Raw genomic sequence first — 56916 nt, 5'->3', positions numbered from 1 at the left:
CATTCCGGGCACCCCGGACTGCTCCCCGGCGCCCGACGGACCCGCCGGGTGGCCGGCGGGCGGGCCCGCCGGCAGGCCGGCCTCGGCGGATCGCTCCGGGCTCGGGGGGTTTCCCGGGCGGCTCCACCACTTCAGCTTCGGCCCGGCGGCCTTACCGTCGTCCATGCTCTCCCCTACTTCGCCCGCGACCCCGCGGGCCACCACCACCTCGCGGCACGCGCCCGGTCAGGGGTGCGCCGCCCCAGGGGGATTCAACCAGTTCCCCCCGGGGCCGTGCAGCGGGCGGTCAGCGGCGGTCGGCGGCGGGGCCGTTCGCGGCGGAGCCGTGCAGCGGCCGCATCGGCTCCAGCGGGGGAAGCGGCGGCGGGTTCTTACGCACCGGGCCGCTGCCGGCCGCGGCGGTCAGCGGCGAGAGGCGGTACGCCGGGGCCGGGCCGGTCGCGGCGATCAGCGGCGACAGGCCGAAGTGGCCGGCGGGCTGGTCCGGCGTCCAGGACACCGACGGGGAGGTGGGCGCGCCCCCGGCACCGTCCAGGCTCATCGCGCTGGGCGCCGGGGCCAGGGTCGGCGCACCGGACGGCGGCCAGGTGGCCGGCCGGGACCGGGCGGTGGGCACGAACTCCGCGCCGCGCAGCAGGGGGGCGCCGTCCGCCGCGGGGCTGCCGGTGAGCGGGGTGACGGCCGTACCGCCGCCGTCGGTCCGTCCACCGGTCGGGTCGACGGCCGCCTCCAGCGGGAGGGCACCGCCGAGCGCGAACGCCGCGAGCGACACCGCACCGGCCGCCGCGAAGGCGAACCGGCGGCGCTGCGCGGGCCGCCCGTCGTCCTGGACGCGGAAGCCGCGCGTCCGGGGCTGCGGGGGGACCGCGGCCATGGCACGGCGGGAGTGGTCGTCACCGGGGAGGTAACGGAACGCGCCGCCGTCGCGGGCGAATTCGGCGCGTCCGAGAGCGCCGTTGCCCAGCCGGCTGCCGGGACCGCCGGGGTCGCCGCCGGGCAGCTGCACGAGCCGGGCCAGCAGTCCCTCGGAGGGACCGGGCGGCGCCGCCTCGGCGAACACGCTTTTCAGCCGACGCTGGGCGTCGGCTTCCGCCTTGCACTTCGCGCAGGTCGCGAGATGCGCGAGCACCCGCTCGCGCGCGTCATGCCCCAACTCGCCGTCGACCAGGGCCGCGAGGCGGTCGCCGAGATGCTGCTCGGCGGGGGACGGACCGCCACGGAGGCTCACGCGATCCCGACCTCCCCCGTGGGAACCACGGCCAGCGCCCGCCGCTGCTCGCGCTCCGCGCCGCGCGACACGGGCGCGCGGTGCTTGAGGGCCTTGCGCAGGTGCGAGCGACCGCGGTGGATCCGGCTGCGGACCGTGCCGAGCTTGACCCCGAGGGTCGCGGCGATCTCCTCGTAGGACAGCCCCTCGATGTCGCACAGCACGACGGCGGCGCGGAACTCGGGCGCGAGGGTGTCCAGCGCCTGCTGGACGTCGGCGTCGAAGTGGGTGTCGTCGAAGTGCTCCTGCGGCGCGGGCTCCTTGCTGGGGAGCTTCTCGGCCGCGTCGTCACCGAGCGCGTCGAAGCGGATACGCTGCCGGCGCCGGACCATGTCCAGGAAGAGGTTGGTCGTGATGCGGTGCAGCCAGCCCTCGAAGGTGCCCGGGGTGTACGTCGACAGCGAGCGGAAGACGCGGACGAACACCTCCTGGGTGAGGTCCTCGGCGTCGTGCTGGTTGCCGGAGAGGCGGTAGGCGAGGCGGTAGACCCGTGCGCTGTGGGTGCTGACGATCTCCTCCCAGGTGGGCGGAGTCCACGCCTCCACATCCGCGTCGGCGGCGAAGGTCGCGGTACGTGCGGAGTCAGTGCGGAAACGGTCAGCAGTGTTTGTCACGGATTTCGGCTCGGCGGACGACCTCTTGAAGCGCCTCAGCACCCCTCGGTCACCCGTCGTGGCCGCACCTCCCCTGGTGGCTCTGGTGGTGTCCAGTAGGGCCCCTACCATATCCACCTCGCCCGTTAGCTCCGGATAAGCAGATTTGACCTGCATTTGGTCCTGCTTCTGGCCTTGATTCGTGTCTCGCGCGGTCTTCACCACTGCGTCCCCCCGTCTTCCTCCTCCCCCTCTTTAACGCCCGGTCCCATCTGCGGGTTCCCGCACACAGCGGATACAGTCACGGTTGCGTCAACTACGGGGACAGGAGAGGGCCATTACCGGCAACCGGCAGACGAGCTTGGCATTCGCCGAGGCGTACGGCGCCGGGACCATCGACGGCACCACCGAGGCCGCCCTGCGCTGGTCCCGTGACCGCGCACGCGAGGCCGGCATCCGCACGGTGACCACCGGCACCGGCGCGGCCCTGCGGCTGCTCGCCGCCACCGTCGACGCCAAGGCCGTCGCCGAGATCGGCACCGGCACGGGCGTGTCGGGCATCTACCTCCTGCACGGCATGCGGCCGGACGGCGTGCTGACCACCGTCGACTGCGAGCCCGAGCGGCAGGCCTTCGCCAAGCAGGCGTTCCGCGCCGCGGGTTTCGCCGGCAACCGCGCCCGCTTCATCCCGGGCCGCGCACTGGACGTCCTGCCGCGGCTGGCGGACGGCGGGTACGACCTCGTCTTCTGCGACGGCGACCTGATGGAGTGCCTGGAATACCTCGCCGAATCGTTGCGGCTGCTGCGCCCCGGCGGTCTGGTCTGCTTCGAGGGCGTCTTCGCCGACGGCCGGACGGTGGACTCGGCGATGCAGCCCGCGGAGGTGCTGCGGCTGCGCGAGCTGCTGCGGGCGGTGCGGGAGAGCACCACGCTGGTGCCGTCCCTGCTGCCGGTCGGCGACGGCCTGCTCTGCGCGGTCAAGCGCGGCTGAGCGCCCCCGTCCGCACCACGTGACCCCGGGCCACGACCCTTGGGCACGCAATCTTCGGGCATGCGGTGTGAGGCACGGGATCTTCGGGCATGCGGTCCAGGGCACGCGGTGTTCGGACATGCGAACGGCCCCGGCACGCGGCGCGCCGTCACTGCGCGCCGCCTGCCGGGGCCGGGGTCTCGGCTGGGGTTCCGGGCTCACGCGGGCCCGGGCATCCGCCGGTGTCTCACCCTTGTCAGACGGTGACCTTCTCCAGCGCCTCTCCGAGGGCCTTGGCTTCGTCGGGGGTCAGCTCGACGACGAGCCGCCCGCCGCCTTCGAGCGGAACGCGCATGACGATGCCCCGCCCCTCCTTGGTCACCTCGAGCGGGCCGTCACCCGTCCGCGGCTTCATGGCCGCCATGCTCGTTCCCCTTCCTGAAACCAGCTCATCTCAGCCGACGGCCCGGATAGGCACGTGTCACCGGCATCGAACACATTGCTTCCAGGCCATTATCCCGCATCGAACGACCCGATGACCAACATCAGGCAGCATCCCTTCGGCAACTCGCACCCGCAAACCCACCCAATTCGGGGAGCGGGCTGCGATACTTCTCCGCCTGCCGACTCCCGACGCGCCCGCAATCTTTGATGTACGTCACATGCGAACCGCCGATGATCTCCGGCATCCTGAGCGCTGACTGCCCGCCACCGGGCAGTGCCGAGCCGCGACGGAGGGGATTCCCAACTATGGCCGACACCGTGCCCTACGACGTGACCGACGGACTCGCGACGATCACGCTCAACCGCCCCGACGCGATGAACGCGCTGAACGTCGAGACGAAGGTGCTCCTGCGGGACACGCTCCAGGAGGCCGCGGCCGATCCCGCCGTCCGCGCGGTGCTGCTGACCGCCACCGGGCGGGCGTTCTGCGTCGGCCAGGACCTCAAGGAACACATCGGCCTGCTGGCCGAGGACCGGGCCACCGGCTCCGGCGGCACGATGAACACCGTGCGGGAGCACTACAACCCGATCGTGACCGCGCTGGCCGGGATGGCCAAGCCGGTGGTCGCCGGGGTCAACGGGGTCGCGGCGGGCGCCGGTGCGGGGTTCGCGCTGGCCGCGGACTACCGCGTCGTCGCCGACACCGCCTCCTTCAACACCTCGTTCGCCGGCGTCGCGCTGACCGCCGACTCCGGGGTGTCCTGGACCCTGCCCCGGCTGATCGGCCACAGCCGCGCCGCCGACCTGCTGCTCTTCCCGCGGTCGATCAGTGCCCAGGAGGCGTACGAGCTGGGCATCGCCAACAAGGTCGTACCCGCCGCCGAGCTGGCCGAGGAGGCCGCGGCGGTCGCCCGCCGACTGGCTCAGGGACCGACCGCCGCGTACGCCGCGATCAAGGAGTCGCTGGCCTACGGGGCGGGGCACTCGCTCACCGAGACCCTCGGCAAGGAGGACGAGCTGCAGGGCCGGGCCGGGGCCTCGGAGGACCACCACATCGCGGTCGAGGCGTTCGTGAAGAAGGAGAAGCCGGTCTTCCTCGGCCGCTGATCCTCAGCCGGCCGGCCGGGCCGGACGGGCCGGACGGGCCGCCCCGCGGGCCGGGGCCGCCCACCGGCCGGACCGGGTCAGCCGGCCGCCGCCTCCACCGCCGCCCGGACATGGCAGTCCGCCAGATGGTCGTTGACCAGGCCGCAGGCCTGCATCATCGCGTACGCCGTGGTCGGGCCGACGAAGCGGAAGCCGCGCTTCTTGAGGTCCTTGGCGAGCGCCGTGGACTCCGGGGTCACCGGCTGCACCTCGCCCACCGTGCGGGGCACCGGGCGGCCGGCCCGGGCGGGGGCAAAGGACCAGATCAGCTCGTCGAGCTCGCCGGGGGCCAGCGCGGCGGCGACCTTGGCGTTGTTGATCGTCGCGGCGATCTTGGCTCGGTTGCGGATGATGCCGGGGTCGGCGAGCAGCCGCTCGGCGTCCGCCTCGGTGAACCGCGCCACCGCCGCGATCCGGAACCCGGCGAACGCGGCGCGGAACCCGGGGCGGCGCCGCAGGATCGTGATCCACGACAGGCCGGACTGGAACGCCTCCAGGCTCATCCGCTCGAAGAGCGCGTCGTCGCCGTGGACCGGCAGGCCCCATTCCGTGTCGTGGTAGGCGCGGTAGTCCGCCATCTGCGCGGACTCCATGCCCCACGGGCAGCGCGGGATCCCGTCCGGCTCCGTCACCACACCGCTCATCGGCCCTCCCCCTCTTCCGGGCCGCGCTGGGCCCCGGCCCCGTCCGCGTCCCCCGAGCGGCCGCCGCCGGCCCCCGTTCGCGTATCCGGCACCGGTCCGGGCGCGGCCGGGCCGTCCTGTATGAGCCCCGGGCCGCCCATCGCCGCGGCGTGCGCCCCGGCCAGCGCGGCCTCCAGCTCGGCGATCCTGGAGTCCCGCTCGGCCAGCTCGGCACCCAGCCGGTCCAGGACCCCGTCGACGTCGTCCATGCGGTAGCCCCGCACGGTCACCGGCAGCCGGACGGCGTCCACGTCGGCACGGCCCAGCGGGCGGTCCACGGGCAGCGGGTCGGACAGCCGGTCCGGCTCCGCGTCCCGCAGGCCACCGCCGTCACCGCCGACGACCACCAGCGTGACCGCGGCGACCACCACGACCATCGCGATCAGCAAGAACCAGAACACGACCAACTCCCCGGACTTGTGCCTGCTCCGATCGTGCCATGCGGGTGTGACAGTTAGGGTCGCTCCCGGACCACGGAGAGGAAGTCAGGGAATGCTGCGGCTGGGTAATCGCGAGTTCGGACCGGACGAGCGGGTGATCATGGCGATCGTCAACCGGACTCCGGACTCGTTCTACGACCGGGGCGCCACCTTCCGTGACGAGCCCGCGCTGGCCCGGGTGGAGCAGGCGGTGGCCGAGGGCGCGGCGATCATCGACATCGGCGGCGTCAAGGCGGGGCCCGGCGAGGAGGTCAGCGCCGAGGAGGAGGCCCGCCGCACGGTCGGTTTCGTGGCCGAGGTGCGCAAGCGGTTCCCCGATGTGGTGATCAGCGTCGACACCTGGCGGCACGAGGTCGGCGAGGCGGTCTGCGAGGTCGGCGCGGACCTGCTCAACGACGCCTGGGGCGGGGTCGATCCGCTGCTGGCCGAGGTGGCCGCGCGGTACGGCGTCGGCCTGGTGTGCACCCACGCCGGCGGGGTCGAGCCGCGCACCCGCCCGCACCGGGTCGGCTACGACGACGTGATGGCCGACATCCTGCGGGTCACCCTCGGACTGGCGGAGCGGGCCGTGGAGTTGGGCGTGCGGCGGGACGCGATCCTGATCGACCCGGGGCACGACTTCGGCAAGAACACCCGGCACAGCCTGGAGGCGACCCGCCGGCTGGACGAGATGACCGCGACCCGGTGGCCGGTGCTGGTCTCGCTGTCCAACAAGGACTTCGTCGGCGAGACGCTCGACCGGCCGGTCAAGGAGCGGCTGCTGGGCACCCTCGCGACCACGGCGGTGTCGGCCTGGCTGGGCGCCCAGGTCTACCGCGTCCACGAGGTCGCCGAGACCCGCCAGATCCTCGACATGGTCTCCTCGATCGCCGGCCACCGGCCCCCGGCGGTCGCCCGCCGGGGCCTGGCGTAGCGGGCTCCCCGGCCCGCTCAGGGCTGGAGGCCGACCTCCTTGGTCACCAGCGCGATCGCCTCGTCCACGTCGTCGCTGAGGTGGAACAGCTCCAGGTCGTGCATCGACGCCTTGCCCTGGGCGATGAGGGTGTCGCGCAGCCAGTCGACCAGCCCGGACCAGTAGGCGGTGCCGAACAGCACGATCGGGAAGCGGGTGACCTTGCGGGTCTGGACGAGGGTGAGCGCCTCGAAGAGTTCGTCGAGGGTGCCCAGCCCGCCGGGCAACACCACGAATCCCCGGGCGTACTTCACGAAACACGTCTTGCGGACGAAGAAGTACCGGAAGTCGACACCGAGGTTCACATACGGGTTCATGCCCTGCTCGAAGGGCAGCTCGATGCCCAGTCCGACGGAGGTGCCACCGGCCTCGTGGGCGCCCTTGTTGGCGGCCTCCATGGCGCCCGGGCCGCCGCCGGTGATCACCGCGAAGCCCGCCTCCACCAGGGCCCGTCCGATCCGCACGCCGATCTCGTACTCCTTGGAGTCGCGCGGCGTACGGGCCGAGCCGAAGACGCTGACGGCCGGGCCCAGCTCGGCCAGCGCGCCGAAGCCCTCGACGAACTCCGACTGGATGCGCATCACACGCCAGGGGTCGGTGTGCACCCACTCGGAGGGGCCTGCGGAGTCCAGCAGCCGCTGGTCGGTGGTGCCGGCCTGCACCTGGTCGTGGCGGCGCAGAACGCGACCCAGCCGCTGCTCACCGGGGGCCGGTGCTCCCTCGGGACTGGCCATGACATGCTCCCTCCGCTGACGATCGTTTGCCGTTTCAGCGTAGATCCGACGGCCTGAAGCGCAGGGGAATTCCGCTGGTCCGCCCGGGATCGGCGACCGGTCCCGGGGGCGTTTGCCGGCTTCTCAGGCGGTGAGCCAGGCGCGCAGCCGCTCCTCGCAGTGCGCGATGCGCCCGGTCTCGACCCGTTCGTCCTTCTTGTGCGCGAGCAGCGCATCCCCCGGGCCGTAGTTGACGGCCGGGACGCCCAGGGCGCTGAAACGGGAGACGTCGGTCCAGCCGAACTTGGGCATCGCGGTGCCGCCGACGGCCGCCATGAACGCCTTGGCCGCGGGGTGCGACAGCCCGGGCAGCGCGCCCGGGGAGTGGTCGTCGACGACGAACTCGTCGACCGGGCAGTCCGCGAAGACCTCGCGGACGTGGGCGATCGCCTCTTCCGGGGTCCGGTCGGGGGCGTAGCGGAAGTTGACGGTGACCGTGCAGGCGTCGGGGATGACGTTGCCGGCGACGCCGCCCTCGATGCGGACGGCGTTGAGGCCCTCTCGGTATTCGAGGCCGTCGATCACCGGCCGGCGCGGCTCGTAGGCGGCGAGCTTCGCCAGGATCGGGGCGGCGGCGTGGACGGCGTTGGCGCCCATCCAGCTGCGGGCGGAGTGCGCGCGCTCCCCGGTGGTGCGCAGCAGGACCCGGAGGGTGCCCTGGCAGCCGCCCTCCACCTGGCCGTAGGAGGGCTCCAGGAGGACGGCGAAGTCACCGGCGAGCCACTCGGGGTGGGCGTCGGCGACATGGCCGAGGCCGTTGAGGTGCGCGGCGACCTCTTCGTTGTCGTAGAAGACGAAGGTGAGGTCCCGGTTGGGCGCGGGGACCGTGGCGGCCATCCGCAGCTGGAGGGCGACGCCGGACTTCATGTCGCTGGTGCCGCAGCCCCACAGGACGCCGTCCTCGTCGAGCCGGGACGGGACATTGGGGGGGTTGTCCGCGATCGGCACGGTATCGAGGTGTCCGGCGAGCACCACCCGCTCGTCGCGGCCCAGCTGCGTACGGGCCACGACGTTGTTGCCGTACCGGTCGACGGTCAGGTGCGGCAGGGCGCGCAGGGCGTTCTCGACCGCGTCGGCGAGGTCCTTCTCGTTGCCGCTCTCGGAGGGGATGTCGACCAGCTGCGCGGTGAGCGCGGCGGCGTCGAGCGACAGGTCGAGGGCCGGGGTGTGTGTGGTGCGCTCCATGGTTCCGACCCTATCGGCAGCACTCCAGTACGGTGGGCTCGTGTCCGCCCGCCCCGCCTTTGCCGTCCGCCGCACGCGTCTGTGGCGTTTCGCCGCAGCCTTCGCCGTACTGCTCGGGCTGGCCGGCTACCTCCTGGTGCAGTACATCACCGGTGGCCCCGGGGCGCCGCACTGCACGGTGCGCGCCGAGGGGGACGAGGAGGCGTACGAGCTGTCGCCGGAGCAGGCCGCCAACGCCGCGACGATCTCGGCGGTGGCGTCCTCGCGGGGCCTGCCGGAGCGTGCGGTGACCATCGCGCTGGCGACCGCGATGCAGGAGTCCGGGCTGCGCAACATCGAATTCGGCGACCGGGACTCGGTCGGGCTCTTCCAGCAACGGCCGTCCCAGGACTGGGGCACGGTGCGGCAGATCATGGACCCGGTCTATTCGGCCGAGGAGTTCTACCGGCATCTGGCGAAGGTGCCCGGCTACTCCCGGCTGCCGCTGACCGTCGCCGCGCAGAAGGTGCAGCGCAGCGGCTATCCGCAGGCGTACGCGAAGCACGAGGCGAACGCCGCGCGGCTGACCGGCGCGCTGACCGGGCGCGACCCGGGCGCGATGACCTGCACGGAGAGCCGGCCGGAGGACAGCCGGGCGGGCGGCGCCGCGACGGTGCGGGAGAAGCTGGTGCGGGAGTTCGGGGCCGGGGTGCTGCCGCGGACGGACGCCGCCGGGGGCCGCGGCGCGGGCAGCAACCGCGGGGTGACGGTGCCGGTGGGGCAGGGCGGCGGCCCGGGGTCCGAGGGCGCGCGGCGCGGCTGGGAGCTGGCGACCTGGGCGATGGCCCACTCCGCGGAGCTGCGCATCGAACAGATCTCCTACGCCGGCCGGACGTGGACGGCGGCCGATTCGGGGAAGGGCTGGCAGAACCGGCCGGGTGGTTCCGCGGCGGACGGGCGCGACGTTCGTATCATCACCGCGCAATAGTTTGCGGCATCGCCCGTAAGGGTTCCCCGGGAGCGCCGGTGATGGCAATTCCCTCGGAAATGGCGGGAGTTGGCGTCCGGGGAAATACCTTTCCCGTCAATTCCCTTGCAGGACAAGGGCTGTGACGTTTCCGCACCCGCGGAGGCGTGTCCATATCGCCCTTCTTTCGGCACGCCCGATTATGCGATGCGTTACCAACTCTTTACCGGAGTTCACCGCAACCTTCGGGGACCTGACGCGGTAGTCAATGCGTCCGCCCGGCGGACATGGCACAGCACATCTGTCAGAAGTCCGAGTCCTTCTCCGTAAAAGGAGCACCATGTCCCTCCCCGTTACGCGTCGGATCGCCCGAGCCGCCCTGCTCGTCGCAGCAGGCGCGGCTCCCGTGGTCGCTGCGGCCGGTACCGCGAGCGCAGCGAACCTGCCTGTCAAGGCACCCGACCTGGTCGGCGGACTCACGGCGCCCCTGGACTCCCACAAGACGGGCGACACCCTCGACCGCGCCGCGCACCAGGGCGTCGGCGTGCTGAACGAGGCCGGCAACAAGGCGGCGACCAAGCTCGCCCCGGCGCTGGTCGAGACCGCCGGCCCGGTCGTCAAGAAGGCCATGCCGGTCACCCGGGGCGCGACGGACAAGGCCGAGAAGGTGGTGCGCCCGGTCGCCAAGGACGGGCTCTCGACCGACTCGCTGCCGCTCAAGGCGGCCAGCGGTCTGCTCGGCGCGCCGGACGCGCTGGCCGGGAAGGCCACCGGGCTGCTGGGCGCGCCCGAGGCGCTGGCCGGGAAGGCCACCGGGCTGCTCGGCCAGCAGGGGGTCCGCGGGCAGGCGCCGGGCGGGCTGCTCGGCGGGCTGCCGGTGGGCGGCAAGGCGTAACGACGCGCGAACGACGCGCAGGGGCCCGGGGAGTGTTTCCCCGGGCCCCTGTATGTGTGGCGTCAGCCGGCGGTCACCCCGCCAGGCGGCCCACCGCGGCGGCCACCCGCTCGTCGGTGGCCGTGAACGCGATCCGGACGAACCGCTCGCCCGCGGCGCCGTAGAACTCGCCGGGGGCGACCAGGATGCCGCGCTCGGCGAGGGCGGCGACGGTGTCCCAGCAGGGCTCGTCGCGGGTCGCCCACAGGTACAGCGACGCCTCGCTGTGCTCGATGCGGAAGCCGGCGGCAAGGAGCGCCTCGCGCAGCGCCGTACGGCGGGCCGCGTAGCGCTCGCGCTGTTCCTGGACGTGCGTGTCGTCGCCGAGCGCCGCCACCACCGCGGCCTGGGTGGGCGCCGAGGTCATCATGCCGCCGTGCTTGCGGATCTCCAGCAGCGGGCCGAGGACGGCCGGGTCGCCGGCCAGGAAGGCCGCGCGGTAGCCCGCCAGGTTGGAGCGCTTGGAGAGCGAGTGGACCGCGACCAGGCCCTCGTACGAGCCGCCGTTGACGTCCGGGTGCAGGACCGAGACCGGGTCGGCCTCCCAGCCCAGTTCGAGGTAGCACTCGTCGGAGACGAGGAGCACGCCGTGCTCGCGGGCCCAGGCGACGATGCCGGTCAGCTCGTCCTTGGACAGGACCTTGCCGGTCGGGTTGGACGGCGAGTTCAGCCAGAGCAGCTTCAGGTGCGCCGGGTCCAGGTCGCGCGGGTCGTCGTAGACCTCGTGGTCGGCGCGGGCCAGACGGGCGCCCACCTCGTAGGTGGGGTAGGCCAGGCGCGGGTGGGCGACCTTGTCGCCGGGGCCGAGGCCCAGCTGGGTCGGCAGCCAGGCGACGAGCTCCTTGGAGCCGACGATGGGCAGGACGTGGTGGTGGGTGACCCCGCGGGCGCCCAGACGGCGCTCCAGCCAGCCGGTGATCGCGTCCCGCAGTGCCGGGGTGCCCCAGACCGTCGGATAGCCCGGGGAGTCCGCAGCGTCGATCAGCGCCTTCTGGACCAGCTCGGGGACCGGGTCGACCGGGGTGCCGACGGAGAGGTCGACGATCCCGTCCGGGTGCGCGGCGGCCGTCTTCTTGTACGGCTCCAGCTTGTCCCAGGGGAAGACCGGAAGGCGTGCGGAGACTGCGGACACGGGGTGGCTCACTTTCCTCGGTGCGGCAAACGCCTCGGTCCCGTACGGCGGCGATCAAGGCGATCGGGCCGTACGGGACCGTGGCGGCGCCGTGCGGCCGCTGATGACGCCGGGGAGGGGGAGCCGGCCGGCTCCCTCCGCCCGGGCGGTTACTGGTTCTGCGGCGGCAGCGCTGCGATGAAGGGGTGGTCGCGCTCGATCAGGCCGAGCTTGCTGGCGCCACCGGGCGAGCCCAGCTCGTCGAAGAACTCGACGTTCGCCTTGTAGTAGTCCTTCCACTCCTCCGGGGTGTCGTCCTCGTAGAAGATGGCCTCAACCGGGCAGACCGGCTCACAGGCGCCACAGTCGACGCATTCGTCCGGGTGGATGTACAAGGACCGGGAGCCCTCGTAGATGCAGTCGACCGGGCACTCCTCGATGCACGCCTTGTCCTTGACGTCGACACAAGGCTGCGCGATGACGTAGGTCACGCTGTCGTTCCTCCTCGTTAGGGCCGGCGGAACCGATTGGCGGTACCGCCGCAGGGCGCGCGGGAGCGCGGCGTCGTCGATGCCCGCCACCTAGTATCTCCGTTCCCGGGCACGAGACGAACAAGAGGGGCGGTTTGAGCGATGGAATTCCTGGCCGGCGGTCGCGCGGAGGTCCGCATCACCCGTGCTGACGTGGGCAAAAGGGTATCCGTCCGGCGCCTCACCGGGGACCGGGAGGGGGGAGCGGCGTTCACGGACGCGGTCGGGGTGCTCACATCGTGGGACGAGGGTGTGCTGAGCATCACACGCCGCTCCGGCGAGTGCGTACGGATCGAGGAGTCCTCGCTGGTCGCCGCCAAGGTCGTGCCCGCGGCCCGGCCCCGCAGGAAGGTCCCTTCCGCCGGCGCGCGTGAGCTCCAGGAGGTCGCGGCGCGCGGCTGGCCGGCCACCGAGACCGAGCGTCTCGGGGAGTGGACGCTGCGCGCGAGCGAGGGATTCACCCGGCGGGGCAATTCGGTGCTGCCGCTCGGCGATCCGGGGATGCCGCTGGACTCCGCGCTGGAGCGCATCGCGCAGTGGTACGCGGCACGCGGGCTGCCGCCGCTGATCACGGTCGCCACCGGCCGCCCGGACGCCGACGACGCGCTGGCCGCGGAGCTGGAGCGGCGCGGCTGGGCCGCCGAGGCGCACACCCGGGTCCTGATCTCGGCGCTGGCCCCGCTGGCCGACACCGACGCGGACACGGCCCGCGTCACGCTGTCCCGGGAGCCGGGCGACGCCTGGTCGGCCCTCTACAACCGGACCGGCGGCGCCGGCGGCCTCACCCCGACCGCGTGGAAGGTGCTGACCGGCGGCCCGTCGGTGTGGTTCGCGACGGTGCGGGGCGAGGACGGCGGCACGGCGGCCATCGGGCGGCTGGTCGTCGACGGCCGGTGGGCCGGCTTCGCGGCGATCGAGGTGGCCCCGGACGAGCGGCGGCAGGGGCTGGCCTCGCTGGTCATGGCGGCGCTCGCCGAACGGGCGCTGGACGAGGGCGCCTCCGCGGCGTACCTCCAGGTCGAGGCGGACAACGCGGGCGCGCTGGCGCTCTACGAGCGGCTCGGCTTCACCGACCACCACGGCTACCACTACCGGCGGGCCCTGCCCGGCGGGCGCTGAACGGGTATCGGTCGGGTATGGCATCCCGTACGCCTGAGGAACCCGGGCCGGAGCCGGACGCGCGGGCCGCGCGGCGGCGCCGGTTCGCCACGGCCGCCCGCGAGGAGCGGCCCGATCTGTCCCTGCTCTGCCTGCTGGTGGCGGCCGAGGCCGACCCCGGGCTGGACGAGGCGGGCCTGGACGCGGCCCAGATCGAGCTGGACCGGCTGGCCGGGCTGCTGCCGTACCAGCCGGCGGGCGGCCCGGGGGCCTGGGCCCGCAATCTGGCCGAGCTGCTCGGCACCCGCTGCGGCTTCGGCGGCTCGCCCGCCGACTACCGGCGGCTGTCGTCCTCGCTGCTGCACGAGGTGCTGCGGCGCCGCCGCGGTCTGCCGATCCTGCTGTCGGTGGTGTGGATGGAGGTCGCCCGGCGGGCCGGCGCACCGGTGTACGGGGTGGCGCTGCCGGGGCATTTCGTCGTCGGCTTCGGTGATCCGGCCGGGGCGCATGTGCTCGCCGATCCGTTCGCCGGCGGGCGGCTGCTCACCGACGAGGACGCGGCGCTGCTGGTCGCGGGGGCGACCGGCGGGCAGCTGACCCGGCCGATGACGTCCCCGGCCGATCCGCTGGAGATCGTGCTGCGGGTGCTCAACAACATCCGGGCCTGGGCCGAGGCCCGGCCCGAGCACAGCGCGGTGCAGCTGTGGGCGCTGGACCTGTCGCTGCTGCTGCCCAGCCGTCCCGCGCGGCTGCGCCTGGAGCGGGCCCAACTCCTGGTCCGGCGCGGGGAGTTCCTCGAAGGGGCGGCGGAGCTGACGGAGTACGCCGAGGTGGTGGCGGCGGTCGACCCGGCCGGTGCGGAGGCGATCCGCCGTCAGGCCGCGGCGGCCCGCGCGATGCTCAACTGAGCCGTCTCCGCCAGGCGGCCGACGACCAGGACCGTGGCGTCGTCCTTGAGGTCGCCGGCGGTGAAGCCCTCCAGGTCGGCCCGCAGCGTGCGGGCCAGCTCGGGCGGTTCCAGCCGGGTCCAGCCGGCCAGCCGCTCGCCGAGGGGGTAGAAGGTGCCGTCCGGGCCGCGCGCCTCGGTCACGCCGTCCGTGCACAGCACGATCCGGTCGCCGGGCTCCGGGCGGACCGGCACGCCGCGCCGTGGTTCGCCGCCGAGCGTGCCCAGGCCCAGCGGCAGCCCGCCGCCGTCCTGACGCTCGTACACCGCGCCGTCGCGGATCAGGTAGTACGGGATGTGGCCGCAGGACAGCACCCGGCCCCGCGGCGGCCCGGCCCCGCCGTCCCGCACCTCCATCAGCAGCGCGGTGACGAACCGCTCGTCGGTGCCCTGCTCGGCCGAGCGCGTGTTGTAGCGGGCCAGCGCCTGCTCCATCCGGTCGGCCACCGTCTCCAGGGCGTCGTGGTAGTGCGCGGCCTCCCGGAACGCCGCCAGCACCTCCAGCCCGGCGCCGATCGCCGGCATGCCCTTGCCCTGGACGTCGCCGATCATCAGCCGCAGCCCGTGCGGGGTGTCGACGGCCTCGTAGATGTCGCCGCCGACCCGGGCGCCTTCCTGGGCGGAGACGTAGAAGCCGTACGCCTCGACCGGCCCGGCGCGCAGCGGCAGCTCGCGCAGCATGGCCCGCTGCACGGTGTCGGCCACCAGGCTGGTCCGGGCGTGCAGCGCCTCCCGCTGGAGCCGGACGCGGCACAGCATCACGGAGAAGGCCGCCGCCAGGCAGGCGCCGAAGACGGCGGTGATCCGGCTGACCGGGGCCCAGTCGACAACGGTGAAGGTGTCGACGTACATCAGGCACAGCAGGTAGACGGCCGCGACCAGGACGGTCCGCCGGAGGGAGCAGCGCAGCGCGGCGTACAGCGGGGCGATGCCCAGGAAGGCGGACTGGTGCAGTTCGGGGCCGATGTCGACCGCGTCCAGGACCGTGACGCCGACGATCACGAGGATCAGCACCACGGTGGTGCCGCGGCCGCCCTCCGGGGCGCGGTTGAGGGGCATAACACTTCAAGCCTGCGGGACGGCACCCGACGGCGCACAGGGGAGGAGGTCCCGGGGCCGGCGGCCCGGGCGCACGGGGCCGGTGCGCCGAGGGGTGCTCAGAGCCAGCCCTTGTCGCGGGCCGTGCGGACCGCCTCGGCGCGGTTGCGGGCGCCGGTCTTCTGGATGGCGGTGGACAGGTAGTTGCGGACCGTGCCCTGGGAGAGGTGGAGGGCGGCGGCGATCTCGGCGTTGGTGGAGCCGTCCGCGGCGGTCCGCAGCACCTCCCGTTCGCGCTCGGTGAGCGGGCTGGCGCCGTCGGCCAGCGCGGCCGCCGCCAGCGCCGGGTCGATGACCCGCTCGCCGCGCAGCACCCGGCGCACCGCGTCCGCGAGCCGGGCCGCCGGGGCGTCCTTGACCAGGAAGGCGTCCGCGCCGGCCTCCATGGCGCGGCGCAGATAGCCGGGGCGGCCGAAGGTGGTGAGGATGACGATCTTCACGCCGGGCAGCTCGCGGCGCAGCGCGGCCGCCGCGTCCAGGCCGGTGAGGCCCGGCATCTCGATGTCCAGCAGGGCGACGTCCACGTCGTGCGCCCGCGCGGTGGCCACGACTTCGTCGCCGCGCGCCGCCTGTGCGACGACCTCCAGGTCCGCCTCCAGCGACAGCAGCGCGGCCAGCGCCTCCCGGACCATCGACTGGTCCTCAGCCAGCAGCACCCTGATCATGCCGGTCAGCTTAGAGGGTGTACGGGATCCGCCGGGCGGGCGTACGGCCGGTGGCTACGCCTGGTCCGGCAGCGGCTCCGGGAGGGTCTCGGCGGCGGACGGCGAGGGGGCCGGGGCGGCCAGCGGCACGTAGGCGCGCAGGGCGAAGCCGTGGCCGCGCGGGGCCGGGCCGGTCTCCAGCCGGCCGTCGGCCAGGGCCAGGCGCTCGCGCAGGCCGGTCAGGCCGTTGCCGTCGTGTCCGCCGCCGCGCGGCGGCCCGATGCCGTCGTCGATGACCGCCAGGCACAGGTAGCGCCGCTCGTCGGCCTCCCACTCCTCGGTCAGCAGCAGCTCGCAGCGGCGGGCGCCGCTGTGCCGGACGACGTTGGTCACCGCCTCGCGCAGCGCCCAGGCCAGCGCGCTCTCCTCATCGGCCGCGAGGCCCCGGTGCTCGTCGTCCAGCGCCGGGTCGACGGCGGCGGTGATGCCGGCGGTGCGCAGCGCGGCCCGGACCCCGGCCAGCTCGACGGCGATCCGGGGGCGGCGGTAGCCGGTGACCGCCTCCCGCACGTCGACCAGCGCCTGCCGGCTGACCCGTTCGATGTCGGCCACCTGGCGGGCGGCGTCGTCCGGGCGGTCCGGCAGCATCCGGCCGGCCAGCTCGCTCTTGAGCGTGATCAGGGAGAGCGAGTGGCCGAGGAGGTCGTGCAGGTCGCGGGCGAGCCGCAGCCGCTCGTCGTTGGCGGCGAGCCGGGCGACCTCCTGGCGGGCGGCGCGCAGCTCCTGGGTCGTACGGATCAGGTGCTGCACGCCGACCATCGCGAAGCCGCTGAGCAGGCAGGGCAGGGCGTACGCGAAGAGGTAGATCCGGGCGTCCGGGTAGCGCGTGCCGACCAGGATGAGGGTGGCGGTCAGTGCGGGGATGGCCCACCGGGACGTCCTAAAGGGCTGGGTGACCGCGACCGCGACGCACACGAACGTGAAGAGCACCAGCCAGTTCGGGCCGAGCGTCGAGGCCAGCAGCACGGCCAGCGCCGCGATGAGGACCACGGCCGCCCGGATCGCGCCCGAGGGCATCGGCCGGTGGGCCATGTGCCGGAAGACCAGGACGAAGTAGACGCCGACGAACGTCAGGAGACCGCTCCAGCCCAGCACCTCGCGGGCCAAGGACATCCCGCCCTCGGCCAGGCTGCCGATGGGGCCCGCGAGGTACCCGAACCAGATGACGATCCAGACGGACTTCACCAGCGCCTGGCGGCGGGTGCGCGGCGGGGTGCCGATCATCACCGGGTTGTCGTCGGTCTCCGGTCCGTTCATGCCCGGCGGGTGTCCTTCCGGTAGAGCCAGGCCGCGCCGCCGGCGAACAGCACCAGGTAGCCGGCGAGGATGGCGATGTCCTTCACGTGCGGCGCGCCACCGGCCTCGACGGCGGTGCCGAGCGCCGTGTACGCGTGGGTGGGCAGCCATTCGGCGATGTTCTGCACCCACTGCGGCAGGATCGTCAGCGGCATCCACAGGCCGCCGAGGAACGCCAGGCCGAAGTAGATCAGCATGGCGATCGGGCGGACCGCGTCACCGGTGGCCAGGTAGCCGATGGCGACGCCCAGGGCGGCGAAGACGAAGCTGCCGAGCCAGGTGCCGGCGGCGATCGCCAGCCACTGCCAGGCTTCCAGCCGGACGCCCTTGACGACCGCGGCGGCGAGCATGACCAGCACGATCGACGGCAGGCTGACGGTCGCGGCGGCGGCCATCTTGGCGGCGACGTAGCCGCGGCCCGGCAGGGCGGTCAGCCGCAGCTGCCGCACCCACCCCTTCTCGCGCTCCTTGGCGATGCGCTCGCTGTTGCCCAGCAGCACGGCGGTCATGGCACCGAATGCTGCCATGGACACCATGAAGTACAGCCCCATGTTCAGTTTCATGCCGGGGATCGGGGTGCTGTCCGCGCCGCCGGCGATGATCAGGTACAGCGCCGGCGGGTAGATCACCGAGAAGAACATGAACTTCTTGTTGCGCAGCGCGCGGACGATCTCCAGCTTGATCAGGGTGGTCATCGGGCCGCCTCCTCGGCGGTGGCGGAGCTCTGGTCGGACGCGGTGGTCAGGGCGATGAAGGCCTGCTCCAGGCCGAGGCCGGAGACCTCCAGGTTGTGCGGGTAGAGACCGAGGCGGTAGACGGCGTGCACGGTGGCGTCGGCGTCCTGGGACTGGATCCGGACGGTGCGCCCGGAGCCCGCGGCGGAGCCGCTGTGGGACACGGTCAGCGAGGTCAGGTGCGGCAGGCCCTGCAGCGCGGCGTGGTCGACCGGCTCGTCGAGGTCGAAGGTGACCCGGCGGGCACCGGCCCGGGCCTTGATCTCGGCGGCGGTGCCGTCCGCCAGCACCCGGCCGCGGTGCAGCACGATCACCCGGTCGGCGATCGCGTCGGCCTCTTCGAGGTAGTGGGTGGCGAACAGCACCGTGCGGCCCTGCTGGGCCTGCTTGCGCATCGCGCCCCAGAAGGTCTGCCGGGCCGTCACGTCCATGCCGGTGGTCGGCTCGTCCAGCACGATCAGGTCGTTGGCGCCGGCGGTGGCGAGCGCGAAGCGGACCCGCTGTTCCTGGCCGCCGGAGAGCTTGTCGACCATGCGGTCGGCGATCTCGGTGATGCCGGCGGTGGCCAGGACCTCGTCGAGCGGGTAGCCGCGCGGGTGCAGATCGCGGGCCAGCTTCACCAGCTCCCGGACCTTGACGCCCTCCATCAGGCCGCCGCTCTGCAGCATCGCGCCGACCCTGCCCTGTTCGATGGCGCGCTGCGGGGTGGTGCCGAAGAGGGTCACCGTGCCGGCGTCCGCGCCGCGCAGGCCGAGCAGCAGGTCGAGGGTGGAGGACTTGCCGGCGCCGTTCGGGCCGAGGAGGGCGACGGTCTCGCCGGGGTGCAGCTCCATGTTCAGGTCGGCGACCGCGCGCACCGCGCCGTAGCTCTTGCTGACCTGACGGAAGCTGACCACCGGTGCCCGGTCCGCCTCCTGGGCGGCGGTGACTGTGCTGGTCGCTGTCGTCGTCATGGTGCCAGCTTCCCGGTCGCGGCCCGGTGCCCGGCAGTGTCGGATGTACGCACTGCGGCATGACATCTGTCATGGGGGAGGCCCCCTAGGGGTTCTCCCGGGGCGGTGCGCCGGGAGTGCCTCCAGGGGGCCTCGGGCCCGTGGCCGGCCGGTCGCCCGGCCGGGTGCGTACGGTCCGCCGTCAGCCGTCCGCGCCGACGGTCTGGACCCGCTCGGCGGGGGTACGGCCGAGCAGTGCCTTGGCGACCGCGCTGGCCACCTCCTCGACGGTGATCGGCTTCTTCGAGCCGTCGCCCTTGGTGAGCAGGACGCCGTTGAAGGTGTCGCCGTAGAGCTGCTGCAGGGCGGCCCGGTCGTAGTACGGCACCAGCTCGCCGTTGCTGCCGATCTTGAACGACAGGAACTTCGGGATGGACTTCTGCGGGCTGAAGGAGACCGCGTGGGCGCCCGAACGGACCGTCACCAGGCCGGACATGGCGGGCTCGGCGTACTGCTTCATCGCCCGGTCCACCGCGGCCTTGCTCACCCGCGGCTGCTGGGTGCCGGCGGCGAGCACCACGGGGGTGTCGGTGCCGTTGGTGACCCGCTCGCGGTAGGCGTCGGCGACCTTCTGGCGGGACGCCTTGACGTCGATCGCCTTGTGCGGGACGCCGTAGTGGGGCACGGCCTTGCCGTTCTCGAAGGTGATCCCGCCGTCCTCGGCGGCGCCGCCGGGGCCGGCGATGTTCTCCAGCGCGACCGTCAGCTTCTCGTCGTCGACGACCATGGCGGGCTTGGCCGTCCGGTCGACGCCGAACAGCGAGCCGATGACGGAGACCGGGTTGTAGTCCCGGCCGGCCGCGTTGCGGACCGTCGCCTGCGGGTCGATGTCCAGGCCCGCCTTGGCCGGCAGCAGGGTCTCGGCCTTGCCGTCGACGGTGAGCTTGAGCGGCGCGGTGCGGCGGTCCTTGAGCGCCGACTCCAGCTTCTTGACGGCCTCTTCCTTGGAGGTGCCGCCGATGTTCACACCGAGCGCGGTGGTGCCGTTGGGCACGTCGGCGTGGTCGAGCAGCAGGCCCGCGCCGTAGGCGACGCCGGCCAGGACGACGACCGCGACGGCCGCCAGGACCAGCTTGTTGCGGCCCTTCTTGGGCGGGTTGATCGGCTCGGGGATCTTGGGCCGCGGCTTGGGGGCCGCGCTGTCGCCGTCACCCGGTGCGGAGGCGAACGGCGACGGGGCCGACGGGCCGTCGGATCCGGGCACCGCGGGAATGCCGCTGACCAGGGTGTCGCCGGACACCCGGTCGCGACGGCCGGGCCCCTGGCCCCGGGTGCCGCCCTTCGGGCCGCCGGAGACCGGGCCGGCCTGCGAGCCGGGCAGACCTCCCGAGATGCCGCCGGCGCCGAGGCCGCTGCCCGGGCCGGTCAGCGGTCCGGGGGCCTGCGGGGTGAGTTCGGCGGTGTCGTCGATCTTCGGTCCCGGGCCGCTGAAGCCGGGCGGGAGGTTGAGCGCCGAGTCGCCCTTGGCCGGACCCGTCGTGGGGCCGGCGGGTCCGCCCGGGCCGCCCACCGGGGCGTCGAAGGGGCTGTGGTCCGGGGCCACGCCGGTGGGCGCGTCGAACGGCGAGGCGCTGCCGTGCCCCGCGCCGTCGAACGGCGAACCGGCGTCCCGCGGTCCGCCGTCGAAGGGCGAACCGGCGTCCGGCTGCCCGCCGTCGAACGGCGAGCCGCCACCGGCCCTGCCGCCCTCGTCGAACGGCGAGCCGCCGCCCTGCGCCATGGGGGCGTCGGAGAAGTACGGCAGGTCGGGGCGCTGGGGCGCGCCGGTGCCCGACGGGCCGCGCGGCGGGGTCGGGCCGCCCGGGGCGGGCGGCGTGGGGTGCGATCCGGTGCTCGACGACGAGCCGGCCGCTCCGGGCGTCCCGGCCTGCGGCTTGCGCGGCGCGAACCAGTCGCTGGTCTTGTCGCCGCGGCCGCCCGTGGTGGCGTCGTCCGCGGCGGCCTCCGGGCGGGGGGTGCTGCCGGTGCGCTCGGCACCGCGCTCGGCACCGCGCGCCGGGCGCGGGGCGCCGCGGGAACCGCCGGAAGCGGCCGATGCGTTCATACCGGACTCCTCACCGACGGGCTTGCGCACGACGACCGGCGGGATCGGGCGGGAGCCCGGAATGTTGATCTTGATCCGCGTCGTCAGCGTGGTCTCGGTCTTGGGCTCCTCCGGCTGCGCCGCGGCACCGGGCGCCAGCACCTCGTCGGCGTCTCCCCTGGGCGAGCCGTACGGCGGCGTCCCCGACGGGTACGCGGCTCCGCCACGGCCCCGCGGGCCGGAGGACGAACTGTCAGATTCACGACTCAAAGCAGGTTCTCCCGGTTGGCGCTCCGCCGCTCGTCAGAGATGATCCCCGGCCTCAGGACCGGAGGGTGCCCCCAGGGCGGCGCGACGGCGCGCACCACCATACTGTCCGCCGCAGGCGGACACCCGGGGAGCTTACGAACACCGCCGCCATGGGCGAACCCCCCGCACCGGGGCCGTTCGCCCGGCCTCGCGCGGCATTCATCCTGGTATGCACCACGTCATCCGCCAACTCGGCCGGGCCGGGCGCCCATCGTGCGCATCTGGGCCGCGGTGGCACAGATCACAGCCACCACGATGCCGCCCAGCAGGAAGACGTAGGAGCCGACGCCGGGGCCGAAGAGGAAGTCCCCTTCCGGCCGGACGTCGCTCAGCAGCAGGAACACCGTCACCAGCCAGGCCGCGCCGGGCACCAGCGCGCCGGCGGTGGTGCCACTCGCCCGGGTGCCGCCGTAGAAGAGGCCGCCGACGGCCGCCAGTGCCAGCACCAATCCGCCCGGGAACCAGGCGGCTTGCACCAGCGTCCCGGCCAGCGCCACCAGCACGCCCGCGACCAGGAGCAGCACGTATATGCCGATCCGGCCGGGGGTGAGCGGTGCCGGCCCGGCCGCGGGCGCGGCGGGCGCGCCGGACCGCTTGCCGGGCCCGGACCCGCCGCCGGACGTCGCGCGGGAGCGCTGCCCCTTGGCCGCGCCGCCCTTGCCGTCGTCAGCGGCCGCGCCGCCGTTGCCGCCCTTCGCCGTGCTCATTCCGCCGCCTCCTCAATCCGGGCACTCTCCTCCATACCCACCATTTCGCCGATACCCGCGAAGAGGTCGTCCTCACGGTCCCCGGCCGCCGCCCCCGGAACTCCGTGCACCAGCCGATAGTGCTCCGTGCCGAACAGCGGCTGCCCCAAGTCGTTGGAGAGCGCGAAGAACGGCCCGTCGACCGCGATCTGGGTGTAGTGGGCGCGCATCGCCGCCGCCTTGGCGGCGGCGTACGCCGGGCCGCCGGAAATCGTGGCGGTGACCTCGGAGTCCGGCACCACCCCCGGTACGTCGTCGACGGTGGCCACGCCGGGGAAGCTGTGCCCGGCCACCTGCAGCCGTGCGAAGCCCTCCTCGACCACGGAACGGGGGTTGCAGTTCCAGTAAATCTTCCCGATCGCGTACGCGCCGCCCAGCTCCGGCCGGAAATCCGCCCGCGCGGCCAGCTCGGCGCCGCGCATGGCCACGCGGTGCGCCTTGATGTGATCGGGGTGGCCGTATCCGCCGTTCGGGTCATAGGTGACCAGGACCTGCGGGCGGACCTCACGGATGACGGCCACCAGATCGGCGGCCGCCGCGTCGAGCGGGGCCTGCCAGAAGGAGTCGGGCCGGTCGTTCTGCGGGGCGCCCATCATGCCGGAGTCGCGGTACCGGCCCGGCGCGCCGAGGAAGCGGTGGTCGGTGACGCCCAGCTCGGCCATGGCGGCGGCCAGCTCACCGACGCGGTGCGGGCCGAGGGTGTCGTCCCGGTCCGGCGCGAGGTGCGCGAGCTCGGACGGGATCACCTCGCCCTCCTCGCCGCGCGTGCAGGTGACGAGGGTGACCAGCGCGCCCTCGGCCGCGTACTTGGCCATGGTCACGCCGTTGTTGATCGACTCGTCGTCCGGATGGGCGTGGACCAGCAGGAGACGACGGGCGGAGGGAGGGTGCGCGGTCATGCGGACAAGCCTACGAGCCGCCGCCGGCACCCTCACCCCGCGCTCGGTCCGCCGGCCGGGGACCGGCCGGCGGACCGCTCAGGACGTACCGCCCGGCACGTGCCGCTCAGCACGCACCGCTCCGTACGTTGCCCGGAACCCGCTGCTCAGAACTTGATGCCGCCGATCATGCTGGCGACGTTGGTCGTCAGCTGCTTGACCGACGGTGCGATGGACGAGCTGGCCAGATAGAAGCCCAGCAACATACAGACGAAGGCATGCACGGCCTTCAGCCCGGACTTCTTGACGAGCAAGAAGACGATGATCGCCAGCAGCACCACCGCCGAAATCGAGAGTGCCACGGCGGCTCACCTCCAAGTATCCACGGCCCGAACAGAGTTGATGGCGCACGGACCGCCGTCGCGGACCCGTGCACCGGGGTATGCCAAGGGCTCTTTACCCCGTACCCACTACGCGCAAGGGATCATAACTTTCCGTCCAAGCGCATAAGTCGGAGCACGGAAGCAGAGCGGGGGCGCACACGATCTTCACGAGCGCGACACGGTGAGCCGGGCAATCCCCCGCTGCCGAACCGGCCCGATCCGGAGACACCTCGCCTAGGCTCGGCCCATGACCGGACAGCCTTCGTTCCCGCGGCAGTACGCCCGTACGCAGCGCTTCACCCTGGGCGCCCCGCGCAGCTACACCGTCTCCCCCGACGCCGCCCGGATCGTCTTCCTCCGTTCGCCTTCGGGTACCGAGCGCAGCCAGCAGCTGTGGGTGCTGGACCTGAACGAGGGGCGGGAGTTCACCGCAGCCGATCCGCAGGCGCTGCTGGCCGGCGCGGAGGAGGACCTCTCCCCCGAGGAGCGGGCCCGCCGCGAGCGCAGCCGGGAGAGTTCGGCGGGCATCGTGGGCTATGCCACCGACGCCGCCGTGGAGTTGGCGGCGTTCCCGCTCTCCGGCCGGCTGTTCGTCTCCGAGCTGCGGGCCGGCACCACGCGCGAACTTCCGGTGCCGGGCCCGGTGGTGGACCCCCGCCCCGCCCCGGACGGCCGGCATGTGGCCTTCGTGGCGGAGGGCCGGCTGCGGGTGGTCGCGGTCGACGGCGCGACGACGTCGGACGGCGGCGGGACGGCCGACCGGGTGCTGGCCGAGCCGGACGGGCCCGAGGTGACCTGGGGCCTCGCGGAGTTCATCGCGGCCGAGGAGATGGGGCGGTACCGGGGCTTCTGGTGGTCCCCGGACAGCGACGCGGTGCTGGCCGCACGGGTGGACGAGGCGCCGGTGCGGCGCTGGTGGATCTCCGACCCGGCGCACCCGGACCGCGAGCCCGCCCGGATCGCGTACCCGGCCGCCGGCACCGCCAACGCCGAGGTCTCGCTGTCCCTGTTCGGTCTGGACGGCTCGCGCACCGACATCGACTGGGACCGCGGCCGCTACCCCTATCTCGCCCGCGTGCACTGGTCCGCGGCCGGCCCGCCGCTGCTCCTCGTCCAGGCCCGGGACCAGCGCGACCAGCGCTATCTGACGGTCGACACCGCGACCGGTGCGACCCGGACGGTGCACGAGGACGAGGACGAGGCGTGGGTCGAGCCGTTCCCCGGGGTGCCGGCCTGGACGCCGGACGGCCGGCTGGTGCGGATCGCCGACGAGGGCGGCGCGCGCAAACTGTTCGTCGGCGACCGGCCGCTGACCGGGGCGCCGCTGCACGTACGGGCGGTGCTGGACATCGGCGAGGAGGACGTGCTGTTCTCCGCGAGCGGCGCCGACATGCACGACATCGGCGTCTACCGCGCCTGGTTCCGCGGCAGCGGCGACCAGGGCGGCTGGGAGCGGGTGGGCGACCGGCCGTACCCGACGGTGTCCTCCGCGGTGCGCGGCGGCGCGCTGACCGTGCTCTCCCAGACGTCGCTGGAGCGCCCCGGCACCCAGGTGGACGTGGTCCGGCTGGACCCGGACGGCGGGGAGAAGACCCTCGCCACGATCGGCTCGTACGCCGAGGAGCCGGCGCTCACCGCCCGGCCCCGCCTGGTCCTGGCCGGTGAGCGGCAGATCCCGTGCGCGGTGCTGCTGCCCGACGGTTATGCGGAGGGCGACGGTCCGCTGCCGGTGCTGCTGGACCCGTACGGCGGTCCGCACGGCCAGCGGGTGGTCGCCGCGCACAACGCGCATCTGACCTCGCAGTGGTTCGCCGACCAGGGGTTCGCGGTGATCGTCGCGGACGGCCGGGGCACCCCGGGCCGCTCCCCCGCCTGGGAGAAGGCGGTCTCCCGGCGGCTCGCCGAGATCACCCTGGACGACCAGGTCCACGCCCTGCAGGCACTGGCCGGATCCTTTCCCCTGGACCTCGACCGGGTGGCGATCCGCGGCTGGTCCTTCGGCGGCTACCTGGCGGGGCTGGCCGCGCTGCGCCGGCCCGATGTCTTCCATGCCGCGGTGGTCGGCGCCCCGGTGACCGACCTCCGGCTGTACGACACCCACTATCAGGAGCGGTACCTCGGCCATCCGGACGAGGAACCGGCGGTCTACGCGGAGAACTCGCTGGTCACGGACGAGGGGCTGGCCGGGGCGCGGGAGCCGCACCGTCCCATGCTGATCGTGCACGGCCTGGCGGACGACAACGTGGTCGTGGCCCACTCCCTGCGGCTGTCCTCGGCCCTGCTGGCGGCCGGCCGCCCGCACGAGGTCCTGCCACTGTCCGGGGTGACCCATATGACGCCCCAGGAACAGGTGACCGAAAACCTACTGCTGCTCCAGGTGGACTTCCTCAAGCGGTCGCTGGGAATGCGGCGTTGAGCGTGCCGTCCCGTGCTCACCACCCCGGCGGCAGAGTGGTCGGCGGGGGTGGGGCGTGCGGTGGGCGGGCCTCGCCCGGGGCGGAGCCGTAGGCGCGCAGCTCGTCGGGGTCCGCGGCGGGCGGTGGCAGGCCGGGCCGGGCCGCGGCGATCAGCACGACCGGGCCCGCGGCCGCCGACAGGGCCGCCGCGGCGAGCCCGAGCTGGACCCCGCCCGGCAGTACCGCCAGCCGCCCGAACTGCCCGGCGCGCGCGGCGAGGGCGAGCGTCACCGCGCCGTGCACCGCCAGCAGTGACCCGGCGGCGGCCGCCGCGGGCCGGGTCCAGGCGGCCCGGCGGAACGCGGCCGCCGCGGCGGCCAGCGCCAGCACCGCCAGCACGGCCGTCTCCCAGTCGGCCGGGGGCTCCAGCAGGGCCCGTACGGCGCCCGCCCCGCCGGTCAGCCGCCTGCCGTACGCCTCGCCCCCGAGCCGTACCCAGTGGTGGACCTCACGGGCCGTCAAGGCCACTCCGGCGGCGCCCAGGAGGAGGCCCGCAAGGACCGCCGGCCCCTTGTACGGGCGGCCGGCCGGGCCGGGGCCCGCCCCGTACGGCACCGCGTGCACGACCCCGTACGCCGAGGACGCCACCTCGGGCAGGGCGTCGGCACGGCGTCCGCCGGACCGGCCCGGCCGCCCGCGCCGCCGGACCGCGCCGGCCGCCACCCCGCACAGCACCGCCGCCGCCACGAGCTGGGCCGCGGCGGTCGCCCGGGCCCACGTCGGCAGCCCGCCGTCCGGGCCGGGCAGCGGGGCCGCGGCCGTCGTCCACAGCACCGGCAGCCGCAGCAGGACGAGGCCGGCCGCGAGGGAGCACAAGGCACCGGCGGCCACGGCCGGGGCGGGGGCCCGGCGCCGTACGGCCGCCGCGGCGGCCGGTGCGCCGAGCACCAGCAGCGGGTCCAGGGCCGAGGTGGCCCAGACGGTGTCCCCGCCCGGGCGGAGGGCCGCGCCGCACCAGTGCCGCCACAGGTCCGCGCCCTGCCCGGCGACGGCCAGGTCCCGGGCGATCCAGCCCGCGCCGGAGAGCGCCAGCAGCACGCTGAGCCAAGTGGTGGTGCGGCGCATGCCGTTGGTGAGAAAGCTGTCCCGCTCTGTGGACACGGCCCGTCCCCCGTCCGTGTCGGTGTGCCGGGTGGCCTGGGGCGCCGCGGGGACGCGGCGTCCACCGCAGATCTACTCCAGTACCGGCGCGGGCACAACAGACCGGGACGGGGTACGGGGTGGGCGGGCCGTCGCACCGCAGGGACAAAACCCCCCGAAAAGGCAACCGGCCGGGCCGCCCTCTGGCGTCCCGGCCGGTCCACGGCACCCGCACGGCCGTACGTTGTTCATCATGGCGCGTCCGTATATCGGTGTTGCGACAGTGAAGTTGCCTTCACGTTAAAGCGGTTGGTGGCGATATGTCCCCCATGCCGGATATCCCGCCCACCTGTCAAGCACGCACTGGCGTCGATCTGCGCAATGTTCGCTCAAGAAGTAGACGACCTGTTCGCGAGCACACCCGATCCCCTTGACTCCGCCATAAATCACTTGCGAAAGTCCGCACATCCAGCGGTGCGAATCGACACCGCTTCACGTTCCAAGAGAACTCGGCGCGGGGGCACTTCGCGATGACTAGTCCATCCCAGACCGCCGCTGACAGGTCCGATACCCCAGGACTTGGATCCGGCGGCCTGAAGAAGGAAAAGAAGGGCAAGGGCGGTGAGCTCGTCGGCCGTTCCCCCGGCCAATTGATGTGGACGCGCTTCAAGCGCGACCGCACCGGCATGATCTGCGCGATCGTCGTACTCGCCTTCTTCGTCATCGCGGCGCTGGCCCCGGTGATCAGTGCGCTGTACGGCAAGGACCCGTACACCCTCTACGGCAGCGATGACCCGAATCTGCTCGACGAATTCGGTTATCCGGCCGGTCCCAACGGCGGGATCTCCCCGGAACATTGGTTCGGCATCGAACCGCAGCTGGGCCGCGATGTGTTCATGCGGCTGGTCTACGGCATGCGGATGTCGCTCGGCATCTCCGTCGCGGTGACCCTGCTGACCGTGCTCACCGGCATCATCATCGGTATCACCGCCGGCTACATCGGCGGCAAGACCGACTACTTCCTCAGCCGGGTGATCGACTTCCTGCTGGCGTTCCCGAGCCAGCTGACCTTCGTGGCCTTCATGCCGGTCGTGGTGGCGCTCTTCGTGCCGCCGGGCGACGAGACCCCGACCTACGTGCGGGTCTGCGCGCTGATCATCGTGCAGTGGTCCCTGGGCTGGATGGGTCTGGCCCGACTGCTCCGCGGCCAGGTGCTCTCCCTGCGCGAGCGGGAGTTCGTCGAGGCCGCGAAGATCACCGGCGCCTCGCCCTGGCGGATCATCCGCAAGGAGCTGCTGCCGAACGTCGTCACCCCGGTGCTGGTGCAGGGCACCTACATGCTGCCCCTCTTCGTGACCGCGGAGGCGGGTCTGTCCTTCCTGGGCGTCGGCATCGTCGAGCCGACCCCGGACTGGGGCGCGCTGTTCCAGGCGGGCGCGCGCTTCTACGAGAACGACCCGACGTTCCTGCTCATCCCCGCCGTTGCCATGGTGGTCTTCGTGCTCTGCTTCAACCTGCTCGGAGACTCGGTACGCGACGCCTTCGATCCCAAGTCCGGGCGCTGATCGTCCACTTGAGGGGGCTTGCTGTCACCCCACCCGTCCGGGCCTGTCCCGGGATGCGTCAGACAGCACATCTGGACCCACCAACTGACAGGCAGGTGCTTGGAACCCCATGAACGCACTTTCTACGCGCAGAGCACGCGCGGTGATCGTGGCCCTCGCGGCCGGATCGCTCGCGCTCACCGGCTGCAGCGGCGGCAGCAACAACAACAAGGACAAGGCGCAGACCGACGCGGACGCCGCGGCCCAGGCCAAGACGATCCCGATGGGTACCGCCGCCGACTCCACCGGCCCGGCCGTCGCCGTCAAGGGTGCCCACAACGGCGGCACCATCCGCGTGTACCAGCGTGACAGCTACAACCACCTGGACCCAGGTCAGATGTACGTCAGCGACATGAAGGCGCTGTCGCAGCTGATCTTCCGCGGGCTGACCGCCTTCAAGCAGGACGACCAGGGCAACGCCAAGGTCGTCGGTGACCTGGCCACCGACGCCGGCCAGATGTCCGACGGCGGCAAGACCTGGAAGTACACGCTCAAGGACGGCATCAAGTTCGAGGACGGCAAGCCGATCACCTCGAAGGACATCCGCCACTCCATAGAGCGTCTGTACGCCAAGTTCATCACCGACGGTCCGACCTACGTCCAGACCTGGCTGTCGGGCGCCGGCACCACCTACCGCAAGGCGCTGCCGGACGGTCCGTACAAGGGCGACCACCTGCCCAAGAGCGTCCTGGACACGCCGGACGACAAGACCGTCATCTTCCACTTCAAGAAGCCGCAGTCGCAGCTGCCGTACGCGCTGACGATGCCCGGCTACAGCGTGGTCCCGGACAGCGCGAAGGACACCAAGGACGCCTACGACGTGGCGCCGGTGTGCTCCGGTCCGTACAAGATCGCGTCGTTCAAGTCCGGCAAGTCCATGCAGCTGGTGCGCAACAAGAACTGGGACGCGAAGACCGACCCGGTCCACCACCAGTACCCGGACGGCTTCAACATCACCTTCAACCACCAGGCGTCGGACTCCACCAAGCGCCTGATGGCCGACCAGGGTGAGGCCAAGAACGCGGTGAGCTTCACCAACGCGGTGGACCCCACGCTGACCAAGGACGTGCTGAACAACGCCAGCGCCAGCAAGCGCATGGTGCAGGGCTACCAGCCCTACGTCTGGCAGATGAACTTCAACATGGACCGCCTCAAGGACAAGCGGATCCGTGACGCGATCACCTACGCGCTGCCGGACCAGCAGCTGGTCCGCCTCAACGGCGGCAGCTACGGCGGTGAGATCGCCGGCGGTCTGCTCGCCCCGACCGTCGCGGGCTACAAGAAGGGCTACGACCCCTACGGCAAGCTCTCGCACCCCAACGGTGAGCCGGAGAAGGCCAAGAAGCTCCTCAAGGAGGCCGGCAAGACGGGCATGAAGCTCGTCTACGCGTACTCCAACACCGAGTCCCGCCAGAAGGAAGCCGTCGCCATCGAGGACGCGCTGACCAAGGCCGGCTTCAACGTGCAGAAGAAGGAGGTCGACGCGGCCTCCTGGTACGAGCAGATGGGCAAGGTCGACAACGGCTTCGACATCTACATGACCGGCTGGGGCCAGGACTGGCCGGACGCCTCGACCGTGATCCCGCCGTCGTACGACGGCACCACGATCCAGGACGGCGCCTCGAACTACTCCCACGTCAACGACAAGCACGTGAACTCCGAGATCGCCCGGATCTCCGAGATCACCGACGTCAAGAAGGCGACCGAGGAGTGGCAGAAGCTGCACCAGTACATCGTGGAGAAGGTCAACCCGGCCGCGCCGGCCTTCTACACCAAGGTGCTCCAGCTGTACGGCTCGAACGTCGGTGGCGTCCGCTACAACCTGGACGTCAGCTACCTCGACCCGAACACGCTGTACCTGAAGAAGTGACCCGAGCGGTTGCCCCGTAAGGCAATCGCCTGACGAAGGCACTCCGGAGAGCGCGCACACGGCGGAACGCGCGCTCTCCGGGGCCTTCGTCCGCCACCCCTCACGCCCACTGCCGCCGCCGTCCTGAGAGCAGCGAACTGCCATGCTTCAATTCCTATTTCGCCGGACGTTCGGCGCTGTTGTCATCCTTCTCCTGCTCAGTGCCTTCACCTTCTTCGTGTTCTTCGGTGCCGGTGACCCGGCGGCGATGTCCTGCGGCAAGAACTGCACCGCGGACAACATCGCGCTGATCCACCAGAACCTCGGCCTCGACAAGCCGCTGACCACCCAGTACTGGGACTGGCTGGTCGGCATCTTCGCCGGCCGGGACTACTCCATCGGCCACTGCAGCGCCCCCTGCTTCGGCTACTCCTTCGCCACCAAGCAGGACGTCTGGTCCACGCTGATCGACCGGCTCCCCACGACCGCCTCGCTGGCCATCGGCGGCGCCGCGGTGTTCCTGACCGTCGGTCTGGCCACCGGCCTGCTCGCCGCCTACAAGCGCGGTTCGATGCTCGACAAGGTGCTCACCTCCATCTCGATGGTGCTGAGCTCGGCGCAGATCTACATCCTCGGCCCGATCGCGCTCGGTCTGTTCGTCTACAGCGGCCTGATGGACTCGCCCAAGTACGTGGACTTCACCTCGGACCCGGCCGGCTGGTTCATGGGCCTGCTGATCCCCTGGATCGTGATGGCGACGATCTTCACGGCGCAGTACACCCGTATGTCCCGCTCGACGATGATCGAGCAGCTGCAGGAGGAACACGTCCGGACGGCCAAGGCCAAGGGCATGTCCAGCAGTTACGTCTTCCTGCGCTACGCCTGGCGCGGTTCGCTGATCCCGATCGTGACCATCCTCGGCATGGACCTCAGCTCGCTGTTCGGCGGCGCGATGATCACCGAGTTCACCTTCCAGCTGGCCGGTGTCGGACGGCTCGCGATCGACTCCGTCATCACCCTTGATCTGCCCATGGTCCTGGGCGTGCTGGTCTTCAGCGCCGCCCTGATCCTGGTGTTCAACATCATCGTGGATGCGACGTACGCCTTCATCGACCCGCGCGTGCGCCTGTCCTAGGAGAGCCTGAAGTGACCACACTCACCAAGACCGAAGGCACCACCGTGCCGGCCGGGTCCGACCCCTTCCTGTCCGTTCGTGACCTGCACGTGCGGTTCTCCACCGAGGACGGCATCGTCAAGGCGGTCGACGGTCTCTCCTTCGATCTGGAACGCGGCGAAACGCTCGGCATCGTCGGCGAATCGGGCTCCGGCAAGTCGGTGACCAACCTGGCGATCCTGGGTCTGCACAACCCCAAGGCCACCGAGATCGGCGGCGAGATCCACCTGGACGGCCAGGAGCTCACCGGGGCCAAGGAGAAGACCCTGGAGAAGCTCCGCGGCAACAAGATGGCGATGATCTTCCAGGACGCGCTGACCGCGCTGTCGCCGTACTACACGGTCGGCCGGCAGATCGCCGAGCCGTTCATGAAGCACACCGGCGCCAGCAAGCGCGAGGGCCGGCAGCGCGCCATCGAGATGCTGACCAAGGTCGGCATCCCGCAGCCCAACCTGCGGGTGGACGACTACCCGCACCAGTTCTCCGGCGGTATGCGCCAGCGCGCCATGATCGCCATGGCGCTGGTCTGCAACCCGCAGCTGCTGATCGCCGACGAGCCGACCACCGCCCTCGACGTCACCGTCCAGGCGCAGATCCTCGACCTGCTCAAGGACCTCCAGCAGGAGTTCGGCTCCGCGATCATCCTGATCACCCACGACCTCGGCGTGGTCGCCAACACGGCGGACAAGCTGCTGGTGATGTACGCGGGCCGGGCGGTCGAGCGGGGTTCCGTCAAGGAGATCCTCACCCAGCCGCGGCACCCGTACACCTGGGGCCTGCTCAGCTCGATGCCGCGGCTCTCCTCGGACGTCACCGAGGCGCTGCACCCGATCCCGGGCTCCCCGCCGAGCCTGCTGAACCCGCCGTCCGGCTGCCGGTTCCACCCGCGCTGCGGCTTCACCGGCGAGGTCGGCGGCAGCCGTTGCACCGACGAGCGGCCGCCGCTGGCACCGGGCCGCGCCGCCGCGTGCCATCTGACCGCCGAGCAGAAGCAGACCGTCTTCATCGAGCAGATCAAGCCCCGGCTGGGCTAGGGAGCGACCACCATGACCGACAACGCCACCCTCCCGGCGCCCCGTGGCGCCGCGCCCGTGCAGGGCGAGCCGCTGCTCACCGCCGAGGGCCTGACCAAGCACTTCCCGATCTACGGCGGCTTTCCGTTCAAGCGGCGGGTCGGCGCGGTGCAGGCCGTCGACGGCGTCGACCTGACCGTGCACGCCGGGGAGAGCTTCGGCCTGGTCGGCGAGTCCGGCTGCGGCAAGTCCACCACCGGACGGCTGCTCACCCGGCTGATGGAGCCGACCTCCGGCAAGATCACGTACCAGGGCCAGGACATCACCCATGCCGGCCGCAAGGACCTGGCGCCGATCCGCTCCGAGATCCAGATGATCTTCCAGGACCCGTACGCCTCGCTCAACCCGCGGCAGACGGTCGGCACGATCATCGGCGGCCCGATGGAGATCAACGGGATCAACCCGCCCGGTGGCCGGGAGAAGCGGATCCGCGAACTCCTGGAGACCGTGGGCCTGAACCCCGAGCACTACAACCGCTTCCCGCACGAGTTCTCCGGCGGCCAGCGGCAGCGCATCGGCGTCGCCCGGGCGCTCGCCCTGCAGCCGAAGCTGATCGTCGCCGACGAGCCGGTCTCCGCGCTCGACGTGTCCATCCAGGCGCAGGTCGTCAACCTGCTCCAGGACCTCCAGCGCGAGCTGGGCATCGCGTTCCTGTTCATCGCTCACGACCTGGCGATCGTGCGGCACTTCAGCGAGCGGGTCGCGGTGATGTACCTCGGCAAGATCGTCGAGGTGGGCAGCCGCGACGAGATCTACCACCGGCCGCGCCACCCGTACACCCACGCGCTGCTCTCGGCCGTGCCCGAGGCCAAGTTCGTGGAGAGCGAGGAGGAGGAGCGCGAGCGCATCCGCCTCGCCGGTGACGTGCCCTCGCCGGTCAACCCGCCCTCGGGCTGCCGCTTCCGCACCCGCTGCTGGAAGGCGCAGGAGAAGTGCGCGACCGAGGAGCCGCCGCTGATCCAGCTCGGCGGCAACGCGGAGGGCCACCTGACGGCCTGCCACTTCCCCGAGGAGCCGACGACCGCGGCCCGCGAGGAGGACATCATCCTGGACCCGGCGCTGGCGGCCATCGAGGAGGCCGCGGCGGAGTCGGAGTCCACCGAGTAACGCGGACGCGACGGCCCGGCGCCGCCGTGGCGGGAATGATCCCCGCCGCGGCGGCGCTGTCGTTTCCACAGGAGGTGGGTGCCGATGCGGATCGGGGAGCTGGCGGAGCGTACGGGCACGCCCCGGCGGCTGTTGCGGTATTACGAGGAGCAGGGGCTGATCGTCTCCGACCGCTGCGCCAACGGCTACCGCGCCTACGACGAGCCGACCGTCGACCGGGTGCTGCAGATCCGGGGCCTGCTGGACGCCGGGCTGCCGACCCGGATCATCCGGCAGATCCTGCCCTGCCTGGACGGGCCCCGGGCGATCCACTTCCCGGACGCCACCCCGGAGATGCTCGCCACCCTGGAGCACGAGCGCGACCGGATCACCGAACGCATCGAGACCCTGCGCCGCAACCGCGACGCCATCGGCACGTACCTCGCGGTCGTGCGCGGCGGCGTCCGGGCCTGAGGCACCGGCTACTCGCTCGGCACGACGTGCCGCTCCTCCGCGAAGTGGCAGGCCGACGCGTGGTGGGCGGGTCCGGTCGACTCCCGGAATGCCGGCGGGACGTCGAGCGGCGGGACGACCTCGGCGCACAGCGGGCGGGCCTTCCAGCAGCGGGTGCGGAAGGGGCAGCCGGACGGCGGGTCGGCCGGTGAGGGGACGTCCCCGCTGAGCAGGATGCGGTCGCGGTGGACGCGGGCCTCCGGGTCGGGGACGGGGACGGCGGAGAGCAGGGCCTGGGTGTAGGGGTGGGTGGGGTGGTCGTAGATCTGCTCGTCGGTGCCGGTCTCGGCGATCCGGCCCAGGTACATCACCGCGATCCGGTCGGAGATGTGCCGGACGACGGACAGGTCGTGCGCGATGAAGACGTAGGAGAGGTCGAACTCGTCCTGCAACTGCTCCAGCAGGTTGACTACTTGGGCCTGCACGGAGACGTCCAGCGCGGAGACCGGTTCGTCGGCGACGATGATCTCCGGGCGCAGCGCCAGACCGCGGGCGATGCCGATGCGCTGGCGCTGGCCGCCGGAGAACTGGTGCGGGTACCGGTTGACGAACTCCGGGTTGAGGCCGACGACGTCGAGGAGTTCCTGGACCCGGCGGCGGCGGTCCCCCTTGGGGGCGGCCTCCGGGTGGATCTCGTACGGTTCGCCGATGATGTCGCCGACCGTCATCCGGGGGTTGAGGGAGGTATAGGGGTCCTGGAAGACCATCTGGATGTTGCGGCGCACGGCGGTGAGGGCGCGGCCCGAGAGTGCGGTGATGTCCTCGCCCCGGTACCGGATCTGACCGGACGTCGGGCGTTCCAGGCCGACCAGCAGCCGGGCGAGGGTGGACTTCCCGCACCCCGATTCGCCGACCACGCCGAGCGTTTCGCCCTTCCGGAGCTCGAAGGAGACCCCGTCGACGGCCTTGACCGCACCGATCTGCTTCCGGAAGAGCACGCCCTGGGTGAGCGGGAAGTGCTTGACCAGGTCGCGCACTTCGAGGAGGGGTTCACCGGGCGCCATCGAGGGTCTCCTTCCAGAAGTGGCAGGCGCTGGCCCGGCCGGGGCCGGCCTCGTACAGCGGCGGCGGGTCGGTGCGGCAGACGTCCTGGGCCAGCGGGCAGCGCGGGTGGAAGGGGCAGCCCGGTGGGATGGCGGTCAGGCTGGGCGGCAGTCCCTTGATGGCGTGCAGCCGGCGGCCCTTGTGATCCAGCCGCGGGATGGACTCCAGCAGTCCGCGGGTGTACGGGTGGGCGGGCACGCGGTAGAGGGCGTGGACGGGCGCGGTCTCGACGATCCGGCCCGCGTACATCACCGCGATGGTGTCGGCGACGTCCGCGACCACCCCGAGGTCGTGGGTGATCAGGATCAGTCCCATGGTGAGCTCGCGCTGCAGCTCGGCGAGCAGGTCCATCACCTGGGCCTGGACGGTGACGTCGAGTGCGGTGGTCGGCTCGTCGGCGATGATCAGGTCGGGGCCGAGGGCCAGCGCCATGGCGATCATGATGCGCTGGCGCATCCCGCCGGAGAACTGGTGCGGGTAGTCGCCCACCCGCTGCCGGGCGGCGGGGATGCCGACCCGCTCCATCAGCTCCACGGCCCGGCCGCGGGCCTCCTTGCGGGAGGTGCCCTCGTGGACCTTGAACATCTCGGCGAGCTGGGCCCCGACGCTGAGGACCGGGTTCAGCGCGGACAGCGCGTCCTGGAAGATCATCGCCATCTTGGCGCCGCGGATCCGGCGCCGCTCCTCCCTGCGCAGGGTCAGCAGGTCGCGGCCGTGGAAGAGCACCTGGCCGCCGGTCACCCGGCCGGGCGGGGAGTCGAGGATGCCCATCACGGCCTGGGCGGTGACGGACTTGCCGGAGCCGGACTCGCCGAGCACCGCCAGGGTCTCCCCCGGCGCCACGCGGTAGCTGACGCCGTTGACCGCGTGCGCCACCCCGTCCCGGGTCCGGAACTCCACCTTCAGGTCCCGTACGTCCAGCAGGGCCGTCCCGCCGCCCTCCCCGTTCCGCCCGTCGTTCGTCATCTGCCGTCTCCTCAGCGCAGCTTGGGGTCGAGGGCGTCGCGGACCGCGTCGCCGAGCATGATGAAGGCCAGGACGGTGATGCTCAGCGCGCCGGCGGGCCACAGCAGCATGTGCGGGGCGCTGCGGATGTAGGTGGAGGCCGTGGAGATGTCGATGCCCCAGGAGACGGTCGGCGGCTTCAGGCCCGCGCCCAGGTAGGACAGCGTCGCCTCCAGCGCGATGTACGTACCGAGCGCGATGGTGGCGACGACGATGACCGGCGCCACCGCGTTGGGCGCGATGTGCCGCAGCAGCAGCCGCCCGTTGCCGGCACCCAGCGCCCGCGCGGCCTGTACGTAATCGTTCTGCTTCGCGGTGACGACCGAGCCGCGGGCGATCCGGGAGACCTGCGGCCAGCCGAGCAGCACGATGAAGCCGACCACCGGCCAAACGGTGGTGCTGGTGACGACGGAGAGGAAGACCAGTCCGCCGAGGATCACCGGGATGCCGAAGAAGATGTCGGCGAGCCGGGAGAGCAGGGTGTCGCCCCAGCCGCCGAAGAACCCGGCCAGCCCGCCGAGCAGGCTGCCGAGCAGCGCCGCGCCGGTGGTGGCGCAGACGCCGACGGTGATGGAGGCCCGGGCGCCGTAGACCACCCGGGTGTAGACGTCCCGGCCCTGGGTGTCGAAGCCGAACGGGTGGCCGGGCTGGGAGCCCTGCTGCGCCTTGGCGAGGTCGGCGCGGTACGGGTTGCCGGTGGCGATCAGCTGCGGCCAGATCGCGATGACCACCAGGAAGACGATGACCAGCGCGGAGAGCACGAAGACCGGGTTGCGGCGCAGATCGTGCCAGGCGTCGCTCCACAGGCTGCGGGGTTTACCGACGGGGGCGCCGGGCGGGCCGGCGGACGGCGGTGCGGCGGACGGCCGGCGCTCCAGCGACTCCGCCTCGCCGATGGCCAGCGCGGCGGTACCGCCGTCGCCGTGGCCGATGGCTTCCTTGGGGACGTAGGACTCAGGCATAGCGGATCCTCGGGTCGAGGACGGCGTACAGCAGGTCGACGAGGAGGTTGGCGAGCAGGAAGACCAGGACCAGGATCGTCACGAAGCCCACCACGGTCGGCGAGTTCTGCCGCAGGATGCCCTGGTAGAGCTGGAATCCGACGCCGTGGATGTTGAAGATCCGCTCGGTGACGATCGCGCCGCCCATCAGGGCGCCGATGTCGGTGCCGATGAAGGTGACGACCGGGATCAGCGAATTGCGCAGCAGGTGGCGGGTGATGACGCGGTGCCGGGGCAGGCCCTTGGCGAGCGCGGTGCGGACGTAGTCGGCGCGGACGTTCTCGGCGATGGAGGTACGGGTCAGCCGGGTCACGTAGGCGAGCGAGACCAGGGCCAGCACCAGTCCGGGCAGCAGCAGTTCGTTCAGCGGTGCCTCCGGGGATACGGACGGCGCCGCCCAGGCCCAGCGCACGCCGAACACGAACTGCAGCAGATAGCCGCTGACGAACGTCGGGACGGACACCACGACCAGCGACAGCAGCAGCACGCTGGTGTCGATGCCCCGGCCGCGCCGCAGCCCGCTGAACACCCCCAGCGTGATGCCCACGAGCATTTCCAGCACGATGGCGATCAGGGTCAGCCGGAGCGTCACGGGAAAGGCGGACGCCATGAGTTCGGTGACCGACTGCCCGTTGAACGCGGTGCCGAAATTCCCCTGGAAGATCTGGCCCATGTAGTGCAGGTACTGCTTTCCCAGTGGCTGGTCGAGATAGAGGTCGCGGCGGATCTGCGCGGCGGTGGCGGGGTCCGGCGCCCGGTCGCCGAACATCGCCGCGACCGGGTCGCCCAGGGCGTACACCATGAAGAAGATGAGGAAGGTGCTGCCGATGAACACCGGGATCATCTGCAGCAGCCGCCGGACCACATAACGTCCCATGCGCGCCCCGCCTCTCTCGTCCTGTCAGTTGACCGTGATGGCGTTGTAGACCGGCACGCTGAACGGATTCAGCGAGACATGGCTGATCCGTTCCGAATAGCCGCCGCTGCCGTTCTGGTACCACAGCGGGATCGCCGGCATCTGCTGCGCGAGGATCTTCTCCGCGTCCTGGAAGGTCGCCACGGCCTTCGCCCGGTCCGTCGCGGCGTTCGCCTCGTTCACCAGCTTGTCGAACCGCTTGTCGCTGAACTTTCCGTCGTTCGCGGAGCCGTTGGTGTAGTACAGCGGCTGCAGGAAGTTCTGGATCAGCGGGTAGTCCATCTGCCAGCCGGCCCGGAACGGCCCGTTCATCGCCTGTGCCGAAATCTTGTTCCGGAAGTCGGCGAACGTCCCGACCGGATCGCCCACACAGGCCCGGTCGTTGCCCAGTGAACGGTTGATGCTGTTGCAGATCGCGTCGATCCAGTCCTTGTGCGACCCGGTGTCCGCGTTGTACGCGAGGGTCATCCGGCCGCCCGGCAGCCCCCCGCCCTCCTTGATCAGCTGCCGCGCCTTCACCGGGTCGAACTCGCAGGCCGCACCGCACAGCCCGGCCCGGTAGCCGCCGTCCGCGCCCAGCACGGGCGAGGTCCAGTCGGTCGCCGGGGTGCGGGTGTTCTCGAAGATCTCCTTGGTGATCTGCTTCCGGTCGATGGCCATCGACAATCCCCGCCGGACCTTGTCCGATCCCGGCCGCGACCATTCCTTCCGGTACATCGGAAAGGTGAGCGTCTGAATGATCCCGGCCGGCTGGTTGATATAGCGGCCACCCAGGTCCGATTTCACATGCCGCAGCTGCGCGGCCGGCACATCGTCCACCAGGTCCAGATTCCCCGCCTGCAGATCCGTATAGGCGGTGTTGTTGTCCGTGTAGACCCGGAGATCGATCCCCCCGTTGCGCGCCGGATCACTGCCCGGGTACTTCTGCCATTTCCGCATCCGCAGCACGGACCCCTTCTCGTAGGAGTCCACCAGATACGGCCCGTTCCCCACCGGTTTTTGCAGCCAGCCGTCGTGGTCGCTGAAGAACGCCCGGGGCAGCGGCATGAACGCGGAATAGCCAAGGGTGTCCGGCCAGCTGGAGAATTTCTGGTTCAGCCGGACGGTGAAGGTCTTGTCGTCCTTGACCACCAGCCCGGACAGCGTCCGGGCGGTGGGCTTCCCGTTCTCCGGGTGCACCCGGTCGAAGCCGTCGATGTACTGGAAGAACGGCGCGTTCTTCTGCCTGTTGCCGATGAACGCGCCGTAATTCCAGGCGTCGACAAAGGACTTGGCGGTGACCTTCTCCCCGTTGCTGAAGGTCCAGCCCGGTTTCAGGGTCACCGTGAAGTTCTGCGAATCCGCCGTCTCGATCCGCTCCGCGAGCACGTTCTCCGCCGCGCCGGTCGTCGGGTTGTAGCGCTTGAGCCCCCGGAACAGCATTTCCAGGACCTTCCCGCCCTGGACCTCATTGGTGTTCGCCGGCTCCAGCGGGTTCTGCGGATCCCCCCAGGAAGCGCTGACCACACCGGCCTGGCCGGCGCTTCCGCCGCCACAGGCCGTGGCCGCCAGCGCGACGGCCGCGAGGAGGGCGCCGGCGCGTGCACGCACCACCCGCATGACGCCTCCTCAGGTCCGCGATCAAGCCTAGGCACATGAGATCGCAAACCGGGACGTACCGCACGTCAGCGGCGGCCATCGCTACTCCGATTGGCCACCCTCTTCCGTAGTGGGAAAGCGAAAAGGCCGGTGGGGGTGCACGTGAATGATCACGTGCACCCCCACCGGCCTCAATTCACCCACTCACGGGAGGGGCCGCGGCGCTGCGCCCGAGTACGTGGGGAGTGGACCTCAGCGCTTCGCGCGCGACGCGGTGCGGCCGCGCTCCTTCTGGTCCAGGACGACCTTGCGGATGCGCACGGCCTCCGGGGTCACCTCGACGCACTCGTCGTCGCGGCAGAACTCCAGGGACTGCTCCAGCGACAGCTTGCGCGGCGGCACGATCGCCTCGAAGGAGTCGGCGGAGGAGGAGCGCATGTTGGTGAGCTTCTTCTCCTTGGTGATGTTGACGTCCATGTCGTCGGCGCGGGAGTTCTCGCCGACGATCATGCCCTCGTACACCTCGGTGCCCGGGTCGGTGAAGAGCACACCGCGCTCCTGGAGGTTCGTCATCGCGAAGGCGGTGACGGAACCGGCGCGGTCGGCCACCAGGGAGCCGTTGTTACGGGTGGTCAGCGTGCCGAACCACGGCTCGTGACCCTCGTGGATGGAGTGCGCGATACCGGTGCCGCGGGTGTTGGTGAGGAACTCCGTACGGAAGCCGATCAGACCGCGGGACGGGACGACGAACTCCATCCGGACCCAGCCCGAGCCGTGGTTGGACATGTTGTCCATTCGGCCCTTGCGGACACCCATGAGCTGGGTGACGGCGCCCATGTGCTCCTCGGGCACGTCGATGGTCATGCGCTCGACGGGCTCGTAGGTCTTGCCGTCGACCTGCTTGGTGACGACCTGCGGCTTGCCGATGGTCATCTCGAAGCCCTCGCGGCGCATCTGCTCGACCAGGATGGCCAGCGCCAGCTCACCGCGGCCCTGCACCTCCCAGGCGTCGGGGCGCTCGGTGTCCAGCACGCGCAGCGAGACGTTACCGATCAGCTCGCGCTCCAGACGGTCCTTGACCTGGCGGGCGGTGACCTTGCGGTCCTTGACCGCGGCCTTGGCGTCCGCGCCCTTGCCCGTGCCGCCGCGGCCGACCAGCGGCGAGGTGTTCGTACCGATGGTCATGGAGATCGCGGGCTCGTCGACCGTGATCAGCGGCAGCGCGATCGGGTTCTCCGGGTCGGCCAGCGTCTCGCCGATCATGATGTCGGGGATACCGGCGACCGCGCAGATGTCGCCCGGGCCGGCCTTCTCGGCGGGCTTGCGGGTGAGCGCCTCGGTCATCATCAGCTCGGTGATGCGGACGTTGGAGATCGAGCCGTCGCGCTTGATCCAGGCGACGTTCTGGCCCTTGCGCAGCTCGCCCTGCTCGACGCGGAGCAGCGCGATGCGGCCGAGGAAGTTGTCCGCGTCGAGGTTGGTGACGTGCGCCTGCAGCGGGGCGGTCTCGTCGTACTCGGGCGCGGGGACGTGCTCCAGCAGCGTGGTGAAGAACGGCTCCAGGTTGGTGCTGTCGGCCGGGACCGTGCCGTCCTCCGGCTTGGTCAGCGAGGCGACGCCGTCCCGGGCGCAGGCGTAGACGATCGGGAACTCGATCTGGTCCTCGTCCGCGTCGAGGTCGAGGAAGAGGTCGTAGGTCTCGTTGACGACCTCGTCGATGCGGGAGTCCGGGCGGTCGGTCTTGTTGATGCACAGGATGACCGGCATCCGGGCCGCGAGGGCCTTGCGGAGCACGAAGCGGGTCTGCGGCAGCGGACCCTCGGAGGCGTCGACCAGCAGGACGACCGCGTCGACCATCGACAGGCCGCGCTCGACCTCACCGCCGAAGTCGGCGTGGCCGGGGGTGTCGATGATGTTGATCGTGATGGGCTCCCCGCCGTCCTTGGGGTGATACTTCACCGCCGTGTTCTTGGCGAGGATCGTGATGCCCTTCTCACGCTCCAGGTCGTTGGAGTCCATCATCCGGTCGTCGAGCTTCTCGGCGGCGTGCTCGGCGAACGCGCCGGCCTGCTTCAGCATGGCGTCGACGAGGGTCGTCTTGCCGTGGTCGACGTGGGCGACGATGGCTACATTACGAATGTCGTGGCGCGTGGGCACTAGCGGTGCTTCTCCCGGAATCGTGGATGGCAGCGCGTACGGACCGGTACGCGCGCCCGCCGGGCATGAAGACGCCACGGCCTCACCCCATGGTACGGGGCTGGGGCGACAAAGGCCGCCCCAGCCCGTACACAGCACCGCTGACCTGCGCTTCCCTTTCGAAAAGAGGGGTTGCGCGGGGTCTGTCCGGGGTCTTCCCGGGTCTTATTTCCGGTAGCCGATGTCCTGGAAGCGCGGAGTGGCGAAGCCGAAGGCGCCGACGTTGGCGAGCGACTTCTTCGTGGCCACCAGCTCGGGCCGCTGGTAGAGCGGGATCGAGCCGGCGGCGGCCCAGATCCGGGCGTCGGCCTGCTCCACGAGCGTGCGCGCGGAGTCCTCGTCCAGCTCGGAGGCGGCCTGGTCGAAGAGCTGGTCGATGTGGTCGGTGCCGACCCGGGTGTAGTTCTGCTCGACGGTCAGCGAGCCGTCCGGCGCGGGCTGCGGCTTGGCGTAGATCGGCCGGGCGTCGGTGGCCGGGTAGGCGGTGCCGGGCCAGGAGTACAGCGCCAGGTCGTAGTCGCCGGAGGCCACGTGGTCCTGGAAGTAGCTGGCGTCGGAGACCCGCTGGAGGGAGGTCTGCACGCCGATCTTGGCAAGCATCGCGGCGATCCGGCTGCCCACGGTGCGCAGCTGCTCGGAGGCCGCGCCGTCGGGGAGCACGAAGCGCAGGGTGAGCGGCTTGCCGTCCTTCTTGACGGCGAGGCCGCCGTTTCGCCGGCCGGCCTTGTCGCCGGCCGGCGGGGCGGCGGCGAGCGGGGCGTCGTAGGAGCGCGGGACGGCGGCGTGCTCGGCACCGGGGTGGCCGCCGGATCCGGGCAGGTCGTGGCCCTGTCCGGTCTCGATCACCTCGGCGGCGCTCAGCGCCTGTGCGGCGCTCTTCTTGTACCGCTTGTACTTGGCGTAGGCGTCGGAGTCGGTGTCGCCGTCGGAGTCCTCCTTCTCGGCGGCGGCCGCGTCCTTGTAGAAGGCGGCGCTCTGCCGCAGCAGGGCGGCCTGCTGGACCTCGGAGCCGACCGCGCCGGTGAAGGACAGCGGGGCCTTTGCCGCGGCGGGCCGGGCGCCCTCCCCGTGGTCACCCTTGGCGGGCCGGACGGCCTGGGCGGGGACCGGGCGGCCGGGGTTGCGGCCGTCGGCGGCACCGTCGGCGTCCGGGTCGTAGCCCCCCTCGTCGCCGTCCCCGTCGTCCGCGCGGTCGTCGGAGCGCTCGTCCTCGTCCTCGTCGCCGTAGTCGCGGGCGCCGAGCCAGCCGCCGGGCGCGGGGGCGCCGGCCTTCTCGCCGGCCTGCTGGTGGCCGGCACCGTCGGGCTTCCAGCCGGCGTCGGCGAGCAGCGCCTTGGCGGCGCCGGCATCCTGGTCACCGAGCGCGTCGCTGTGGTCCTCGTAGCCCGGCTGCCCGGCCATCAGCAGATGGCTGCCGAGCGGCTTGGACGGCAGGTCGAGCGGCTTCAGTACGGTGTCGGCGAGGGCCTGCCGGTCGATGGCGCGGGCCACCGCGCGGCGCACCCGGTCGTCGGCCAGCGGGCCGCTGCTGCCGTTGAGGGCGAGCTGGGTGTAGGCGGGTTCCAGGGCCTTGTGGATGACGTAGCGGCGCAGCGCCTTGCTCCCGGCGGCGGCCCTGGTGCCGGAGCCGGCCGCCCGGCCGGGCTGTGGGCCCGCGTTGCCGTCCGCCTTTCCGGCCGCCTCGACCCGCTTGGCGGCGGTCTGGTCGACCGCGGCGACGTCGATGGAGCCGTCGGCCAGTGCCGCGGCCCGCTTGTCCGCCGGCAGCGCCTGCAGCACGATCTTGGCCAGCTTGGCGCGGGCGCCCCACCACGAGGGGTTGCGGACCAGGACGACCCGCCCCTCGTCGGCGTCGCGCTTCTGCACCAGGAAGGGGCCGGCGCCGACCTCGAGCCGCTCGCGCACCCCGTCGTTGAAGGCGTTGGGGTTGCCCATCACGCTCCGCGGGTAGAGCGGGGTGAACAGTGAGCGCCAGTCGGCGTAGGGGCGGGCGAAGGTGACCTTGACCTCGTGGGCGCCGGCGCCCTGTTCGACCTTGCCGATCCGGTCGTAACCGGCGTTGCGGGCGGTCCAGAACGCGTTGTTCTTGCCGCGGAGCGCGGTCCACTGGGCGATGAAGTCCGCGGCGGTGATCGGCTTGCCGTCGCTCCACCGCGCCTTGGGATTGATCTTGTACGTGACGACCTGCTTGGGGTCGCGGGCGCTGACGTCGGCGGCGTCGAGGTAGTCGGCGTTGCGCTGCGGGGTGCCGTTGGCGTCGACGGTGAACATGCTGGGCAGCACCGCGCCGGTGATGCGGGCGGTGGTGGCGTCGGCGTCGGCCTGGAAGGCGTTGAAGGTGCCGGGCATCGCGTCGACGGCCCAGCGCAGGGTGCCGCCGTCCTTGAGCTCGCTGCGCGGCGCCGGGGCGATGTCCTGGGACGCCTCGGCGGACGCCTCCCGGTCGTCGCTGCTGCATCCGGCCAGGGCTGGCAGGGGGAGCAGCACCCCCGCCGCGACGAGGGCGGCACAGCGGCGTCTGCGGCCCGCCGTGCGGCGGCCTGAGGGGTGGTCGTGGTCGGTCATGACGGTTACCTCCGGGCTCGCCCGCGCCGCGCCGAGCACCGCGCTGGTGCTGACCGGCGCACCACGTTCGGCCGACTTTGCGGCTCATCACATCTATGGCATCCCTACTGAAGGCGACCGGAGACGGACCGGCATCCCGACACGGCGACCGCCCCGCCAAGGCCACCCGACCGGGCCAACATCAGGCCCGTACGGCGGAGTGGGAGCCGGCGCTCAAGGGGGGCGCGCAGGGCGCGACCTCCGCCGTTTCCCGCAATGGCGTTCGACCCCCGTCGTGACGCATGGGTTCCGAAACGCACCGGTTCGAGTCGTAGTGGCGTTGGACCCCTTCCCAAGCCCTACTGTGACGCGCGACACTCTCGGGCGCATGAGATCGCCCAGCACACCTTCAAAAGTGAGGGCACGTTATGTCCCTTCAGGACGAATTGACGGCGGTTGAACGCAACCTGGACGACCTGGTCCGGTCGGTGGGCAGACTCGAGGTGCGGCTCGGCGGCGGCCTGGACATCCGCCGGGTCCGGAGCGACACCGACCACCTGCGGCAGAGCCTCGCCCTGCTCAAGCAGAGCGCGGCCGGCGGACCGGCCGCCCGCGGGCAGGCCGTCGCGGCCGAGATGGTCACGATCTCCGACGCGCCCTACAACTCCGCGCTGTGGGCCGGCGCCGACGACGAGGGCCTCGGGTCGAGACACGGGCACGCCCCCTGACGGACCGAGCCGCAGGAGGAGACCTCCCCCCGGGCACCATCCCGTCCGCCCCTCATCCCGCCCCGCCGCGCCCCGACGGAGCGCCCTTCACGGAGACCGACGTTGGCCACTGGCACCGAACCCACCTCACCAACGGGCACGACCGGCGTGCACACCCCGTCGCGCGCCGCCATCCCGGCCCGCCATCTGCGGACCGACCGCTGGTGGCTGGCACCGGCCACCACCGCCGCGGGACTGCTCGCGTTCATCGTCTACTCGACCTGGCGGGCGTTCGCGAACGCCGACTACTACAGCGCGCCCTACGTCTCGCCGTTCTACTCGCCGTGCCTGGCGGAGAACTGCCACACCATGCGCGGCGGGCCCAACTGGGAGATCTTCGGGAGCTGGTGGGGCCTGTCCCCCGCGCTGCTCATCCTGATCTTCCCGCTGGGCTTCCGGCTCACCTGCTACTACTACCGCAAGGCCTACTACCGGGGCTTCTGGGCCTCGCCGCCGGCCTGTGCGGTCGCCGAGCCGCACAAGAAGTACACCGGCGAGACCCGGTTCCCGCTGATCCTGCAGAACATCCACCGCTACTTCTTCTACTTCGCGGTGCTGGTGGCCGGCGTGCTGACCTACGACACCGTGCTCACCTTCCGCGACGAGCACTACGCCTGGGGCCACATGGGCCTGGGCAGCCTGGTGTTCCTCGCCAACATCGTGCTGATCTGGGCGTACACCCTCTCCTGCCACTCCTGCCGGCACATCGTCGGCGGCCGGCTGCGGCACTTCTCCAAGCACCCGGTGCGCTACCGGCTCTGGGGCTGGATCGGCAAGCTCAACGAGCGGCACATGCTGCTCGCCTGGTCGTCGCTGATCAGCGTGGCGCTGGCGGACTTCTACGTCTTCCTGCTGGCCAGCGGGGCGTTCGCGGACCCGCGCTTCTTCTGACGCGGCGCGCCTCGAACCCGTACCCCTCCCCTCTCCCTCAACAACTCCTGTTCCTACGACAGTTCTCCAAGGAAGGTTGTGCCCCCCGATGGCGCATGTGGACCGGCAGACATGGGACGTGGTCGTGGTGGGCGCGGGCGGCGCCGGGCTGCGCGCCGCCATCGAGGCCCGCGAGGCAGGCATGCGGACGGCCGTGATCTGCAAGTCCCTGTTCGGCAAGGCCCATACGGTGATGGCCGAGGGCGGTATCGCGGCCAGCATGGGCAACGCCAACGAGCACGACAACTGGCAGGTCCACTTCCGCGACACCATGCGCGGCGGGAAGTTCCTCAACCACTGGCGGATGGCCGAGCTGCACGCCCGGGAGGCGCCGGACCGGGTCTGGGAACTGGAGACCTGGGGCGCGCTGTTCGACCGGACGCCCGACGGCCGGATCTCCCAGCGCAACTTCGGCGGCCATGAGTACCCGCGCCTGGCGCACGTCGGCGACCGCACCGGCCTGGAGCTGATCCGCACCCTCCAGCAGAAGATCGTCTCGCTGCAGCAGGAGGACGAGAAGGAGTTCGGCGCGTACGACGCCCGGCTGAAGGTCTTCCAGGAGTGCACGGTCACCCGGGTCCTCACGGAGTCGAAGAGCGGCTCCGCCACGGGCTCCGGCAAGGTGTCCGGCACCTTCTGCTACGAGCGGGAGTCCGGCCGGTTCTTCGTGCTGGAGGCGCCCGCGGTGGTGCTGGCCACCGGAGGCATCGGCAAGTCCTTCAAGGTGACGTCGAACTCCTGGGAGTACACCGGCGACGGGCACGCGCTGGCGCTGCTGGCCGGGGCGCCCCTGATCAACATGGAGTTCGTGCAGTTCCACCCGACCGGCATGGTCTGGCCGCCGTCGGTCAAGGGCATCCTGGTCACCGAATCGGTGCGCGGTGACGGCGGCGTGCTGCGCAACAGCGACGGCAAGCGCTTCATGTTCGGCTACATCCCGGACGTCTTCAAGGAGAAGTACGCCGAGACCGAGGACGAGGGCGACCGCTGGTACGAGGACCCGGACCACAACCGCCGCCCGCCGGAGCTGCTGCCCCGCGACGAGGTCGCCCGGGCCATCAACGCCGAGGTCAAGGCGGGCCGCGGCTCCCCGCACGGCGGCGTCTTCCTGGACGTCTCGACCCGGATGCCGGCCGAGGTGATCAAGCGCCGGCTGCCGTCGATGCACCACCAGTTCAAGGAGCTGGCGGACGTCGACATCACGGCGGAGCCGATGGAGGTCGGGCCGACCTGCCACTACGTGATGGGCGGGGTGGACGTGGACCCCGACACCGCGGCGGCGACCGGCGTACCGGGGCTGTTCGCCGCCGGTGAGGTGGCCGGCGGCATGCACGGCTCCAACCGCCTGGGCGGCAATTCCCTCTCCGACCTGCTGGTCTTCGGCCGCCGGGCGGGTCTGTACGCGGCCGAGTACGTGACCGGGCTGACCGCGCGGCCGGCGGCCGATCCGCTGCAGATCGACGCGGCGGAGGCGGAGGCGCTCCGTCCGTTCAGCGCCGAGGGCGAGGAGCGGGAGGGCGCCGCCGACCGCGGCCCGGCGGAGAACCCGTACACCCTGCACCAGGAGCTCCAGCAGGCGATGAACGACCTGGTCGGCATCATCCGCAAGGAGAGCGAGATGTTCGAGGCGCTCAAGCGGCTGGCCGATCTGCGGGTGCGGGCCCGGCGGGCCGGCGTCGAGGGCCACCGGCAGTACAACCCGGGCTGGCACCTGGCCATCGACCTGCGGAACATGCTGCTGGTCAGCGAGTGCGTGGCGCGGGCGGCGCTGGAGCGCGAGGAGAGCCGCGGCGGGCACACCCGCGACGACCACCCGGCGATGGACCGGAGCTGGCGCAACATCAACCTCGTCTGCGAACTGGCCGATCCGCAGGGCGACGCCCGGGCCGCGGACCCGTCGCTGGGCCAGATCCGGCTGGCCCGGCGGGAAACCCCGCCGATCCGCCGCGACCTGCTGGAGCTGTTCGAGAAGGACGAGCTGGCGAAGTACCTGACCGACGAGGAGCTGACCCGGTGACCGAGCAGCAGACAGCGCAGCACGTGGCGGAGCAGCCGGGAGCGTCCGGCGCCTACCAGGCGCACTTCCGGGTGTGGCGGGGCGACACGGACGGCGGGGCGCTTTCGGACTTCACGGTCGAGGTGCACGAGGGCGAGGTGGTCCTCGACATCATCCACCGGCTGCAGGCCACCCAGGCCCCGGACCTCGCGGTCCGCTGGAACTGCAAGGCGGGCAAGTGCGGTTCGTGCAGCGCGGAGATCAACGGCCGGCCGCGGCTGATGTGCATGACCCGGATGTCGGTGTTCGAGCGTACGGAGACGATCACGGTGACGCCGATGCGGGCGTTCCCGGTGGTGCGTGACCTGGTCACCGACGTGTCCTTCAACTACGCCAAGGCCCGGGAGATCCCGGCGTTCGTGCCGCCGCCGGAGCTGGGGCCGGGCGAGTACCGCATGCAGCAGGAGGACGTGGGCCGCTCGCAGGAGTTCCGCAAGTGCATCGAGTGCTTCCTGTGCCAGGACACCTGCCATGTGGTCCGTGACCACGAGGAGAACAAGGCGGCGTTCGCCGGTCCGCGGTTCCTGATGCGGATCGCCGAGCTGGACATGCATCCGCTGGACGCGGCGCCGGAGTCCGGCATCGACCGCAAGCGCACCGCGCAGGACGAGCACGGGCTGGGCTACTGCAACATCACCAAGTGCTGCACCGAGGTCTGCCCCGAGCACATCAAGATCACCGACAATGCGCTGATCCCGCTCAAGGAACGCGCAGCGGACCGGAAGTACGACCCGCTGGTGTGGCTCGGGAACAAGATCCGGCGGCGCACCGAATGACCACCGCACGGCCGGACCCGCCCGCCCCGCAGGCCCGACATGTCCACCCAACTGCCGTTACGTAGCCGCTTACTGACGAGCATCAAATGGCTTGATCCCGCCTCCCGGCGCGCTCTCGTCCACGCGGTATAAAAACGGAATGAATCTTCCGAAACCGAGCCGGCGGCGGGTCCTCGCCGGTATCGGCGGCGTGCCGCTGGCGGCCGCGGCGGGGGTACCGGCGCGCGGCCGGGAGCGTCCCGGAAGACCGGCGGAGGCGCCGGGCGGCAGACGGACGACCCTGCTGCGCGGCGCCGACCTCGTACTGACCATGGACCCGGAACTCGGCGACGGCCCGCTGGGCACACTGGAGGACGGCGTCGACGTCCTGCTCCAGGACGGCGCGATCGCCGCGGTTGGCCGGAGGCTCGACGCGCCCGGCGGCGCCCGGATCATGGACGCCGGCGGGAAACTCGTCCCTGGACCCGCTGCCGCTGGCCTCCGCGCAGGTGTCGGTGCACGCCGGGATGTCCGCCCGCAAGGAGCTGCGGCAGTTCCACGAGCTCGCCCGGGACCTCGGGGTGATGCTCAACTCGCACGTCCTGGAACACCGCGACGACCGCAAGCACGACCCGATCCGCTCGCTGCGCGAGGCCGGTGCGTTCGGCCCGGACCTGCTGATGAACCACGCGATCCACCTCACCGACGAGGAGATCGCGCTGACCGGCGCACACGACGTCCGGGTCGCCCACTGCCCGCTCAGCAACATGCGGCTGGCGTCCGGCATCATGCCGCTGCCGGCCCTGCACCGGCACGGCGTACGGGCCGGGCTGGGGCACGACGGCGGCACCAACGACACCTCGGACATGTTCAACGTGATGAAGGCGGCGGTCGGCCTCCAGCGGGCCCGGCACGAGGACGCGTCGGTCCACCCGACGATCCCGGCGGTGCTGCGGATGGCGACGCTGGGCGGCGCAGAGTGCCTCGGCATGGCGGACCGGGTCGGGTCGCTGACACCGGGCAAGCGCGCCGACGTCGTCGTCCTGGACCCCGGCACGCTCAACTTCGCCCCGCGCTTCGACTGGACCAGCCAGATCGTGCTCAACGGCCAGCCGCCGAACGTCAGCGAGGTCTTCGTCGACGGCCACCTCCGCAAACACCGGGGCCGGCTGGTCCACGTCGACCCGTCCCACGTCGTCCACGAGGCGGAACGCGCGGCGGCACGCGTACGACGGGGGCGGCCTGACGGGGCGGTGTGAGGGGACGGCGTGAGGGGCCGTGTACACCCGCCTCAGAAGAGGCTCAGCAAGGCCTCCGTCGGGTCGGGTGCGGTGGACTCGCCGTCGGGCAGGGCGAGTTCGAACCAGACCGTCTTGCCGCGTGGCGTACGGCGGCTGCCCCAGCCCTCGCTCAGCAGACCGACGAGCTGCAGCCCGCGGCCGCCCTCGTCGGTGTCACGGGCACGGCGGCGGCGCGGCTGGGCGAGGTCGGCGTCCCAGACCTCACAGACCAGCGTGCGGTCCAGCAGCAGCCGCAGCCGGATCTCGCCGTGGCCGTGCCGGAGCGCATTGGTGACCAGCTCGCTGACCAGCAGTTCCGTGGTGTCGACCAGGCCCGCGAGGCCCCAGTCCGTCAGCTGGTCGCGGGCCAGTTCGCGGGCCCGGGCCACCGAGCGGGCCTCCGGCGCGAGGCTCCAGTCGCCCACCGCGTCCTTGGGCAGCCCGTGCACCCGCGCCATCAGCAGCGCGATGTCGTCCTCGCCGTGCGAGGTGTCCAGGGCGCTGAGCACGTGGTCGCAGGCGTCCTCCAGCGGGCGGTCGGCGCCCGACAGCGCCCGGCGGAACGCCTGCAGCCCCTCGTCCAGGGGGTGTTCGCGGGACTCGACCAGTCCGTCGGTGTACAGCGCGAGCAGCGCCCCGTCCGGCAGCTCGACCTCGATCTCCTCGAACGGTTCGCCGCCCACCCCCAGCGGCATCCCCGGCGGTACGTCGAGCAGCAGCGCGTCCTCGCCCTCCTCGACGAGCACGGGCGGCAGGTGCCCGGCGTTGGCGAACGTGGCGCGCCGGGTGACCGGGTCGTAGACGGCGTAGACGCAGGTGGCGAGGTAGACCTCGGAGAGGTCGGCGGTGCGGGCGGAGCGCCTCGGCTCCGGGGCGGAGGCGGCGGTGCCCGAACGGCCGCGCGGGCCCCGGGCCTCGGTCCGGCCGTCGCCGTTGCCGCCGAGCCCGCGGGCGATCTCGTCGAGTGCGGAGAGCACCTCGGCCGGTTCCAGGTCCAGCAGCGCCAGGGTGCGTACGGCGGTGCGCAGTTCGCCCATGGCCACGGCGGCGCGCAGTCCGCGGCCCATGACGTCGCCGACGACCAACGCGGTGCGGTGCCCGGGGAGTTCGATGACGTCGAACCAGTCGCCGCCGACCTCGGTGGCGGTGGTGCCGGGCAGGTAGCGGCAGGCGATGTCGAGGCCGGCCGCCTCCGGGTCGCCCGGGGGGAGCAGACTGCGCTGCAATATCAGGGCGCGTTCGTGTTCGCGGCGGTAGAGGCGGGCGTTGTCGATGCAGACCGCGGCGCGCGCGGCGAGTTCGACGGCGAGTGCGGTGTCGCGTTCGCCGAACGGTTCGCTGCCCTTCGTACGGGAGAACTGCACCAGGCCCACGACGGTGTCCCGGGCGACCATCGGGACGGCGAGGGTGGAGTGCACCACGGCGCCCAGCTCCGGCCCGTCGTCGCTCTCCCGGCCGGGGATGATCTGCGCCTGGGCGGTCCGCAGGGCGCCGGCGCAGGGGGAGTTGAACGGGTAGCGGTGGACGGCGCCGACCGCGACCGGGCCGGGTGCGTCCGGCGGCTCGCAGCAGGGGGCCCCGGCGAGCGGGGCGTCGGAGACGGCGCTGGCGAAGGCGACCCGGCGGAGCTCGGCGCTGCCGTCGCTGGTGCCGGGCGGGGCCTCGTCGCCGGACAGCAGGCCCTGGTAGAGGTCCACGGAGGCCAGGTCGCAGAACTGCGGGACGGCGACGTCGAGGAGGGTGCGGGCGGTGGTCTCCAGGTCGAGGGAGTTGCCTATCCGGGCACCGGCCTCGTTCAGCAGGGCGAGGTTGCGGCGGGCGTTGGCGGCCTCGCGCTCGGCCCGGCGCCGGCCGGTGACGTCGGCGGCGAGCGCGGCGACGCCGATGGGGCGGCCGCTGGCGCCGTGCAGCCGGTAGAGCGAGATCGACCAGCGGCGGCGCTCGTCCTCGCCGGGCACCGCGCCGACCAGCTGCATCTCGGTGACCGGTTCGCCGGTGTCCAGGACGCGGCGCAGTGCAACGGTCATCCGCTCGGCCTCGGGGCGGGGCAGGAAGTCGTGCGGGGTGCAGCCGCGGTACTTGCTCGCCGGGCCGCCGAAGACCGTGGCGAAGCGTTCGTTGACGCGCAGCAGCTTCAGGTCCGTGCCGAACAGGGTGAAGCCCATGGGAGATTGACCGAAAACGGCCTGCGAGGCGGCGAGGTCGGTCTCGATGCCGCGCAGGGCCCGGACGTCCACCACGACGCAGACCGCGGCGCGTTCACCCTCTTCGGTGCGGGAGGGCATGACGTAGATCTCGGCGAGCCCGTCGGCCGGTCCGTCCTCGTTCCGGCGGTAGGGCACCAGGCCGGTCCACTCCCGGCCGTCGAGTATCTCGGAGACCTTGCGGCGGCCGGTTTCCCGCAACTCGCTGGGTACGAAGGCCGTTACGGGGTCCTTGCCGAGGGCGTAGCGGGCGGGGATGCCCAGCATCTGCTCGGCGCGCTCGCTCCACTGGTCGATGCGGCCGTCGGGTCCGAGGGAGAAGGAGGCCACCCGGATGTAGTCGTAGATCGATCCGGGGCGGCTGCTCTGCCAGACGGGCGGGCCCTGCGGTTCGCGCGCGTGCGAACGGGCACCTGGGTCACCGGGGCCGTCCGCACCGCCCTGACCGTCGGCCTGCGCGGGTTCTGCCCCGCCAGATGTCATCTCGCTCACGAGCCCCGTCCCCTCCAGCTCATCGTGCCCGGACCGGACCAACCTGAGTATCCAGTACCTCGGCTATCCGGAACACGGTCTTCACGATCACAGCACAGTCTCGATCGCAGGCCATCGACAATATGTCGATGAAATGGCAACGATCAGGACCCCACCTGTCTCCTAACCAGCCACCGACAGCTCGAACCACACTGTCTTGCCACTCTTTCCGCGCCGGGTCCCCCAGCGCCGCGAACTGCAGGCGACCAGCTGCAATCCGCGTCCCCCCTCGTCGTCGGGGGCGGCGGTGCGCTCCTGCGGCGGGTCGGGCAGCGGATCGGAGACCTCGACCAGCAGCTCGCCGGCGCTCAGCAGGACCATGCGCACCCCGATCGGTCCGGTGGCATGGCGCAGGGAGTTGGTGACGAGCTCGCTGACGAGGAGTACGGCCATGTCGGCGGCGCCGTTCAGGCCCCAGTCGTTGAGCACCCGGCGGACGGCGGTGCGGGCGGTGCGTACGGCGCCCGGATCGGCCGGGAAGCTCCATTCGGCGATCGGTGAACCGGTGACCCTGCCGCGCTTGCGGGCGGGGCCGGTGCCGGGTGCCGGGTCGCCTTCCGCTGCGCTGTCGCTCACGCCGATCACATCCCAGCCGAGGCATCCCCGTCGGATCACACCGCATTCAAGGGCTCAATCAGGACATACCCGATATCGACGGCGAAGTACCGCCCGCAACCGTGCACTGTGGCACAAATAGCGCATATGACTCCGGTGACGCGGGGATGCCTGGTGGGCGGTCGTGCGTGCGCGGCGGAGGGGCCACGATGCGCCGGGCGTGCGGCCGGCGCACGGACGACCGCACGCCCTCAGGGGGCCGCTCAACGGCGTAACAGCACGGCCCCGGACCACTCAGCGACGCACGGGCACGGACTCGGGCCGCTCAGCGACGTACGGGCACGGACTCGACCCCGGACCGCTCAGCGGCGTACGGGCACGGACTCGGGCCGCTCAGCGGCGTACGCCCGGTATCCCGGCGGCCGTGGCGGCCAGCCGTCGCATCGCCTCGGCGACCGCCGGCCGGTCCTGGTCCAGCCAGTCGACCTGCTCTTCCTCCCCGGGCCGCAGCCAGCGCAGCTCGTCGTGGTCCTGCAGCGGCCGCGGCGCCCCGGACACCAGCCGCGCCGTCCACACCTGGAGGACATAGCCGGGCCGCAGCACCCACTCCCCCGGGATGCGGTCCCCGATCTCGGTCTCGACGCCGAGCTCCTCGCGCAGCTCGCGCTCCAGCGCCCGCTCGGGCGTCTCGCCGTCCTCGACCTTGCCGCCCGGCAGCTCCCAGCGGCCGGCCAGCGCGGGCGGTGCGCTGCGCCGGGCGGCCAGCAGCCGCCCGCCTTCGCACACCGCTCCGCCCACCACTACGCGCACCGTCGTCATGCGCGGCAGCCTACGTCCCCCGTCCTCGTCCCGCTTCTGCGCGGCGTCCCTCAGGTCGTCGCGCGATCGGCCTTCTCGACCACGTAGAGCCGTCGGCTGCCCCGGGTATCGAGCCGGTCGGCCACCCGCTCCGCCTCCGCTCGGGTGGCATAACGGCCCACGCGATACCGGTTGCCGCCTTCGTCCTGGCGGATGACGAGCCAGGGCAGCACGGCTCCGTTGTCGGTCATTGCGCCCCTCCGTCCGCCGGACAGCGCGCCGTGACGCGCCCCTCATGTGCTGATGCCGAAATCGCAATCCGCATATGCCCGAGCGTACGCCCGACCTTTACTCACCGGATATGAAATTACACAAAGAGATACCGAACCGGCCACCCGCGGGCCCCGGCGTACCGAGGCGGCCTGCGAGTGGCCGGTGGGGCCCGAAGGGCTCGGGCGGGCGTGGTGAGGCCCGAAGGGTTCGGGCGGGAGGGAGGGGCGGCCCGGCGCGGGCCGCCCCGAGGGAGGGATCCCTTACGCCCCGACGGGCGCCTTGGTCCCCTCGGCCGCTCCGGTCCCATCGGCCTCTCCGGTCTCGTCCGCCGCGCGGCTCCGGGCCTCGGCGGTGAGCTCGTCCTCGACCGTCACCAGGGACGGGTTGCGCCAGGAGCTGCGCACGCCCCAGTAGTAGAAGGCGAGCGCGATCACGGCGACCAGGAGGATGTCCCAGCCCTCGGGCAGGTAGCCCTTGCCGCCGAAGTCCTTGCCGCCCAGGTACGACACGGCCGCCATGACCAGCAGGTACGCCACCATCCAGGCGCCGGCCTTCAGGTGCGGAAGCAGCCCGGCCCACGGCTTGCGGCCCTGGGTGAGCGGCTTGCCGATCTCGTACCAGGCCCAGACGGGCAGGCCGACGGCCATGATCAGGATGACCTTGCCGGTCAGCGGCCAGCGGCCCCAGTAGAGGACCAGCGAGCCGAAGATCATCGCGATCGGTGCGATGACCGGCATGGCGCGCAGCTTGACCGGGCGCGTGAGGTCCGGCGACAGCCGGCGCAGCGACATCACGGCGACCGGGCCGGTGATGTACGAGATGACCGTGGCGACCGAGACGATCTCGGCCAGCGAGCCCCAGCCGCGGAAGACCGCGAGGAAGAGGAACGCGATCACGAGGTTGAGCAGCAGCGCCGGGCGCGGCACACCGGTCTTCTTGTCCACCTTGCCGAAGACGCCGGGCAGGTGGCCGTTCTCCTGCACGCCCTGGATCATGCGCGAGGTGGTGGCGGCGTAGATCATGCCGGTGCCGGACGGCGAGACGAAGGCGTCCGCGTAGAGCAGCAGCGCGAGCCAGTTCAGGCCCCAGGCCACGGCCAGGTCGGCGAGCGGCGAGTTGAAGCCGAGGCCGGCCCAGCCGCCGTTGGCGCCCAGCTTGTCGCCGGGGACCGCCATCAGGAACGCGACCTGCAGCGCCACGTAGATGACCAGCGCGATGATGATCGACCAGACCACGGCCTTGGGCAGCGACTTGCCGGGGTTGCGGGCCTCGGCGGCGAGGTTCAGCGGGGACTGGAAGCCGTTGTAGGCCCAGACGATGCCGGAGACCGCGACGGCGGTGAAGACCGAGCTCCAGCCGTTGGGGGTGAAGCCGCCGTGGTGCACGATGTTGCTGGTGTCGAAGTGCGCCAGCATCAGGGCGCTGGCGGTCAGCACCGGGACGACGACCTTGAAGACCGTGATCGCGGTGTTGGTCTTCGCGAACAGCGAGATCGCGAACCAGTTGAGGAAGAAGTAGAAGATCAGCAGGATGCTGGCGAGCCCGACGCCGGTGCCGGTCAGCTCCTTGCCGTCGTAGAGCGCCTGCGCCCAGCCGAAGTCCCACGAGCTCATGTACTGGACCGAGGCGGTGGCCTCGCCGGGGATGACCGAAACGATGGCGATCCAGTTCGCCCACGCGGCGAGGTAGCCGGCGAGCGAGCCGTGCGAGTACTGGCCGTAACGGACCATGCCGCCGGCCTTCGGGAACATCGCGCCGAGCTCGGAGTAGGTCAGGGCGATGGTGAGTGCGACCAGCGCGCCGATGATCCAGGCGATGATCGCGGCCGGTCCCGCGATGGCGGCGGCCCGCTCGGCCCCGAAGAGCCAGCCGGAGCCGATGATGGACCCGAGACCAGTGGCGGTCAGGGCGATGGTCCCGAGGGACCGACGGTAATGCGAGTGCGAACCCTGCTCCGCACCCGGGTTTTTCGTCGTGCTCACGTGCTGGTCTCCTGGTCTTCCCCCGTGCCGTGCACAAACTTCGCCATCGTAAGAGCGAATCCGAAGATCGGCTTCCCGCTCTCGGCCAAAACTCCCGCCCAGTTGAGGCTCTGTGAGTTTTCCAACACCAAGATCCGGCCAACGTTTACGTGCATATGCAGACGAAACGGACAGCAGACTTGAGGCCGAAAGTAACTGCGGATCTCGCACAAGCCGTGGCCCATATCGGCCGTCACGCGGGAATCACGAGCCGTGGCCCATATCGGCCGTTCACGCGGGAATCGCGAGCCGTGGCCATATCGGCCGTCACGGGGGAATACCGCCGCCCACCTCGCCGTTGTCGGCCCACAGGGGCGCCCGCAACCCCTACGGGATCTGTTCGACTCCCCCCTAGTACTGCAACCGCATGTGGGGGTTGTGGCCTCGGCGTTGGTAGTGGCAGTGGCGGGCTCGGGCTTGGCTGCGTCTGCGGAAGTGTGACCAGT

51 protein-coding genes (1 of these 51 only partly in view) are annotated in these 56916 nt (G+C 71.9%); 19 read left to right on the top strand and 32 right to left on the bottom strand.

Annotation, left to right across the window (positions count from 1 at the left end):
* The 3 genes from IG62_RS0120440 to sigE all read right to left on the bottom strand — a co-directional run.
* Positions 1 to 165: the beginning of a trypsin-like peptidase domain-containing protein gene (locus IG62_RS0120440; RefSeq protein WP_030804937.1), read on the bottom strand. It extends 2058 nt beyond the left edge of the window; the window shows 165 of its 2223 coding nt (coding positions 1-165); its start codon is at positions 163 to 165; the stop codon falls past the left edge of the window.
* 121 nt (positions 166 to 286) lie between these two features.
* Complete coding sequence (locus IG62_RS0120435; protein WP_030804935.1) at positions 287 to 1228, bottom strand: zf-HC2 domain-containing protein; 942 nt, start codon at positions 1226 to 1228, stop codon at positions 287 to 289.
* Positions 1225 to 1992 (bottom strand): RNA polymerase sigma factor SigE, encoded by a 768-nt coding sequence (gene sigE, locus IG62_RS0120430; protein WP_078872113.1) that lies wholly within the window; start codon positions 1990 to 1992, stop codon positions 1225 to 1227. The genes IG62_RS0120435 and sigE overlap by 4 nt, the downstream gene beginning before the upstream one ends.
* Positions 1993 to 2167: 175 nt before the next feature.
* On the opposite strand from sigE, the gene IG62_RS0120425 reads away from it, so the two are divergent.
* Entirely contained in the window at positions 2168 to 2851 is a 684-nt protein-coding gene (locus IG62_RS0120425) for an O-methyltransferase (RefSeq protein ID WP_030804929.1), read from the top strand.
* A gap of 235 nt (positions 2852 to 3086) precedes the next feature.
* On the opposite strand, the gene IG62_RS44895 is transcribed toward IG62_RS0120425, so the two are convergent.
* Complete coding sequence (locus IG62_RS44895) at positions 3087 to 3254, bottom strand: DUF3117 domain-containing protein (protein ID WP_003985072.1); 168 nt, start codon at positions 3252 to 3254, stop codon at positions 3087 to 3089.
* A 326-nt stretch (positions 3255 to 3580) separates the two neighbouring features.
* On the opposite strand from IG62_RS44895, the gene IG62_RS0120415 reads away from it, so the two are divergent.
* Positions 3581 to 4381, top strand: a complete 801-nt coding sequence (locus IG62_RS0120415; RefSeq protein WP_030804926.1) for an enoyl-CoA hydratase/isomerase family protein — start codon at positions 3581 to 3583, stop codon at positions 4379 to 4381.
* Positions 4382 to 4458: 77 nt separating this feature from the next.
* Here the strand turns inward: IG62_RS0120415 and IG62_RS0120410 are convergent, their stop codons facing one another.
* On the bottom strand, positions 4459 to 5064 hold the full coding sequence (locus IG62_RS0120410) for a DNA-3-methyladenine glycosylase I (RefSeq protein WP_030804923.1): 606 nt from the start codon (positions 5062 to 5064) through the stop codon (positions 4459 to 4461).
* Positions 5061 to 5504: a DivIVA domain-containing protein gene (locus IG62_RS0120405; RefSeq protein WP_030804920.1), complete on the bottom strand. Its 444-nt coding sequence runs from the start codon at positions 5502 to 5504 to the stop codon at positions 5061 to 5063. The genes IG62_RS0120410 and IG62_RS0120405 overlap by 4 nt, the downstream gene beginning before the upstream one ends.
* A 91-nt stretch (positions 5505 to 5595) precedes the next feature.
* Between IG62_RS0120405 and folP the strand changes: the two genes are divergently transcribed.
* A complete protein-coding gene (folP, locus tag IG62_RS0120400) occupies positions 5596 to 6456 on the top strand; it encodes a dihydropteroate synthase (protein ID WP_030804916.1) in 861 nt (286 codons plus the stop codon).
* A 17-nt stretch (positions 6457 to 6473) separates the two neighbouring features.
* Here the strand turns inward: folP and IG62_RS0120395 are convergent, their stop codons facing one another.
* Both IG62_RS0120395 and dapE read right to left on the bottom strand, forming a co-directional pair.
* Entirely contained in the window at positions 6474 to 7229 is a 756-nt protein-coding gene (locus IG62_RS0120395; RefSeq protein ID WP_030804913.1) for a TIGR00730 family Rossman fold protein, read from the bottom strand.
* A gap of 123 nt (positions 7230 to 7352) precedes the next feature.
* Entirely contained in the window at positions 7353 to 8453 is a 1101-nt protein-coding gene (dapE, locus tag IG62_RS0120390) for a succinyl-diaminopimelate desuccinylase (protein ID WP_030804910.1), read from the bottom strand.
* Positions 8454 to 8493: 40 nt separating this feature from the next.
* Here dapE and IG62_RS0120385 point away from each other — a divergent pair, with 40 nt between their 5' ends.
* Together IG62_RS0120385 and IG62_RS48830 are read left to right on the top strand one after the other, a co-directional pair.
* On the top strand, positions 8494 to 9420 hold the full coding sequence (locus tag IG62_RS0120385; RefSeq protein ID WP_030804907.1) for a hypothetical protein: 927 nt from the start codon (positions 8494 to 8496) through the stop codon (positions 9418 to 9420).
* A gap of 319 nt (positions 9421 to 9739) precedes the next feature.
* Complete coding sequence (locus IG62_RS48830; protein ID WP_078872112.1) at positions 9740 to 10294, top strand: hypothetical protein; 555 nt, start codon at positions 9740 to 9742, stop codon at positions 10292 to 10294.
* Between the two features lie 73 nt (positions 10295 to 10367).
* Here IG62_RS48830 and IG62_RS0120375 read toward each other — a convergent pair whose 3' ends face one another.
* Positions 10368 to 11465 carry a bifunctional succinyldiaminopimelate transaminase/glutamate-prephenate aminotransferase gene (locus IG62_RS0120375; protein WP_030804901.1) on the bottom strand — a complete coding sequence of 366 codons (1098 nt, stop codon included), beginning with the start codon at positions 11463 to 11465 and terminating at the stop codon, positions 10368 to 10370.
* Between the two features lie 149 nt (positions 11466 to 11614).
* Positions 11615 to 11935, bottom strand: a complete 321-nt coding sequence (fdxA, locus tag IG62_RS0120370) for a ferredoxin (RefSeq protein WP_018089397.1) — start codon at positions 11933 to 11935, stop codon at positions 11615 to 11617.
* A gap of 141 nt (positions 11936 to 12076) precedes the next feature.
* Between fdxA and IG62_RS0120365 the strand changes: the two genes are divergently transcribed.
* Both IG62_RS0120365 and IG62_RS0120360 read left to right on the top strand, forming a co-directional pair.
* Positions 12077 to 13093 carry a GNAT family N-acetyltransferase gene (locus IG62_RS0120365; RefSeq protein WP_030804897.1) on the top strand — a complete coding sequence of 339 codons (1017 nt, stop codon included), beginning with the start codon at positions 12077 to 12079 and terminating at the stop codon, positions 13091 to 13093.
* 17 nt (positions 13094 to 13110) lie between these two features.
* Positions 13111 to 13980: a transglutaminase-like domain-containing protein gene (locus tag IG62_RS0120360; RefSeq protein WP_030804890.1), complete on the top strand. Its 870-nt coding sequence runs from the start codon at positions 13111 to 13113 to the stop codon at positions 13978 to 13980.
* Here IG62_RS0120360 and IG62_RS0120355 read toward each other — a convergent pair.
* The 9 genes from IG62_RS0120355 to IG62_RS0120315 form a co-directional block, all read right to left on the bottom strand.
* A complete protein-coding gene (locus tag IG62_RS0120355; protein WP_030804887.1) occupies positions 13947 to 15077 on the bottom strand; it encodes a PP2C family protein-serine/threonine phosphatase in 1131 nt (376 codons plus the stop codon). The two genes, IG62_RS0120360 and IG62_RS0120355, sit on opposite strands and share 34 nt — an antisense overlap.
* Before the next feature lie 98 nt (positions 15078 to 15175).
* Positions 15176 to 15781, bottom strand: coding sequence for a response regulator transcription factor (locus IG62_RS0120350; RefSeq protein WP_030413945.1), 606 nt, complete (start codon positions 15779 to 15781; stop codon positions 15176 to 15178).
* A gap of 54 nt (positions 15782 to 15835) precedes the next feature.
* A complete protein-coding gene (locus tag IG62_RS0120345) occupies positions 15836 to 17077 on the bottom strand; it encodes a sensor histidine kinase (protein WP_037838776.1) in 1242 nt (413 codons plus the stop codon).
* The gene (locus tag IG62_RS0120340) at positions 17074 to 17811 is read right to left on the bottom strand and encodes an ABC transporter permease (protein ID WP_030804881.1); all 738 of its coding nucleotides are present in this window, start codon (positions 17809 to 17811) and stop codon (positions 17074 to 17076) included. Before IG62_RS0120340 ends, IG62_RS0120345 begins: the two co-directional genes overlap by 4 nt.
* On the bottom strand, positions 17808 to 18803 hold the full coding sequence (locus IG62_RS0120335) for an ABC transporter ATP-binding protein (protein WP_030804878.1): 996 nt from the start codon (positions 18801 to 18803) through the stop codon (positions 17808 to 17810). The genes IG62_RS0120340 and IG62_RS0120335 overlap by 4 nt, the downstream gene beginning before the upstream one ends.
* A 181-nt stretch (positions 18804 to 18984) precedes the next feature.
* Positions 18985 to 21135: a hypothetical protein gene (locus tag IG62_RS0120330; RefSeq protein ID WP_030804875.1), complete on the bottom strand. Its 2151-nt coding sequence runs from the start codon at positions 21133 to 21135 to the stop codon at positions 18985 to 18987.
* A gap of 218 nt (positions 21136 to 21353) precedes the next feature.
* Positions 21354 to 21881 carry a DUF6113 family protein gene (locus IG62_RS0120325; protein WP_030804871.1) on the bottom strand — a complete coding sequence of 176 codons (528 nt, stop codon included), beginning with the start codon at positions 21879 to 21881 and terminating at the stop codon, positions 21354 to 21356.
* Positions 21878 to 22819, bottom strand: a complete 942-nt coding sequence (gene mshB / locus IG62_RS0120320; protein WP_030804868.1) for an N-acetyl-1-D-myo-inositol-2-amino-2-deoxy-alpha-D-glucopyranoside deacetylase — start codon at positions 22817 to 22819, stop codon at positions 21878 to 21880. The genes IG62_RS0120325 and mshB overlap by 4 nt, the downstream gene beginning before the upstream one ends.
* Positions 22820 to 22965: 146 nt before the next feature.
* Entirely contained in the window at positions 22966 to 23160 is a 195-nt protein-coding gene (locus IG62_RS0120315; protein WP_030804865.1) for a hypothetical protein, read from the bottom strand.
* A gap of 268 nt (positions 23161 to 23428) precedes the next feature.
* Here IG62_RS0120315 and IG62_RS0120310 point away from each other — a divergent pair, with 268 nt between their 5' ends.
* Entirely contained in the window at positions 23429 to 25597 is a 2169-nt protein-coding gene (locus IG62_RS0120310) for a S9 family peptidase (RefSeq protein WP_030804862.1), read from the top strand.
* Positions 25598 to 25613: 16 nt separating this feature from the next.
* Here IG62_RS0120310 and IG62_RS0120305 read toward each other — a convergent pair whose 3' ends face one another.
* Entirely contained in the window at positions 25614 to 26738 is a 1125-nt protein-coding gene (locus tag IG62_RS0120305; RefSeq protein ID WP_234326637.1) for a hypothetical protein, read from the bottom strand.
* A gap of 509 nt (positions 26739 to 27247) precedes the next feature.
* Between IG62_RS0120305 and IG62_RS0120300 the strand changes: the two genes are divergently transcribed.
* From IG62_RS0120300 to IG62_RS0120275, 6 genes are all read left to right on the top strand, one after another.
* The gene (locus IG62_RS0120300; protein WP_078865975.1) at positions 27248 to 28282 is read left to right on the top strand and encodes an ABC transporter permease; all 1035 of its coding nucleotides are present in this window, start codon (positions 27248 to 27250) and stop codon (positions 28280 to 28282) included.
* Between the two features lie 109 nt (positions 28283 to 28391).
* Complete coding sequence (locus IG62_RS0120295; RefSeq protein WP_030804856.1) at positions 28392 to 30191, top strand: ABC transporter substrate-binding protein; 1800 nt, start codon at positions 28392 to 28394, stop codon at positions 30189 to 30191.
* 142 nt (positions 30192 to 30333) lie between these two features.
* Positions 30334 to 31305 carry an ABC transporter permease gene (locus IG62_RS0120290; protein ID WP_030804853.1) on the top strand — a complete coding sequence of 324 codons (972 nt, stop codon included), beginning with the start codon at positions 30334 to 30336 and terminating at the stop codon, positions 31303 to 31305.
* 11 nt (positions 31306 to 31316) lie between these two features.
* Entirely contained in the window at positions 31317 to 32378 is a 1062-nt protein-coding gene (locus tag IG62_RS0120285) for an ABC transporter ATP-binding protein (RefSeq protein ID WP_030804850.1), read from the top strand.
* A gap of 12 nt (positions 32379 to 32390) precedes the next feature.
* Positions 32391 to 33524 carry an ABC transporter ATP-binding protein gene (locus IG62_RS0120280; protein WP_030804847.1) on the top strand — a complete coding sequence of 378 codons (1134 nt, stop codon included), beginning with the start codon at positions 32391 to 32393 and terminating at the stop codon, positions 33522 to 33524.
* Between the two features lie 84 nt (positions 33525 to 33608).
* Complete coding sequence (locus IG62_RS0120275) at positions 33609 to 33977, top strand: MerR family transcriptional regulator (protein WP_030804844.1); 369 nt, start codon at positions 33609 to 33611, stop codon at positions 33975 to 33977.
* Positions 33978 to 33985: 8 nt separating this feature from the next.
* On the opposite strand, the gene IG62_RS0120270 is transcribed toward IG62_RS0120275, so the two are convergent.
* The 7 genes from IG62_RS0120270 to IG62_RS0120240 form a co-directional block, all read right to left on the bottom strand.
* Positions 33986 to 35020 (bottom strand): ABC transporter ATP-binding protein, encoded by a 1035-nt coding sequence (locus IG62_RS0120270; RefSeq protein WP_030804841.1) that lies wholly within the window; start codon positions 35018 to 35020, stop codon positions 33986 to 33988.
* Positions 35007 to 36026: an ABC transporter ATP-binding protein gene (locus IG62_RS0120265; RefSeq protein WP_030804838.1), complete on the bottom strand. Its 1020-nt coding sequence runs from the start codon at positions 36024 to 36026 to the stop codon at positions 35007 to 35009. Before IG62_RS0120265 ends, IG62_RS0120270 begins: the two co-directional genes overlap by 14 nt.
* A gap of 11 nt (positions 36027 to 36037) precedes the next feature.
* Complete coding sequence (locus tag IG62_RS0120260; RefSeq protein WP_030804835.1) at positions 36038 to 37027, bottom strand: ABC transporter permease; 990 nt, start codon at positions 37025 to 37027, stop codon at positions 36038 to 36040.
* Positions 37020 to 37943, bottom strand: coding sequence for an ABC transporter permease (locus IG62_RS0120255; RefSeq protein WP_030804832.1), 924 nt, complete (start codon positions 37941 to 37943; stop codon positions 37020 to 37022). The genes IG62_RS0120260 and IG62_RS0120255 overlap by 8 nt, the downstream gene beginning before the upstream one ends.
* Positions 37944 to 37967: 24 nt before the next feature.
* Positions 37968 to 39581: a peptide ABC transporter substrate-binding protein gene (locus tag IG62_RS0120250; RefSeq protein WP_030804829.1), complete on the bottom strand. Its 1614-nt coding sequence runs from the start codon at positions 39579 to 39581 to the stop codon at positions 37968 to 37970.
* A 231-nt stretch (positions 39582 to 39812) separates the two neighbouring features.
* The gene (gene typA / locus IG62_RS0120245; RefSeq protein WP_030804826.1) at positions 39813 to 41717 is read right to left on the bottom strand and encodes a translational GTPase TypA; all 1905 of its coding nucleotides are present in this window, start codon (positions 41715 to 41717) and stop codon (positions 39813 to 39815) included.
* Positions 41718 to 41921: 204 nt separating this feature from the next.
* Positions 41922 to 44321, bottom strand: coding sequence for an ABC transporter family substrate-binding protein (locus IG62_RS0120240; protein ID WP_030804823.1), 2400 nt, complete (start codon positions 44319 to 44321; stop codon positions 41922 to 41924).
* 407 nt (positions 44322 to 44728) lie between these two features.
* Between IG62_RS0120240 and IG62_RS0120235 the strand changes: the two genes are divergently transcribed.
* The 5 genes from IG62_RS0120235 to IG62_RS43285 all read left to right on the top strand — a co-directional run bounded on the left by IG62_RS0120235 (position 44729) and on the right by IG62_RS43285 (position 50067).
* The gene (locus IG62_RS0120235) at positions 44729 to 45028 is read left to right on the top strand and encodes a hypothetical protein (RefSeq protein WP_030804820.1); all 300 of its coding nucleotides are present in this window, start codon (positions 44729 to 44731) and stop codon (positions 45026 to 45028) included.
* A 102-nt stretch (positions 45029 to 45130) separates the two neighbouring features.
* On the top strand, positions 45131 to 45958 hold the full coding sequence (locus IG62_RS0120230) for a hypothetical protein (protein ID WP_030804817.1): 828 nt from the start codon (positions 45131 to 45133) through the stop codon (positions 45956 to 45958).
* A gap of 88 nt (positions 45959 to 46046) precedes the next feature.
* Positions 46047 to 48014 carry a fumarate reductase/succinate dehydrogenase flavoprotein subunit gene (locus IG62_RS0120225; RefSeq protein WP_030804814.1) on the top strand — a complete coding sequence of 656 codons (1968 nt, stop codon included), beginning with the start codon at positions 46047 to 46049 and terminating at the stop codon, positions 48012 to 48014.
* On the top strand, positions 48011 to 48829 hold the full coding sequence (locus IG62_RS0120220; protein WP_420711085.1) for a succinate dehydrogenase/fumarate reductase iron-sulfur subunit: 819 nt from the start codon (positions 48011 to 48013) through the stop codon (positions 48827 to 48829). The genes IG62_RS0120225 and IG62_RS0120220 overlap by 4 nt, the downstream gene beginning before the upstream one ends.
* Before the next feature lie 506 nt (positions 48830 to 49335).
* Positions 49336 to 50067, top strand: a complete 732-nt coding sequence (locus IG62_RS43285; protein WP_234326635.1) for an amidohydrolase family protein — start codon at positions 49336 to 49338, stop codon at positions 50065 to 50067.
* A gap of 32 nt (positions 50068 to 50099) precedes the next feature.
* On the opposite strand, the gene IG62_RS0120210 is transcribed toward IG62_RS43285, so the two are convergent.
* The 5 genes from IG62_RS0120210 to IG62_RS0120190 all read right to left on the bottom strand — a co-directional run bounded on the left by IG62_RS0120210 (position 50100) and on the right by IG62_RS0120190 (position 56431).
* Positions 50100 to 52775 carry a SpoIIE family protein phosphatase gene (locus tag IG62_RS0120210; RefSeq protein ID WP_234326640.1) on the bottom strand — a complete coding sequence of 892 codons (2676 nt, stop codon included), beginning with the start codon at positions 52773 to 52775 and terminating at the stop codon, positions 50100 to 50102.
* Between the two features lie 171 nt (positions 52776 to 52946).
* A complete protein-coding gene (locus tag IG62_RS0120205; RefSeq protein WP_030804805.1) occupies positions 52947 to 53408 on the bottom strand; it encodes an ATP-binding protein in 462 nt (153 codons plus the stop codon).
* A 363-nt stretch (positions 53409 to 53771) separates the two neighbouring features.
* The gene (locus IG62_RS0120200) at positions 53772 to 54197 is read right to left on the bottom strand and encodes a (deoxy)nucleoside triphosphate pyrophosphohydrolase (RefSeq protein ID WP_199812501.1); all 426 of its coding nucleotides are present in this window, start codon (positions 54195 to 54197) and stop codon (positions 53772 to 53774) included.
* A 50-nt stretch (positions 54198 to 54247) separates the two neighbouring features.
* Positions 54248 to 54427, bottom strand: a complete 180-nt coding sequence (locus IG62_RS0120195) for an SPOR domain-containing protein (protein WP_030804798.1) — start codon at positions 54425 to 54427, stop codon at positions 54248 to 54250.
* Positions 54428 to 54709: 282 nt separating this feature from the next.
* Positions 54710 to 56431: an APC family permease gene (locus IG62_RS0120190; RefSeq protein ID WP_030804796.1), complete on the bottom strand. Its 1722-nt coding sequence runs from the start codon at positions 56429 to 56431 to the stop codon at positions 54710 to 54712.
* Positions 56432 to 56916 lie beyond the last annotated feature (485 nt).

Origin of the sequence: Streptomyces sp. NRRL S-337 (assembly GCF_000720175.1) — a bacterium.
Classification (GTDB): Bacteria; Actinomycetota; Actinomycetes; order Streptomycetales; family Streptomycetaceae; genus Streptomyces; species Streptomyces siderophoricus.
This window is presented reverse-complemented; position numbering and strand designations above follow the sequence as displayed.

Bases quoted from the DNA above. Each gene is read 5' to 3' on its own strand.
- sigE (WP_078872113.1), bottom strand. From the start codon at position 1,992: ATGGTAGGGGCCCTACTGGACACCACCAGAGCCACCAGGGGAGGTGCG.
- IG62_RS44895 (WP_003985072.1), bottom strand. From the start codon at position 3,254: ATGGCGGCCATGAAGCCGCGGACGGGTGACGGCCCGCTCGAGGTGACC.
- IG62_RS0120415 (WP_030804926.1), top strand. From the start codon at position 3,581: ATGGCCGACACCGTGCCCTACGACGTGACCGACGGACTCGCGACGATC.
- IG62_RS0120410 (WP_030804923.1), bottom strand. From the start codon at position 5,064: ATGAGCGGTGTGGTGACGGAGCCGGACGGGATCCCGCGCTGCCCGTGG.
- folP (WP_030804916.1), top strand. From the start codon at position 5,596: ATGCTGCGGCTGGGTAATCGCGAGTTCGGACCGGACGAGCGGGTGATC.
- IG62_RS0120395 (WP_030804913.1), bottom strand. From the start codon at position 7,229: ATGGCCAGTCCCGAGGGAGCACCGGCCCCCGGTGAGCAGCGGCTGGGT.
- dapE (WP_030804910.1), bottom strand. From the start codon at position 8,453: ATGGAGCGCACCACACACACCCCGGCCCTCGACCTGTCGCTCGACGCC.
- IG62_RS48830 (WP_078872112.1), top strand. From the start codon at position 9,740: ATGTCCCTCCCCGTTACGCGTCGGATCGCCCGAGCCGCCCTGCTCGTC.
- IG62_RS0120365 (WP_030804897.1), top strand. From the start codon at position 12,077: ATGGAATTCCTGGCCGGCGGTCGCGCGGAGGTCCGCATCACCCGTGCT.
- IG62_RS0120360 (WP_030804890.1), top strand. From the start codon at position 13,111: ATGGCATCCCGTACGCCTGAGGAACCCGGGCCGGAGCCGGACGCGCGG.
- IG62_RS0120355 (WP_030804887.1), bottom strand. From the start codon at position 15,077: ATGCCCCTCAACCGCGCCCCGGAGGGCGGCCGCGGCACCACCGTGGTG.
- IG62_RS0120350 (WP_030413945.1), bottom strand. From the start codon at position 15,781: ATGATCAGGGTGCTGCTGGCTGAGGACCAGTCGATGGTCCGGGAGGCG.
- IG62_RS0120345 (WP_037838776.1), bottom strand. From the start codon at position 17,077: ATGAACGGACCGGAGACCGACGACAACCCGGTGATGATCGGCACCCCG.
- IG62_RS0120340 (WP_030804881.1), bottom strand. From the start codon at position 17,811: ATGACCACCCTGATCAAGCTGGAGATCGTCCGCGCGCTGCGCAACAAG.
- IG62_RS0120335 (WP_030804878.1), bottom strand. From the start codon at position 18,803: ATGACGACGACAGCGACCAGCACAGTCACCGCCGCCCAGGAGGCGGAC.
- IG62_RS0120325 (WP_030804871.1), bottom strand. From the start codon at position 21,881: ATGAGCACGGCGAAGGGCGGCAACGGCGGCGCGGCCGCTGACGACGGC.
- mshB (WP_030804868.1), bottom strand. From the start codon at position 22,819: ATGACCGCGCACCCTCCCTCCGCCCGTCGTCTCCTGCTGGTCCACGCC.
- IG62_RS0120310 (WP_030804862.1), top strand. From the start codon at position 23,429: ATGACCGGACAGCCTTCGTTCCCGCGGCAGTACGCCCGTACGCAGCGC.
- IG62_RS0120300 (WP_078865975.1), top strand. From the start codon at position 27,248: ATGACTAGTCCATCCCAGACCGCCGCTGACAGGTCCGATACCCCAGGA.
- IG62_RS0120295 (WP_030804856.1), top strand. From the start codon at position 28,392: ATGAACGCACTTTCTACGCGCAGAGCACGCGCGGTGATCGTGGCCCTC.
- IG62_RS0120290 (WP_030804853.1), top strand. From the start codon at position 30,334: ATGCTTCAATTCCTATTTCGCCGGACGTTCGGCGCTGTTGTCATCCTT.
- IG62_RS0120280 (WP_030804847.1), top strand. From the start codon at position 32,391: ATGACCGACAACGCCACCCTCCCGGCGCCCCGTGGCGCCGCGCCCGTG.
- IG62_RS0120275 (WP_030804844.1), top strand. From the start codon at position 33,609: ATGCGGATCGGGGAGCTGGCGGAGCGTACGGGCACGCCCCGGCGGCTG.
- IG62_RS0120270 (WP_030804841.1), bottom strand. From the start codon at position 35,020: ATGGCGCCCGGTGAACCCCTCCTCGAAGTGCGCGACCTGGTCAAGCAC.
- IG62_RS0120265 (WP_030804838.1), bottom strand. From the start codon at position 36,026: ATGACGAACGACGGGCGGAACGGGGAGGGCGGCGGGACGGCCCTGCTG.
- IG62_RS0120260 (WP_030804835.1), bottom strand. From the start codon at position 37,027: ATGCCTGAGTCCTACGTCCCCAAGGAAGCCATCGGCCACGGCGACGGC.
- IG62_RS0120255 (WP_030804832.1), bottom strand. From the start codon at position 37,943: ATGGGACGTTATGTGGTCCGGCGGCTGCTGCAGATGATCCCGGTGTTC.
- IG62_RS0120250 (WP_030804829.1), bottom strand. From the start codon at position 39,581: ATGCGGGTGGTGCGTGCACGCGCCGGCGCCCTCCTCGCGGCCGTCGCG.
- IG62_RS0120240 (WP_030804823.1), bottom strand. From the start codon at position 44,321: ATGACCGACCACGACCACCCCTCAGGCCGCCGCACGGCGGGCCGCAGA.
- IG62_RS0120235 (WP_030804820.1), top strand. From the start codon at position 44,729: ATGTCCCTTCAGGACGAATTGACGGCGGTTGAACGCAACCTGGACGAC.
- IG62_RS0120225 (WP_030804814.1), top strand. From the start codon at position 46,047: ATGGCGCATGTGGACCGGCAGACATGGGACGTGGTCGTGGTGGGCGCG.
- IG62_RS43285 (WP_234326635.1), top strand. From the start codon at position 49,336: ATGTCCGCCCGCAAGGAGCTGCGGCAGTTCCACGAGCTCGCCCGGGAC.
- IG62_RS0120210 (WP_234326640.1), bottom strand. From the start codon at position 52,775: ATGACATCTGGCGGGGCAGAACCCGCGCAGGCCGACGGTCAGGGCGGT.
- IG62_RS0120200 (WP_199812501.1), bottom strand. From the start codon at position 54,197: ATGACGACGGTGCGCGTAGTGGTGGGCGGAGCGGTGTGCGAAGGCGGG.
- IG62_RS0120195 (WP_030804798.1), bottom strand. From the start codon at position 54,427: ATGACCGACAACGGAGCCGTGCTGCCCTGGCTCGTCATCCGCCAGGAC.